Raw genomic sequence first — 52,443 nt, forward strand, 5'->3', positions numbered from 1 at the left:
GCTGATGACGCTCTTGAAGGGCCCCTGACCTGGCATTTTGCCAGGTCGGGGCCTTCTGACGGCCAGGCGGCGGACGAGTCGGCCTGTACGCCGGGTTCTGTCTCCCCCGGTCCTTGCGGGCCGAGGGGAGGCGGCCATCCATCTAGGGCTGCCGTTGCCGACAGCCTCGTGCGGTCTACCCGCGGACTCGGGCGGGCAGCCCTCGGTCGTCCGCGCAGAGCCATCATCCCGATCGGGATGGTGGCCCCTCTTGACCTTGCTCCGGGTGGGGTTTACCTAGCCCTCCGAGTCACCTCGGAGGCTGGTGGTCTCTTACACCACCGTTTCACCCTTACCGGGACCTGACGGCCCCGGCGGTCTGTTTTCTGTGGCACTGTCCCGCGGGTCACCCCGGGTGGGTGTTACCCACCACCCTGCCCTGTGGAGCCCGGACGTTCCTCGGGAGGACCGTAAAGATCCCCACGCGGCCGCCCGGCCGGCTCGTCCGCCGTGCCGACCATGGTACCTGGCCGCATACGACGGCTTGACCTTGCCGCAGCGGCAACGTTTCTACTGACCGCATGAGGATCGGAGAACTCGCCGCACTGGCCGGGATCAGCACCCGCACCGTGCGCCACTACCACCACATCGGGCTGCTGCCGGAGCCGGAGCGGCGAGCCAACGGCTACCGCGAGTACGGGCTGCGCGACGCGGTGGCGCTCGCGCGGGTGCGGCGGCTGACCGACCTCGGGCTCGGGCTGGAGGAGGTCCGGGACGTGCTGGCCGACGACGCCGGGCGGGAGCTGCGGGAGGTGCTCGCGGAGCTGGAGGCCTCACTGGCGCGCCAGGAGGAGGCGGTACGGGCCCGGCGGGAGCGGGTGCGGGCGGTGCTGCGGCGGGCGGAGCAGCCGGGCGGGCTGCCGGAGGAGGGGCCGGTGTCGGAGGAACTGGCGGAACTCTTCGCGGAGATGGCGCGCACCTCGGCGACGCTGCCCGGGCCGGAGCCCGCGATGGCCGCCAAGGACCGTGCGGTGCTGGCCCTGTTGGAGTCGGCGGGCGGCGGGGCGGCGCAGGAGCCACTGATCGCGGCGTTGCGGGCGGCGGGCGACGCGCCGGGCGCGATGGAGCGGGCGTATGCGGCGTACGGGCTGATGGACGAGCTGGCGGAGGCGGCGCCCGGGGATCCCAGGGTGGCGAGGGCGGCGCGGGCGTTGGCGGACTGGGTGCCGCAGGAGGCGGTGTCGGCGGTCACCGCCCTGGACGGCGCGCTGGAGGCGGGGCAGGACGGGCGCGGGGAGGAGTTCTGGGCGGGGCTGCTGGTGGGGGACCTCGCGCCCGCTCAGGCGGAGGCGGTCCGCGAGGCCGTACGGATCGTCATGCGGCGGACGCGGTGACCGGGTCGGCGGCGGGACCGCCGGGAGCGGGCGGGCGGATCCGGCGGCTGGCCCGGTACGAGGCCCGCTGGCTGGTCAGCCTGGTGTGCTGGGTGGCGCGGCGGCGGATCGGGGTGGCGGCGGGCGAACGCGCTCTGGCGTACGCGGCGGGGCAGGCCGCGATGGTGTACGGGCTGGCGTTCGTGTGCCTGGTGGAGACGGTAGGAGTGGGCGTGCTGCTCGCGGACCATCCGGTGGCGCACGGCGTGATGCTGGCCCTCGACGTCTACACGGTGCTGATGGTCCTGGGCTTCCAGGCCGCGGCGGTCACCCGGCCGCATGTGCTGGGCGCGGACACCCTGCTGCTGCGCGACGGCGCCCGGACAGCGCTGCGGATACCGCTGTCGGCGATCGCCTCGGTGCGCCACGAGCTCCGGTTCACCCAGGACGACTCCGCGCAGGAGACCGTGGCGATGGCGGTGGGCGGCCAGACCTCCGTCACCGTGGAGCTGGCCGAACCGGTCGTCGCCGTACGGCTGCTGGGGCGACGGGAGGCCGTGCGCACGGTGCGGTTCCACGCCGATGACGCACGGGGCGTGGTGGCGGCCGTACGGGCGGCGACCGCGGAGCCGCCGGCGGTCAGGCAAGGGTGAAGCGGACCGGTTCGTGCCCCGGCTCTGCGGCGGTGAGCCGGACCCGGATGCGGTGGCCGAGGGGGAGGTCCGGGCCGTCGGGGGCGGATTCGACGCGGCCGATGACGGCCGGGTCGCAGAGGTGGACGGTGCCCCGGGTGGGGTCGTCCCGCTCGGTCTCGACCACCACGGCGTCGAAGGTCTCCCCCACCCGTCCCCGCATCAGCGCCGCCTCCACCAGGTCCACACAGGCCCGCTCGGCCTGGTTGGCGCGGCGGGTGCCGTCCGCCATCTCGTCGGGCAGGGCGGCCAACGCGCCGCGGACCCATTCGGCCGGTGCGGCGTCGGCCGAGGCGGCCAGGCACAACTCGGAGGTGTAGCGGTCCACGAGCCGCCGCAGCGGGGCGGTGGCGTGCGCGTACGGGGCGGCGACGGCGGCGTGCCGGGCCGCGTTGGCATCCGGCGCGGTGCCGTCGAAGGCGGTGTAGCCGGCGCCGCGCAGCAGGGTGGTGCACTCCTGGAGGAACGCGGCGTGATCGGGGCGGCGCGGGTCGAGGGTGCGCAGGAGCGCGGCGTACGAGGTGTGGTGCGGCCAGTCGACGCCGAGTGCACGGGCGGTCAGCCGCAGCCGGGCGACCGAGCCGTCCGGGGCGGTCGGCAGCGTCCGCAGGATGCCGGTGCCGGAGGCGAGCATCAGCTCGGCCGCGGCCATGCCGGTGAGCAGGGAGATCTGGGCGTTCCAGCCCTCGGCCGGGAGCGGGGCGCGGTAGGCGAGGGTGTAGCCGCCGTGGTGCTCGACGATCCGCTGTTCGGGGACATGGAGCGAGATCGCGCCCCGTGCGGTCTCCCGCTCCTCCCGCAGCCGGCCGATCTCACGGAGCAGGGCGAGCGGCTCCTCGGCCGTGTTGTCGTCGAGGACCCGCTGGACGCCCGCGTAGTCGAGCCGGGCGCGGGAGCGGACCAGGGCGCGGCGTACGGAGGCGGCGGTGAGGGCGCCGTGCGCGTCGAGGTCGAGCTTCCACAGGACGGCCGGGCGGTCCTGGTCGGGCAGCAGGCTGGCGGCGGACTCGCTGAGGGTGTGCGGGTGCAGCGGGACCCGTTCGTCGGGGAAGTAGAGGGTGGCCACCCGGTGGTGCGCCTCGGCGTCCAGGGCGCCGCCCGGGGTCACGAAGGAAGCGACGTCGGCCACGGCGTAGTGGACGCGGAAGCCGCCGCCCGGCCGCCGGGACAGGAACATGGCCTGGTCGAGGTCGAGGGAGCCGGGCGGGTCGATGGTGAAGAGCGGGAGGCCGGTGACGTCCTCGAGGGTGTGCTCGGTCGCCACCGCGCCGTCGGCGGCCGGGATCCGCGGGGCCCGGGCGGCGCTCTCCGCCTCGGCCTGCGCCGTCGGCGGGAAGTGGTCCGGGATCTCCAGCTTTCCGCGCAGATCGCGCAGCGCGGCGCGCAGCGGCGCCTCGGCTGCGTCGGTCACATGCATATGGCGACGGGGCATGGAACCGAGCGTATGGCGGGCGGGCGCCGCCGGCGCGGTGTGATCGTCCGCCCCGGTCGGGCGCGTTTCGGCCGCTGAGCGGGTTCTCCGGCCGGCCGCCGCAGGCCATACGCTTTCCCGGGGCCGCACCCCCGCCCGTACCGCAGTGAAGGAGAACGTCGTGCTCGTGCTGTTGCCGCCGTCCGAGGGGAAGGCCGATCCGATGGAGGCGGCGCGAAACGCCTCCGGCCGGGGCGGTGGCGGGCGGCGGGCGGGCGCTGGAGCGTCGTTGGACATGGGATCGCTGTCGCTGCCGGGGCTGACGGCTTCGCGTGAGGCCGTGCTGGAGGAGCTCGTCGAGCTGTGTGCGGCGGACGAGGCCAAGGCGCAGGAGGTGCTCGGGCTCAGCGAGGGGCTGAAGGGCGAGATCGCCAAGAACGCGGGGCTGCGCGGGGCCGGGACGCGGCCGGCCGGGGAGATCTACACCGGGGTGCTCTACGACGCCCTGGGCCTGGCCTCGCTGGACGCGCGGGCGCGGAAGCTGGCCGAGGAGTCGCTGCTGGTGTTCTCGGGGCTGTGGGGCGCGGTGCGGATCGGCGATCGTATTCCCTCCTACCGCTGCTCGATGGGGGTGAAGCTGCCCGCGCTGGGGGCGCTGGGCGCGTACTGGCGAGCGCCGATGGCCGAGGTGATGCCGCGGGAGGCCGGGGACGGGCTGGTCCTCGATCTGCGGTCGGCGGCGTATGCGACGGCGTGGAAGCCCAAGGGCGAGGTCGCCGGGCGTACCGCCACGGTCCGGGTGCTCCAGTCGAAGATCGTCGACGGGGTCGAGAAGCGGTCGGTGGTCAGCCACTTCAACAAGGCGACCAAGGGGCGGCTGGTCCGGGACCTGCTGACCGCCGGGCTGCGGCCGAAGGACCCGGCGGAGCTGGTGGCGGCGCTGGACGGGCTCGGCTACGCGGTGGAGGCCGCTGCGCCGGCCAAGGCCGGCAAGGCATGGGCCATCGATGTGATCGTGACGGAGTTGTAGGACGTCCCTCGGGGCGTCTGGTCCGAGGCCCGACGACGTGCGTTGCACTGTACGCAACGTCCGTTGCGAGGAGTGGGGCGGTGGGCGCACTATGGGCGGCGTGACTAGCGCCGCCTCCTCCCCCGTGCCCGCTTCCTCCGAGCTCTCGGTCCTCGGGCTCGCCCCCGTCATCCCGGTGGTCGTTCTGCAGGACGCCGCCGACGCCGTACCGCTCGCTCGCGCCCTCGTCGCGGGCGGACTGCCGGCGATCGAGGTGACCCTGCGCACGCCCGCCGCACTGGACGCCATCCGCGCGGTCGCCGACGAGGTCCCGGATGCGGTGGTCGGCGCCGGCACCGTGCTCACCCCCGGGCAGGTCGATGCGGCCCGCACGGCCGGCTCCCGGTTCCTGGTCAGCCCCGGCTGGTCGCCGCGGCTGCTGGGTGCGATGCGGGACTCCGGGGTGCCGTTCCTGCCGGGCGTCTCGACGGCCTCGGAGGTGGTGACCCTGCTCGACGAGGGCGTCACCGAGCTGAAGTTCTTCCCGGCGGAGGCGGCCGGCGGGACGTCCTACCTCAAGTCGCTGGCCTCTCCCCTGCCCCAGGCCCGGTTCTGCCCGACCGGCGGGATCGGCCTGGCCTCGGCACCCTCGTACCTGGCCCTGCCGAACGTGGGATGCGTCGGCGGCACCTGGATGCTCCCGGCCGACGCGCTTGCCGCGAAGGACTGGGCGCGCGTCGAGCGGCTCGCGCGGGAGGCGGCGGCGCTGCGCGGCTGACGGCCCGCACTCGGCTCACAACGGCGGGCGGGCGGACGCCGCGTGACGCACCGTCAGCACCAGTGCCAGCGGTGCGTCGGCGCCATCGGCGCGTCGGCGCCCTCAAAGCCCCCAACGGCCCCAACGCCCTCAGCACCGTCAACCGCCGCCCGCCGCAAGGGCTCAGCGCAGGTGCGAGGTGTCGTTCAGGAGCCGCAGCGAGGCATTCCCGTCGGCGTAGTACGCGACCGCCGACAGCGACGCCGCGGACAGCTCCATCCGGAACAGCGACTCGGGCGGTGCGCCCAGCGCCAGCCGGACCAGGGTCTTGATCGGCGTGACGTGCGTGACCACCAGCACCCTCCGGCCCGCGTACCGGGCGATCAGCTTGTCGCGGGCGACCGAGACCCGGCGGGCGACCGCGGCGAAGGACTCGCCGCCGCCGGTGGGAGCCGCCTTGGCGGAGCCGAGCCAGGCGTCGAGGTCCTCGGGGAAGCGCTCGCGCACCTCGGCGAAGGTCAGCCCCTCCCAGGCCCCGAAGTCGGTCTCGCGCAACCCCTCTTCGAGGCGGACCTCCAGGCCGAGCCGGGTGGCGATCTCCTCGGCCGTCTCCCGGCAGCGCCGCAGCGGTGAGCTGACGACGGCCTGGACCGTGCCGCGGGCGGCGAGCGCCGCCGCGGTGGCCGCGGCCTGCCGCCGGCCGGCGGCCGAGAGCTCGGGGTCCGTACCGCCGCTGCCGGAGAAGCGCTTCTCGGGGGTCAGCGCCGTCTCGCCGTGCCGGAGCAGGACGAAGGTGGCGGGGGCACCGAGGTCGGGGGCGCCCCAGCCGACCGGCGGAGCGGCGGCCGCGCCCTCCTCCGCCGCCTCGTCGGCGGCGCGCGCGGCGGCACTGCGGGCGGGCGCGGCCGGGGCGTCGAGCGCCGCCCTGGAGTCGCGCGGCTCCCACTGCTTGCCGTTCTTGCCCGCGTCCATCGCCTCGTTGGCGAGCCGGTCGGCGTGCTTGTTCTTCTCCCGGGGGATCCACTCGTAGGTGACCCGGGCGGCCGGGAACGCCGTCTTCGCCTCGGCGGCCAGCGGCTTCATGTCCGGGTGCTTGATCTTCCAGCGGCCCGACATCTGCTCGACGACCAGCTTGGAGTCCATCCGGACGTGGACCGCCGCCTCCGGGTCCAGGGCGTGCGCCGCGCGCAGCCCGGCCAGCAGGCCCCGGTACTCGGCGACGTTGTTGGTCGCGGTGCCGATGAACTCGGCGGCCTCGGCCAGCGTTTCACCGGTCTCCGCGTCGAGGACCACCGCGCCGTAGCCGGCCGGCCCCGGGTTGCCCCGGGAGCCGCCGTCGGCCTCGACGATGAACGTCCGCGTCATGTCCTACAGGCCCGAGTCGGGCGTGCGGACCAGGATGCGGGTGCAGTTCTCGCACCGGACGACGGTGTCCGCGGCGGCCGCCCGGACGTCGTTGAGCTCGGTGATGTTCAGCTCCAGGCGGCAGCCCTCGCAGCGGCGCTGGAAGAGGCGGGCCGCACCGATGCCGCCCTCCTTCGAACGGATCTTGTCGTAGAGCTTGATCAGGTCGGCCGGGATGTCGGCCACGGTCAGCTCGCGCTCCTTGGTGGCGGTGGCGGCCTCGGCGTCGATCTCGGCGCAGGCGGCGTCCCGGCGGGCGGCGGCGTCGTCGGCCTTGGCCTGGATGGCCTCGACCCGTCCGGTGAGCTCGGTGACCCGCTCCTGGGCGGCCTCCCGGCGCTCCATGACCTCGAGGACGACGTCCTCCAGGTCGCCCTGGCGCTTGGCCAGCGAGGTCAGTTCGCGCTGGAGGTTCTCCAGGTCCTTGGGCGAGGTGACGGCCCCGGAGTCGAGGCGCTTCTGGTCGCGGGCGGCGCGCTGGCGCACCTGGTCCACGTCCTGCTCGGCCTTGGTCTGCTCGCGGCTGGTGTCGCTCTCCTCGGTCTGCGAGGCGACGAGCAGGTCGCGCTGCTGGGTGAGGTCGGCCTCCAGGGTCTGCAGCTCGGCGAGCTCGGGCAGGTTGTGGCGCCGGTGCGCGAGCTGGGTGAGCTTGACGTCCAGGTTCTGGACGTCAAGGAGGCGGATCTGGTCGGCGGGCGCGGCGTTCAGCGGGGGGCTCCTGGGGTGTGCGATTTTTCAACGGGGCTGGTGGCGGGGGCGGACGCCGCGTGGGCGGTCCAAGGGTCGGTGACCGTACGGGAGACGTGCGTGCGCAGGCCCCATCCGTGCCGGTCGGAGACCGCGTCGAGCTGGGCCGCGGCCTGCTCGCACCACGGCCATTCGGTGGCCCAGTGGGCGGCGTCGAGCAGCGCCAGCGGGGTCTGCTGGGTGGCCTCGGAGGCCGGGTGGTGGCGCAGGTCGGCGGTGAGGAACGCGTCCACACCGGCCGCCCGCACCGCGTCGAAGAGACTGTCGCCGGAGCCGCCGGAGACGGCGACCGTGCGGATCTCGCGGTCCGGGTCGCCGGCCGCCCGGATGCCCTGCGCGGTGGCGGGCAGCCGCTCGGCGGCGTACGCGGCGAAGTCGGCGAGCGTCAGCGGGTGCGTCAGCTCGCAGATCCGGCCCAGGCCGCGGCGGCCGGCCGGGTCGCTCGCGTCCGGCACCAGGGGGCCGAGGATCCGCAGGTCCAGGGCGCCGGCCAGGGCGTCGGAGACCCCCGGGTCGGCGGTGTCGGCGTTGGTGTGCGCGACGTGCAGGGCGATGTCGTGCTTGATCAGGGTGTGCACGGCCCGGCCCTTGAAGGTCGAGGCCGCGACCGTCGTCGTACCGCGCAGATAGAGCGGGTGGTGGGTGACGAGGAGGTCGGCGTCGAGCCGCACCGCCTCGTCGACGATTTCCTGGACCGGGTCGACGGCGAACAGCACGCGGCGGACCTCCGCTCCCGGATCTCCGCAGACCGTGCCGACGGCGTCCCACCCTTCGGCCCGCTCGGGGGGCCAGAGGGCGTCGAGCGCGGTGAGGACTTCAGACAGTACGGGCACGGGTGGAAGGTTACCCCCCAGGTGTCACGGGGCGCTGGGCCGTTGTCGCGGTGGCCGCCCCGCAGGTGGACAGGGCCCCGGCCGGGAGGCCCCGCGGAGCGTCCTCGGCGCCGCCCGGCGGGGCCGATGGCCGCGCCCCGGCATCGGCTCCCGTCCGCGGCACGGCGGCGATCCGAAGCACAGCCGTCTCGCCCACGCCAGGCGATCCGGACAACTGCCACCCTTATGCGTGAAGTGCGGCAACTCGCGTTGATCGGCCGGAAGTGCGAAAACTACCGTCCCTTCCTGACAGGAGGTGACCACTCGATGACAATCTGTGCCACTGAGGTCTCCACGGCCCTCGGCGCTCCGCACCGCGCGGCGCTGATCATCGCGGCCGACGGCTCGTACGCCGCCCGGCTGGCCCGTCACGACGACGCCGCCGGGAGCCGGTTTCCGGAGCGCTGGACGCTGAGCGGGCCCGAGCCGTACGCCGTCCCGCTGCCCGGCAGCCAGCCCGAGGAACCGGACTGCGAACTGCTGCCGTTCGCCGACGGCCGGGTACTGATCCTGCGCCGGATCGCCGACCGTTTCGCCCTCTCGCTGCTCTACCCCACGGGCCCCGGGACCGGCGAACTCCTGCTGGGCACGGTGGCGACACCGGAGCTGACCCTGCTGCCGCCCACGCCGGGCGGCCGGCTCGGCTACGCCCTGGCGCCCGGCGAGCACAGCACCACACTCTGGCTGGTGCACGGCGGCGCGCACGGCCCCGAGCCGGTCACCGAGGTGCCGGGGCGCTGCTCGGGAGGCGTCTGGCTGGACCGCGGCGGCCGGCTGCTGGCCCTGGACCGGGAGCTGTCGGGCCGCACGAAGACCGTGGTGCTCGACCTGGAGCGGGGCGGCGAGGCCAGCCCGCTGCTGCAGATCACCGAGGAGAGCAACGACCGCCTCCTGCTGGCGGATCCGGACAGCGGGCTGCTGTTGCTGCGGTCGGACGCCCCCGGCCACGACCGGCTGGGCTGGGGCGTGCTGGGCAGCAGCCTGCCGGTGCGCTTTCCCGAGTGCCTGCGCCCGGCCGACGGGTTCGTCACACCGTTCGCCGTCCAGCCCCGCCAGATGCTCATGCCGGAGAGCTGCGCGGTGGCCTTCCGGGTCGACACGGCGGCCGGGCCGCGGCTGGGCGTATGGCAGCCCTCGGGGCGTCGGTTGCGGCAGCTTCCGGCGCCGGAGGGGTGGCTGGCGGGGTGCGGGCTGTGGACGGCGGCCGGCGAGCTGCTGCTGCCGTGCACGACGAGGGCGGTGCCGTGCGGGGTGGCGCGGATGGCCGTGCCGCTGGAACCCGCGGCGGATACGCCCCCGAGGGCGGGCCGGGGCACCCGGGTGGACGTCGCAGTGGAGGCCGGGGGCGGGATTGTCCTGGATGCGGGGGTCGTCAACACGGACTCCACATCATCTGCACAATTTCCGGACAGTGGCGCGGAACCGCCGGAAGCCCCCGCGCATCCCCAGATGTGCAGGCCAGTTCCCCTGCAACAGGCACCTCTGGCAGCCCCCGAATCCCGGTGGAGCGCCATTTCCCGCCAAGTTAGAATTCCGTCGGGGGCTACGCAGCCGGTTGACCCGGCCACCGACAGTTCCGCTTGGGGGCAGCCTCGGCGGTTGCTGGGGGAGGTCCCGACGCGTACAGCTGTAAGCGATCTGACGGAGTGACTCTTTCCATGTCCGAAGCCCGAACCGAAACGACCCAGGCGCGCCCCCGAGAGGGATCCGCCCAGGCCGCCGAGGCGGCAAACTCCGGCAGGCACCGTGGCCCGGCGGCCACGGAAGAGGCCCAGGCCGCAGTGCACGGCCGGCACCGCCGGGAGAAGCAGACCCAGGGCGCGTGACGCGTCCGCTCCGGAGGGCGGTTTTCCGCCACCCGGACGCGCAGCAGCGGCCGTGGCCCGCCGCACCCGGACCACCCGGGACGGCGGCCACGGCCGCTGCGCGTCATCCGTGCTTGAGGGCGAGGACCTCGGCCGCCGCGAAGGTCTCGTTCGGTGGCCGCTCCGCGTAGTAGGGCGTGAGCAGACCGTCCAGCTCGTCGAAGGTGAAGGTGTCCTTCGCGGTGTCGAACTTGGCCGCGATCCGGGGACGTTCGGTGACGGCGACCATCCCGCCGTGGACGACCAGCAGCTGGCCGTTGACCCGGGCGGCGGCCGGTGAGGCCAGATAGCCCACGAGCGGGGAGACGTGCTCGGGCGCGAGCGGGTCCGGGCCGTTCTCCACCGGCTCCTGGAACCCGGCGAAGACGTCCTCGGTCATCCGGGTACGGGCTCGCGGGCAGATGACGTTGGCGGTCACGCCGTACTTGGCGAGCGCCAGCGCCGTGGACGTGGTCAGGCCGACGATGCCGCCCTTGGCCGCGGCGTAGTTCGGCTGTCCCGCGGAGCCCGCGAGGAACGCCTCGGACGAGGTGTTGATGATCCGCCCGTGGACCGGACCCCCGGCGTCCTTGGCGCGGGCGCGCCAGTGGACCGCCGCGAAGTGGGTGGTGTTGAAGTGGCCCTTGAGATGGACGCGGATCACCGAGTCCCATTCGTCCTCGCTCATGGAGAACACCATCCGGTCGCGCAGAATGCCCGCGTTGTTGACCAGGATGTCAAGCTTTCCGTAGCGGTCCACGGCCAGTTGGACCAGCGCACGGGCCTGTCCGAAGTCGGCGACGTCGCCCAGGTGGGCGGTCGCCCGGCCGCCCGCCGCCCGGATCTCGGCGGCCACCTCCTCGGCGGGGGCCGCGGATGCCTCGCCGGTGCCGTCCCGCCCCGGCTGCCCGAAGTCGTTGACGACGACGGCGGCGCCGAGGCGGGCGAGTTCCAGGGCCTCGGCGCGCCCCAGGCCGCGGCCGGCGCCGGTGACGATCGCGGTCAGGCCCTCCAGCGGCAGTGACTGGGGCTGTGGCTGTGGCTGTGGCTGTGCCATGGCTGTCCTCTCCTTGGCGGACGGGGTGCTCGGCAGGCGGGGTGCGTCAGATCTCTATGCAGGTACGCAGCGCGGTGCCGGAACGCATTTGGTCGAGGGCGTCGTTGATCTCGGCGAGCTGGACGCGGTGGGTGATCAGCCCCGCCAGGTCGATCCGGCCGGCGCGCCACAGGGCGATGGCCCGCTCATAGGAACGCAGGACGTCCGCGCCGCCGTAGAGCGAGGGCAGGATCCGCTTCTCGTCGAAGAACAACTCGAACATGTTGACCTGGAAGACGTCGTCCATCGCTCCGGCGCCGACCACGCACAGGGTGCCGCCGCGCCGGGTCGTCTCGTAGGCGGTGCGCGCGGTGGCGGACCTGCCGACCACCTCGAAGACGTAGTCGAAGCCCTCCCCCGCGGTGATCCGCTGCTTGGCGTCGGCCAGTCCGTCGGGCGCGACCGCTTCGGTGGCACCGAAGCGGAGCGCGGCCTCACGGCGGGTGGCCACCGGGTCGACGGCGGTGATCTGGGCCGCGCCGCAGGCCCTGGCTCCCTGGATGACGGAGATCCCCACGCCGCCGCAGCCGATCACCGCGACCGAGGAACCGGCCTCCACCTTGGCGGTGTTGACGGCGGCGCCGAGTCCGGTGGTGACGCCGCAGCCGATCAGTGCGGCGATCTCGTAGGGGACGTCGTCCGGGATGGGGATCGCGCAGTTGGCGGCGACGACGACCTCCTCGGCGAAGGTGCCGGTCCCGGCGAAGCCGAAGACGTCCCCGCCGGGGCGTCGGAAGTTGGGGGTGCCGGCGTTCATGAATCCGGCCAGGCACAGGTGGGTCTGGCCGCGCCTGCAGGACGGACAGCTCCCGCAGGCGGGCAGCCAGCACATCAGGACGCGGTCGCCCCGGCTGAGGCCGGTGACGCCGTCGCCGACGTCCAGGATCTCGCCGGCGCCCTCGTGACCGGGGACGAAGGGCGTCGGCTGCGGCAGCACGCCGTTCATCGCGGAGAGGTCGGAGTGGCACAGACCGGTGGCCCGCACCCGCATCCGGACCCGGCCGGGACCGAAGCCCACCGCCTCGACGTCGTCGAGGACTTCGAGTTTCTCCTGTCCCGTCTCGTGCTGTACGGCTGCGCGCATGGAAAGGCTCCTCTCGGGTTGCGGGCTGTCCCCTGGGGCCGTCCTCCGGATCGGCTCGGGCGGTCCGGAGGACGCCCCGCTAGCTGTGCTCGACGACGGTGTCGGCCAGGACCTGCGCATCGTCGCGGTCGGCCGCCGTGACCGACACCTGCGTTCGGCCCTCCCCCTCCCACATCCGGATCCGCAACGTCTCGCCCGGGAAGACGACACCCGCGAACCGGGTGGTGTAGGCGCGTACGCGCGCCACATCGCCGCCGAGCACCGTGTCGACGACGGCCTTGAGGGTGACGCCGTACGAGCACAGCCCGTGCAGGATCGGGCGGTCGAAGCCGGCGAGCTCGGCGAACTCCGGGTCGGCGTGCAGCGGGTTCCAGTCGCCGGAGAGGCGGTAGAGCAGGGCCTGGTCCTCGCGGATGAGCCGTTCGGTGGTGCGGTCGGGGGCGCGGCCGGGGATTTCGAGGCGGGCGGAGGGGCCGCGTTCGCCGCCGAAGCCGCCCTCGCCACGGACGAAGATCTGGGTGTCGCAGGTCCACAACGGGCCGTCCGCGTCGGCGACTTCGGAGCGCAGCACGATGACGGCCGCCTTCCCCTTGTCGTGGACCGCGGGGACGGTGGAGGTCTGGACGGCGCGCCCGCTGACCGGGATGGCACGGTGGACGGTGACCTTCTGGCCGCCGTGCAGCACGGCGGCCAGGTCGACGTCGATACCGGGGACGGACAGTCCGCCGGACACCGCCGTCCCTTCCCCAGGCTCTCGGCTCCCCTCGGGCAGGGAAGACCCCGAGCCGGCGACGGTCGCGAAGCTGGGCAGGACGTGCAGTGCGCTCTCCAGGGTGTAGCGCAGCTCGTCGGGGTCGGTGGCAGGGTGTGGCTTGTCCGGTGTGGCGGCGCCGGCGCCGATGCCCAGGTGGTAGAGCTGGACGTCCTTGTGGTCCCAGGCGAGTTCGGTGGTCCGCGGCTCGGCGGATGTGGCCTTGGCGGCGTCGATGGGCATGGGGCGGTAGCTCCTTCACCACGGTGCCAAGACCCCGGCCCGGCCGTCCGCACCGTCGGCCGTGCCGGGGTCGTTTCGGGTCGGCCCGACGGCGTCCACCGGCGCCCTGCCGGCACACTTCTAGAACGCGTTCTAGCCGATGGCCCTCATGTATAGCCGATCCGTCGGGCACCCGGAAGCCCCCTGACGCACAGTCAGGTACGAGCCGACGGGGGACGCCCTCGTCCCCGCGCCGGGATGCGCCCCGTACCCGCCCCCGCGGACCCGTGACATTTGTCAGGGCGCATCCCCCACATTCGCCTCTGCCCCGGCCGCCCCGACGCTCCGTAGCGTCGGGGACAGACATTCGACGGGGAGGCCGGACATGGCATCGGGCACGGCATCGGGCAGCACACGGACGGCGCAGCCGGCGGGCTCGCGGGGGGCGACCGGCACCGCGCCGGCGGTGGAGTTCTCGGGAGTGAGCAGGAGTTACGGCGCGGTGCGTGCCGTGGACGGGCTGGACCTGGAGATCGCGACGGGCGAGACGGTGGCGCTGCTCGGGCGCAACGGCGCGGGGAAGTCCACCACCCTCAACATGCTGCTGGGGCTGCTGCCGCCCGGTGCGGGGACGGTGCGGCTGTTCGGCGGCACCCCGGAGACGGCGGTGCGGGCGGGCCGGGTGGGCGCCATGCTGCAGGACGGCAAGGCGATCCCGCGGGTCACCGTCCGCGAGCTGATCACCTTCGTCGCCGCCACGCACCCCCACCCCATGGAGGTCACCGAGGCCCTGGAGCTGGCCGGCCTCGGCGAGTTCGGCGGGCGGCGGGTGGACCGGCTGTCCGGCGGGCAGGCCCAGCGGGTCCGCTTCGCGGTGGCGCTGGCCGGCAACCCCGAGCTGCTGGTGCTCGACGAGCCGACCGCGGCGCTGGACGTCGAGGCCCGCCGCGCCTTCTGGCGCTCGATGCGGGCGTACGCGCGGCGCGGCAACACCATCGTGTTCTCCACCCACTATCTGGAGGAGGCGGACGAGCACGCCGACCGGATCGTGGTGATCGACGGCGGCCGGGTGGTCGCGGACGGCAGCGGCGAGGCGATCAAGCGGCGGGCCGGCGGCTCCCGGGTCTCCTTCGACCTCGCGGGCGCGGCGACCGAGCCGCTGCCCGGACTTCCCGGCGTGAGCGCCGTGGAGGTACGCGGGGACCGCGCGCTGCTGCGGACCACGGACTCCGACGCAACGGTCGTGGCCCTGGCCGGGCTCGGGCTCGTCCGCGCGCTGCAGGTCACCCCCGCCAGCCTGGAGGACGCCTTCCTCACCCTCACCTCGGGCGAAGCCACCCCCCACTCCCCGGCGCGCGCCGCCACCGGCAGCCGGTCCGCGAAGGAGCTCGCGTGATGCTCGACTACATCCGCCTCGAAGTGCGCCGTACCCTGCGCGACAGGGGCTTCGTCATCTTCGGCGTCGGGATGCCGGTGCTGATGTACGTGCTGATGACCAACATCGGTGCGGGTCCCGGCGGCGCCGGCATGGAGTGGAAGATCGGCTCGATGGTCGGCATGGCCGCGTACGGCGCGCTGGGCGCGGCGATCGGCACGGGCACGGGCGTCGCCGAGGACAAGCAGCTGGGCTGGCTGCGGCAGCTGCGGATCACCCCGCTGAGCCCGATCCGCGTGGTCGTGGGCCGCGGGCTGGCCGGCTCGGTGACGGTGCTGCCGGCCATCGCCGCCGTGCTGCTGGTGGGCGCGCTGGTCAATGACGTCCGGATGCCCGCCTGGCAGTGGGCCGCGCTGGCCGGACTGCTGTGGATCGGCACCGCTCCCTTCACCCTGCTCGGCCTCGGCAACGGCTACCGCCTCTCCGCCCAGTCCACCGGCGTGATCAACACGGGCTGCATGCTGCTGCTGTCGATCATCGGCGGCCTGTGGTTCCCGGCCGAGCTGTTCCCCGGCTGGCTGCGCTCGCTGTCCTCCTGGACGCCCGGCAACCGCTTCGCCGAGCTCGGCCAGAGCGTCACCCAGGGCGGCGCACCGGGCCTGGGCACGGTGGCGGTGCTGGCCGCCTGGCTGGCACTCTTCGGCGGATACGCGGTGTACGCGTACCGTCGGGCCGCACGAACGGTGTGATCGACGATGGCGCAGACCTGGGAAGCGACAGTGCAGCACACGAAGCAGCGGGCCGCCGGCGGCGAAGAGCCCGCCAGCGCGGAGGGCACCGGCGACGGCGCGTGCCGGCCGAGGTGGCCGGGCGGGAAACCGGACAAGGGGCCGGGCAAGTACGCCTTCCTGCCCTGGCTGCTGATGGGCCTGGGTGCCTTCTCCAACATCATCCAGGGCAAGACGGGCAGCCCCTGGCTGGCCGGCCTGGGCCTGCTCGCCTTCAACTCCCTCTACATCAGCGTCGTCTGGTCGTCGTTCAACCCCCGGCTGCGCGACTCCCGCCGTCCGCTGATCGCCCTGGGGCTGCTGACCGCCGTCACCTTCGCCATCGCGCTCGGCTTCCGTGACAACTGGTTCCTGTTCTTCCCGCTGCTGTCGCTGGCCTCCGGCACGGTGCGCGCGCTGCGCGGCAAGAAGCTCGCCCTCTGGCTGATCGCGCTCAGCGGCGCGGCCGGGTACTTCTCCGGCTGGCACGAAGGCAGCGGTCCCGGAGGCGCATTCGGCATCGGGTACGGCACGTTCCTGTCCGGCACGGTGACCGCCACCGTCCTCAGCCTCTTCGACACCATCCAGGAGCTGAACACCACCCGCCAGGAGCTGGCCCGCAGCGCCGTGGAGAAGGAGCGCCTGCGCTTCTCCCGCGATCTGCACGACCTGCTGGGCCACACCCTGTCCGTGGTGGTGGTCAAGGCCGAGGCGGTCCGCCGACTGGCGCCGCGCGATCTGGAGGCGGCGCTCGGCCAGGCCGCCGACATCGAGGCCGTCGGCCGGCAGGCGCTGACCGAGATCCGCGAGGCCGTCACCGGCTATCGCGAGGGCAGCCTGACCACCGAACTGGACCGGGCCCGCTCGGTGCTGGAGGCGGCCGGTATCGAGCCCGTCGTACGACAGGCCGGGCCGCCGCTGCCCACCCAGGCCGAGGCGCTGCTGGGCTGGGTGGTCCGTGAGGGCGTCACCAACACCGTCCGGCACAGCCGCGCCACCCGCTGCGAGATCGACGTCCATGCCGATGAGGACCGGGTACGGCTGACGATCACGGATGACGGGCGCGGTCCCGTAAGCTCCGATACCGCCCCGACACACGGCCGGTCCTGGATACGGGACCGGGTGCCGGGGCGCGGCGGCAGGATGGACGGCGGCGCGGGGAGCGACCGGGACGGCGGAAGCGGCGGGGACGACCCGGCCGGCCCGGACGCTACGGGGCGCGCGACGGGGCCTGGCGGTTCCGGTCCGGTGGGCGGCACGGGTCTGAGGGGGCTGGCCGAGCGGCTGGCCGCGGCGGGCGGCACGCTGCGCACCGGCCCCGACGGCCGGACCGGCTTCCGGGTCGCGGCCGAACTGCCGGTGGGCACGGGCGATATGGCGGATGCGGAGGAGTTGACCAGGTGATCAAGGTCCTGCTGGCAGAGGACCAGGGGATGATGCGGGGCGCGCTGGCGCTGCTGCTCGGCCTGGAGGAGGACATGGAGGTCGTGGCCCAGGTCGCGGCGGGCGATCAGATCGTCGCCGCGGCCCTGGACACCCGCCCCGACATCGCGCTGCTGGACATCGAGCTGCCGGGCCGCAGCGGCCTGGACGCCGCGGCCGACCTGCGCGGTCAACTGCCGTCCTGCAAGGTGCTGATCGTGACGACCTTCGGCCGGCCCGGCTATCTGCGCCGCGCGATGGAGGCCGGGGCGTCCGGATTCCTGGTCAAGGACGGCCCCGTGGAGGAGCTGGCGGCGGCGATCCGGCGGGTGCTGGCCGGGGAACGGGTCATCGACCCCGGCCTCGCCGCCGCTGCCCTGAGTGCCGGGCCCAATCCCCTCACCCAGCGCGAACGCGATGTGCTCACCGCGGCCGTGGACGGCGCCACGGTCGCCGACATCGCCGCCAAGCTCCATCTGTCGCAGGCCACCGTCCGCAACTACCTGTCGGCGGCCATCGGGAAGACCGGCACCCGCAACCGCATGGAGGCCGTACGGGCGGCCCGGCGCAACGGGTGGTTGTGAGCGGGGGGGGTGGTGAGCGGGTGGTGTGAGCGGGTGGTGGTGGGCAGGGGGGCAGGGGCCGGCGTGGGGCCCGGCGGGGCCCGTCAGCCGGGCGCGACGTCCGACCGGCGGCGCGGCAGGGCGAGGACCATCAGCGCGATGCTGCCCAGCAGCACCACCGAACCGACCTGGAACGCCAGGCCGTAGCCGTCCGCCAGCGCCGCCCGGCCGTGCCCGGCGGCGATCCGGGTGGCGGCGACGGTGGACAGGACCGACAGGCCGAGCGCGCCGCCCATCTGACGGGAGGTGTTGATCAGGCCCGAGACCAGGCCCTGGTCGGCGGGGTCGGCCCCGGAGGTGGCGATGGAGGCGACCGGTGTGGCGGTCAGCCCGGCGCCGAGCGCCATCAGGATGCCCGGGCCCAGGATGGTGCCGAGGTAGGTGCCGTCGGCGTCCATCGCGCCCTGCCAGACCATGCCGGACGCGGAGATCACCGCGCCCGTGACGGCCAGGCTCTTGGCACCCACCCGGTTCATCAGCCGCGGCGCGGCTTTCGAGCCCAGGACGATGGACAGCGAGTGCGGGATGAAGGAGAGTCCCGCCTGCAGCGGCGTGTAGGCCAGCACGTTCTGCGTGTAGAGGGACAGGAAGTACCACATCGAGAACATCGCGGCGCCGGCCAGCACCATCGCCGCGTTGGCGGAGGAGACCGAGCGCAGCCGGAAGAGCCCCAGCGGCATCAGCGGGGCCTTGGTGCGCGCCTCGACGGCGATGAAGGCGGCGACGACGAGGAGCCCGGCGGCCAGCGGCAGCAGCGCGGACGCCGAGGCCCAGCCGGCCGTCTCGGTCTGCACGATGCCGTACGCCACCAGGCCGAGCCCGCCGGTCACCAGCAGCGCGCCGGGCACGTCCAGCCGCCGTCCGGAGTCCTGCCGGCTCTCGGTGAGCCACCGCACGGCACCGGCCAGCACCAGGGCTCCGACCGGCACGTTGATCAGCAGCACCCAGCGCCACGACAGGTATTCGGTGAGCACCCCGCCGACCAGACCGCCCACCGCGCCGCCGCCCGCACCGACCGCCGTCCAGGTGGCGATGGCCTTCGTACGGGCCGGGCCGGACGGGAACGACGTGGTCAGGATCGTGAGGGTGGCCGGCGCGAGCACCGCCGCACCGATGCCCTGGACCGTGCGCGCGGCGACCAACTGCCAGGGCTCGCGGGCGAGGCCGCCGGCCAGGCTCGCGAGGGTGAAGAGGGCCAGGCCGACGACGAAGATCCGCTTACGGCCGAAGAGGTCGGCCGCCCGGCCGCCCAGGAGCATGAAACCGGCGAAGGTGATGACGTAGGCGTTGACGATCCACTGGAGGCCCAGTTCGCTCAGGCCGAGCCCGGTCCGCATCGCGGGCAGCGCCACGTTCACCACGGAGACGTCCAGCACCACGAGGAACTGTCCCGCGCAGACCAGGAGCATCACCAGCCAGGGTGGTGCGGCCGTGCGTCGTGCGGATGCGGACAGGGTCGTGGGGGTGGCTATCGGGGGCATGCGGAACATGCTCGCATCGGCATGTGCCCGGCGCATCGGGATATCGGTGCATCCGCCACCTGTCCACAGACCTAGGGCGCGGGACGTAGCCGGGGCGGGGACCGACGCTTCGCCCGGTGGGGTCGGCAGCGGGGCCGTTGCTCCATGAACCACTGGATTCGGAGGCGCGCCCCGCAACCGCCCCCGCTCACCTCCGCAGCAGCGTGACCACCGCCGCGCCGCCCAGCCCGATGTTGTGCGCGAGACCCACGCGTGCCCCCGGCACCTGCCGCTCCCCCGCCGTCCCCCGCAGCTGCCACACCAGCTCGGCGGCCTGGGCCAGTCCGGTCGCGCCCAGCGGGTGGCCCTTGGAGATCAGGCCGCCGGACGGGTTGACCACCCAGCGTCCGCCGTAGGTCGTGGCCCCGTCGGCGACCAGCTTGCCCGACTCACCGTCGGCGCACATGCCCAGCGCCTCGTAGGTCAGCAGCTCGTTGATCGAGAAGCAGTCGTGCAGTTCGATGACGTCCACGTCCTCGATGCCCAGGCCGCCGGCCGCGTACGCACGGCGGGCCGCGGTCCGCGACATCGGCTTGCCGACGACGTCGATGCAGGAGCCGGCGGCGAAGCTCTCCTCGGTGTCCGTGGTCATGGCCTGGGCGACGATCTCCACCGCCCGGTCGGCCAGCCCGTGTTCGCGCACGAAGCGCTCGGAGGCGATCACCGCCGCGGCCGAGCCGTCGGAGGTCGGCGAGCACTGGAGCTTGGTCAGCGGCCGGTGGACGGTCCTGGCGGCGAGGACCTCGTCGACCGTGTAGACGTCCTGGAACTGGGCGTTGGGGTTGTGCGCCGAGTGGCGGTGGTTCTTGGCGCCGACCGCGGCGAGCTGTTCGGCGGTGGTGCCGTGGCGCTCCATGTGCTCGCGGGCGGCGTTGCCGAAGATCTGGGCGGTGGGCGGGGTCATCTCGAATCCGTGGGCGGCCGCCATCACGCCGTAGTGGCGGGCGACCGGCGAGGTGGCGAAGTCGCCGCCGTCGGCGCCGCCGCCCAGCGCGCCGCGCTTCATCTTCTCGAAGCCGAGCGCCAGCACGCAGTCGTTGAGGCCGGACTCGACGAACTGGCGGGCCATCATCAGCGCGGTGGAGCCGGTGGCGCAGTTGTTGTTGACGTTGTAGACGGGCACGCCGGTCAGCCCCAGTTCGTACGCGGCGCGCTGCCCGGCCGTCGAGGGCTGGTAGCAGTAGCCGACCGGTACCTGCTCGACCTCCTCGTAGCCGATCCCGGCGTCGGCGAGGGCCTTGCCACCCGCCTCCTCGGCCATGTCCCAGTACTGCCAGTCGCGGGTCTCGGGCTTCTCGAACGGGGTCATCCCGACGCCGACGATGTACGCCTTGCCAGCCATGCGGATCCTCCTGGAGGTCCGGGGGTCAGATGAGGGGGCGGGGTTCCGGGTCGCGGGGCAGGCCCAGCAGCCGTTCCGCGACGACGTTCAACTGGACCTGGGTGGTGCCGCCCGCGATGGTCAGGCAGCGCGACATCAGGAAGCCGTGCAGGGCGCGTTCGCCGGCGCCCTCGCGCACCGCGCCGGCCGGTCCGAGCAGTTCCAGCGCCAGCTCGGCGACCTTCTGCTGGTGCGGGGTCTGTACCAGCTTGCGGATGCTGGCGCCGGCGCCCGGTTCCAGGCCGGACACCTGCCGGAGCGTGGTGCGCAGCCCGATGCAGCCCAGCGCGTGCGCCTCGGCGGCCAGCGCGCCCACCCGGGCCCGTACGGATCCGTCCAGCTCCGCGGAGCGGGCGATGAGCGCCTCCAGACCGGTGTCGAAGGTCAACTGGTCGGCCATGTGGACGCGTTCGTTGTCCAGGGTGGTGCGGGCGACCCTCCAGCCGTTGTCGACCTCGCCGACCACGGCGTCGGCGGGGAGCAGCACCTCGTCGAAGTAGACCTCGTTGAAGAGCGCGTCGCCGGTGATCTCCCTGAGCGGGCGGACGTCGATCCCCGGGCTCTTCATGTCGACGAGGAAGAACGTCAGGCCCTTGTGCTTGGGCGCCCGGGGGTCGGTGCGGGCGAGGAGGATGCCGTGATCGGCCCACTGGGCGGCCGAGGTCCACACCTTCTGGCCGGTGATCCGCCAGCCGCCGTCCGCCGTGCGCTCGGCGCGGGTCCGCAGCGCGGCCAGGTCCGAGCCGGCCTCGGGCTCGGAGAACAGCTGGCACCAGAGCAGATCGCCGCGCAGCGAGGGCAGCAGATAGCGGTCCTTCTGCTCCTGGGTGCCGTGCGCGATGAGGGAGGGGACAACCCAGGTGGCGATGCCCAGGTCGCTGATCTCGACCCCGGCCGCGGTCAGCTCCTGCTGGATGGCGAGTTGCTGTACGGGGGAGGCGCCCAGTCCGTAGGGCTCGGGGAGGTGGGGGGCGGCGTATCCGGTGGGGGCAAGTGCGCGGCGGGCGGCAGCGGGATCGAGGCCGCGGACGGCGTCGACGGCCGTACGGGCCGCCTCCCGGTGGTGCGCCGCTTCCGGCGGGAGGTCCAGGCTCAGCCGGCGGCGGGCGCCGTCCGCGCCGTAGCGGGCGGCCCGCAGGCGGTGGCTGTCGCCGCTGCCGAGCAGCTGGCGGGCCACAGTGGCCCGGCGCAGGTGGAGGTGGAGGTCGTGTTCCCAGGTGAAGCCGATGCCGCCGAGGATCTGGAGGCAGTCCTTGGCGCAGCTGTGGGCGGCGTCCAGGGCGGTGGCGGTGGCCAGGGCGGCGACCAGGCCGCGGACCGCGGGTTCCTCGTCCAGGGCGCGGGCGGCGTCCCAGACCAGGGCGCGGGCCTGTTCGGTGCGGACGAGCATGTCGGCGCACAGGTGCTTGACCGCCTGGAACTGACCGATCGGGCGGCCGAACTGTTGGCGCACCGCGGCGTGTTCGGCGGCGGTGTCCAGGGCCCAGGCCGCGGTGCCGCAGCTCTCGGCGGCCCACAGCACCCCGGCCAGGTCGCGGACGAGGGCGCTGTCGACGGTCAGCCGGCGGCCGGCGGGCACCGGGACGCCGGCCGCGCTCACCTCGGCGGTCGGCCGGGTGGGGTCGGCGCTGTCGTGGACGCGTACGGTCAGCGCCGCGGCGTCGACCGCCAGCCATACGGTGCCGGTGGAGCCCTCCGCGGCCAGCACGATCAGGTCCGCGTCGCCGCCGGCCGGGACCGGGGGCGCGGTGCCGTCCAGGACGTAGCCGTCGGCCCCTTCGACGGCGGTGAGGTAGCCGGGGCCGAGCGCGACGGCGCCGAGCAGTTCGCCCTTCGCCAGGGACCGGACGAGGTCCCCTTGGCCGCCGCGGCGCAGGAGTTCGGCGGCGAGGGTGGTGGGCAGAAAGGGGCCCGGGAGCGCGGCGCGGCCCATCTCCTCCAGGACGACGGCAAGGTCGAGCAGTTGGCCGCCGCCCCCGCCGTCGGCCTCCGGCAGATGGGGGCCGAGCAGGCCCTGTGCGGCGAGCTCGTCCCAGTACCCGGGCCTGCCGTGCCGGCCCGGCGGGCCCTCGAGCAGTGCGCGGACGGCTTCGGCCGGTACGGCCCGGGCGGCCCAGCCGCGTGCCGCCTCGGCCAGATCGCGGTGCTCCTGTGTGATTCCGATGCCCATGCGGGGCAGAGTAGAACACGTTTCATTCTGACGGAAGGTCAGATGACGGTCCGGGTTGCCGCAGCGCTCCCCGGGCGCCGTGCACATTCGAAAGGAAACGATGCGGATCCGAACGGGAAACAGTTCGGTGAATTTCCATCACCGTGCAGCCAATACCTTCCACTCGCGCACTCCCCCGCCCTCCTGGATTCGCCACATTCGGGCATCCGGGAATCGACCGACCGAAAATACGACTCCCGGTGTCGATATCCGGAATCGGAATATGTGATTCCGGCCGGACCTCGATATGCCGGGCCGGCGGGGTACCCGCACGGCGCCCGCCCGGCCCGGTACGGCAGCATGAGCCACTCGACGACCATCACCAGGAGGAAGCCCATGGCTCCGACGGCTCCGCAGCCCGACATACTCGCCGCGTTCGAGGCCGCGAAAGGCTTCATGCCCGTGGACGAGGGGCTCGCGCTGCACGGCGCGGCGGTCGAGGCGGCGGGACTCGGGCTGCCGCTGGTGGAGGTCGGGACGTACTGCGGCCGGTCCACGATCCTGCTCGCGGACGCCGCGCGCGGCGCGGGTGTCCTGGCCGTCACCGTGGACCACCACCGGGGCAGCGAGGAGCAGCAGCCGGGCTGGGAGTACCACGACGCGACGGTCGTCGACCCCGAGGTCGGCCGGATGGACACGCTGCCCACCTTCCGCCGGACGCTGCACGCGGCGGGCCTGGAGGACCATGTGATCGCCATGGTGGGCCGCTCCCCGCAGGCCGCGGCCGTCTGGCAGGCGCCGGTGGGCCTGGTGTTCATCGACGGCGGGCACACCGACGAGCACGCCACCGCGGACTACGAGGGCTGGGCCCCGCACGTCGCACCCGGCGGCCTGCTGGTCATCCACGACGTGTTCGCGGACCCGGCGGACGGCGGCCAGGCCCCGTACCGCATCTACCGGCGGGCGCTGGCGTCCGGCGCGTTCACCGAGGTCGCGGCGCACCGTTCGCTGCATGTGCTGCGTCGCACGGGCCCCGGCATCTGAGCAGGCCGCACCGGCCCCGGGCTACGATCGCGAACGTGTCGAACGGCAGTACATTCCCCCCGCACCGCCGCCTGCGCGGCACCGTCGTCCTCGCCGTACTGGCCGCGGTCCTGGTGACCGCCGCCGTGGGCTGGCTGGCCCTGCGGTCGTCAAGAGGCAACGGCGGCGCGCCACCGGGGGCCGCGCACCCGGCCCCCGGCGAGTCCGCCGACGGCAGCCGGCCGCCCCGAGGCGAGGGCGACAAGGGGGGCAGGGGTGACAAGGGTGACGCGCCGGGCAAGGGCGGCACCGGCGAGGGGAAGCCGCACGGCAGCCTCAAGGGGAAGACCGTGGTGATCGACCCCGGGCACAATCCGCACAACCGCGATCACGGCCGGGAGATCGCCCGACTGGTGAACATCGGCAACGAACGCAAGGAGTGCGACACCACGGGCACCTCCACCAACGCCGGTTACGCCGAGGCGTCCTTCACCCTGGACGTCGCCCGCCGGGTCCGCACGCTCCTGCGTCACGAGGGCGCCAAGGTCGTCTTCACCCAGGACGGCGACCGCGCCTACGGCCCGTGCGTGGACGAGCGCGCCGCCGCCGGCAACAAGGCGCACGCGGACGCCGCGGTCTCCGTCCACGCGGACGGCTCGGCGGCCGGCAACCACGGCTTCCACGTCATCATGCCCGCGCGCGTCACCGCGGGTGCGGCCGACACCTCCGCCATCGTCGGGCCCTCGCGCCGACTGGGCGAGCGGCTGGCGGGACGGTTCGTCGCCGCCACCGGAAGCGCGCCGTCCAATTACATCGGCGGCGGCACCGGACTCGACGTACGCTCCGATCTCGGCGGCCTCAACCTCTCCGAGGTGCCGAAGGTGTTCCTCGAGTGCGGCAATATGCGCGATCCGAAGGACGCCGCGCATTTGACGGACGCACAGTGGCGGCAAAAGGCGGCGCGCGGGATCACCGAGGGCATTACGGACTTCCTGACGAGCTGACCGCGCCCCGCGGATACCGACACCGGCTTGTGCACCGCACCCGATACGCCACCCAAACGGCATTCCGTACAGGAACCGATACCAAGAAGACGGCCCGGCGGATTCGGCGGCGGGTTCCCCTTTACGATGGGGCCCTGCCGTGCCTCGCACCGCGCGTACCAGCGACAGCGTCGACCAGATCCACGAAAACGACAAAGGACCCTTACGTGAACATCCGCTCCCTCACTCGAGGCGACGGCGTGGTGATCGGAGCAGCGGTGTTGCTGTTCATCGCCTCGTTCCTCAACTTCGTCTCCGCGAGCTGCCCCGGAGACTGCGGCACCGTCAACGACAAGCTGCCCAACGGCTGGGACTCCGACATCTTCCCGGTCCTGCCCTCGATCTTCCTCGCCGGCATCTTCGCGGCGGTCCTGATCGTCGTCGGCCGCGGCCTCGGTGAGCGCAAGTTCGGCGGCCTGGAACTCGGCCAGCTGGGCACCGGACTCGCCCTCTTCGCCGCCTGGTCCTCACTGTGGTCGCTGTTCGACGGTCCGCTGCGCAGCAGCGAGGGCGGCTTCAGTATCGGTGTCGGCATCGGCGCCATCCTGGCCTTCATCGCCCTGCTGGCGATGGCCGGCGCGGCGCTGGCCACCAACCAGGTGCCCGCACTCAAGGCCCAGCTGATCCCGGACAAGCCGGCCGGCGGCCCGTCCCCGTACGGCGTGAACCCCAACCCCGGCTACGGCTACCCCGGCGCCCAGCAGCAGCCTCAGCCCGGCCAGGGCTACGGCTACCCGGGCGCCCAGCAGCAGGCCCAGGCCCAGGCCCAGCCCCAGGCCGGCCAGCCCTACGGCCAGCAGCCCCCCGTCGACGCCACGGCCGGCGGCCCGCAGGGCGCGGCGGCACCGGCGGGCGCCACCCAGGCGGCCGGCGCCCCGGCCGACTTCGCGCCGTTCTGGTTCGCGGTGCCCGTCGCCCGCCCGCTCTACGGCGAGGACGGCTCCCCGGCGCCGATCGCCGAACTGGCGCCCGGCACCTGGTACCTCGCGGTCGAGCAGCGCGGCCAGGCCCTGATCGCGCAGACCCAGGACGGCCGGCGCGGCGTCCTGCAGGACACCACCGGCATCCAGCGCGGCTGACACCGCTCCGCACAGCCGGACACCCAGCGGTCCTTTCGCGGCCCCTCGCCCCTCCGGGCGGGGGGCCGTTGCCATGTCCCGCACCCGGCCGTACAGTTCGGCGCACACACCAGAACCTGACGGTGCATCAGCTCCGGGCGGGTTCTGGTGGAGCCACTGGTCACCGCCGCCGGAGAGAGGCGATCGCCATGCGACTGGGTCTGGCACTGGGCTACTGGGGCCGCGGCCCCGACCCCCGGCACCTCGAACTCGCCCGCGAGGCCGAGCGGCTGGGCTATGACTCGGTATGGACGGCGGAAGCCTGGGGGTCGGACGCGTTCACCGCGCTGACCTGGATCGCCGCCCACACCTCCCGCATCGGACTCGGCACCGGCATCGCCCAGATGGCCGCCCGCACCCCCACCGCCACCGCCATGCACGCCCTGACCCTCGACCACCTCTCCGGCGGCCGGATGCTGCTGGGCCTGGGGCTGTCCGGGCCGCAGGTCGTCGAGGGCTGGTACGGGCGGCCGTTCCCCAAGAGCCCGCTGACCGCGACCCGCGAGTACGTCGACGTCATCCGCCAAGTGCTCCGCAGGGAAGGGCCGGTGGAGGCCGACGGCACCTTCCACCCGCACCCCTACCGCGGCCCGGACGGCACCGGCCTGGGCAAGCCGCTCAAGCCCATCACCCACCCGCTCCGCGCCCAGCTGCCCGTTCTGCTGGGCGCGGAGGGCCCCAGGAACATCGCCCAGACGACCCGGATCGCGGACGGCTGGCTGCCGCTGTACTGGTCACCGCTGCGCACCGACGTCTACGAGGCGTCCCTGGCCGACGCACCGGAAGGCTTCCTGATCGCCCCCATGGCCCGCGCCGTGGTCTGCGACGACGTGACCGAGGGCCTGCTGCCGGTCAAGGCCATGCTCGGCTTCTACATCGGCGGGATGGGGCACACGGCCAAGAACTTCCACGCCGACCTGATGGCCAGGATGGGGTACGAGGCCGAGGCGCGCCGGATCCAGGAGCTGTTCGGCCAGGGCCGCAAGGAGGAGGCGGTAGGGGCCGTACCGGATGCCTTCGCCGACGAGATCTCGCTGGTCGGGCCGCGCGAACGGATCGCGGAACGGCTGGCGTTGTGGCGCGCGGGACCGGTCACCGATCTGCTGGTCACCGCCCCGGACCCGCACACCCTGCGGGTGCTGGCCGAGCTGAACTCCTGACCCCGGCCTACCCGAAGGACGCCCACGCCAGCCACTGGTCGAGCAGGCCGCGGTCACCCAGCACCTCGACCCGGCCGCTGTCCGCGGGCAGCCGTCGGTGGACGACGCGGAGCAGGTCGGTGAGCGGGCCGCGCACGGCGACCGACGCCTTTTCGTGGGTGCGGCGGTGGGTGAGCCGGTCGCCGGTGAGGTCCAGGAGCCATTCGGCGTTCAGCTCGGGCGGGGCGTCGGTGGCGTGGAAGTGGAGGGTACGACCGGGGCCGAAGGGCCGCCCCCCGCGCTCGGCAAGACGCTCCGCGACCGCCGGCAGGGCGCACAGCTGGAGCCACTCCTCCAGGCAGTCCGCGGCGACCTCGGGCTCGACGGCGAAGCCGGCCCCCGTGGTGAGCGCGGCGTCGGCGCGGTGGATGACCGTCTCATGGGTCATCCGGCGCGCCCAGAACCCAGCCCGCTGCACCGGTGACCACGTCCACACCGCGGTGTCCGGGCCCGCCTCGCGCAGCGCCGCCACGAGCAGTTCGGCGCCGGCGGCGAGCCAGGCGTCCAGGGCCGCCGGGTCGTCCGCGGCGGCGTCACCCCCGGGCCCGGCCGGCTCGGGCACGTCCGCGTCGTCGACGTTCGCCGTGGCGCGGGTGGCAACGAGCGTGCCCGCCCAGCGGTGGGCGCCGCCCAGGTGCCGGGCCAGCTCGGCCAGCGTCCAGTCGGGGCAGGTCGGCACGGTCGCCGAGAGGTCGGCACCGCGCAGCAGGGACCGGAAACCCGTGGTCTCGGCGAGGAGCTGGTCGCAGTAACGGTCGTGGCCGAGTGCACCCTGGAGAGTCATGGGGCGCACAGTAGTGGGCGGCGCCGGGTCTCAGTGGGCGGCGCCGGGTCTCAGCCTCCCAATTGCGAGACGGACGGGACCTTGTCCGTGACCTGGGCGCCGGCGCTGCTGCCCGCTCCCTTGACGTCCTTGATGACGTTCTGGAACGCGCCGACCTCGGTGCCGTCCACCTGGCCCTTGCGCAGCTTGCCGCCGAGGTTCTTGAGGGACTCGATGCCGCTGGAGAGCGGGGCGACCGCCTTGGCGAGGGTCGGGTCGCCCTTGGCGTTGCGCACCGCGGCCTTGAGCCTGTCGTACGTGAACGCACCCGCCAGCCCCGCCTTGACCAGCGCGAACGTCCGGCCGTCCGCCCCCTTCTTGAACTTCCCGGCCCGGAACGGCTTGACGATCCACTGGTAGGTGGCCCCCGCCGCCAGGCCCGCGTTGGTCACGAAGCGGGTCTTGGCGAACTTCTGCCGCTCGGCCGAGCTGGTCGCGCTGGGCACCGCCGAGGAGCCGGCGGACTTGTCCTTGGGGCCGCAGCCGACCGCGCCCAACGTCAGGGCGCACACCAGCAGCACGGTCAGGGCGGCCCGGCGCAGCGGCGGCCGGGCATCGGTACGAGGCGGGGAAAGGGGCACGGCGTGGCTCCGGCGGGCTCGATCGGCTGCGGGGTGTACGCCCGCAGCCTGACCCGGCGGCCGGGCCCCCGCCAGTCCGGGTAGCCCGTACGGGGAGGTCCGTCGGGGCGTTCGTGCGGGGGGGGCCGTCCGGCTCGTACGGAAGAAGGCCGTAATCGCCCCGCGCGAAGTGCCCGTGCTTCTAGAGTGGACCCGCCAGGGGGTGGGTGCGCGGTGGGGGCTGATGCGACGGGGAACGCCGTAACCGGCGGAGTGTTCTTCCATGCGGTGGTCCAGGGCCGGAACATCACGGTGCAGCTCCCCGCACCGGTCACGCCCGCCCTCTGCGGACTGCCTGTGCCGTCCGCCACGTTCACCGGGCGGGACGGCGAGCTGCGCACAGTGCTGGAGCTGCTCGACCCGGCGGGCTCCGCGCCGGCAGTCCCCGTCTCGGCGGTCTCCGGCTTGGCCGGGGTCGGCAAGACCGAACTCGCCGTCCACGTCGCCGATGCCGCACGCGACCGGGGCTGGTTTCCCGGCGGAGTGCTCTTCGAGGATTTCCACGGCTTCGACGATGCCCGGCGGGTGGAACCGGGCACCGCGCTGGGCCGCCTGCTTCGTGCCCTGGGCGTACCGGACGAACACATCCCCGCGGACGTATCGGAGCGGACCCGGCTGTACGCCTCGGTCCTCTCAGCCTTCGCCGGACAGGGCCGGCGCGTGCTGGTGGTGCTGGACAACGTCTCGTCCGCCGAACAGGTGCGTCCGCTGCTGCCCCGGGACAGCGCGACCGGTGTGGTGATCACGTCCCGGCACACCCTGGGTGAGTTGGAGGCCCGGCTGATCGAACTCCCGGTGCTCGGCGCCGAGGCGGCGGTCGCGATGCTGGGCGGACGGCTGCGCGCGGCGCGCGGCCCCGCGGACCGTCGAGTGGGCGACCACCCGCGGGACGCCTTGCGCATCACCGAACTGTGCGGCCGGCTGCCGCTGGCGGTACAGATCGCCGCGGCGCTGCTCGCCGACGACCCCGCCCGCCCCCTCGCCGCCCTGGCCGATGACCTGGAGGGCGCACGGACCCGCCTGGACGAGATGAGTTATCACACCCTCGCCGTCCGTGCGGCGTTCGATCTCTCCTACGCCCGGCTGGAACGTCTGGAGCCCGCACAGACCCGGCTGTTCCGACTGATCACCCTCAACCCCGGCCCCGAGGTGTCCACCGGCGCCGCCGCCGTCCTCGCCGGCCAGGACGTCCGCACCACCCGGCGGCAACTGGAGGCGCTGGCGCGGGCGCACCTCATCGAACGCGGAGGCGCATACGGGCGCTGGCGCATGCACGATCTGGTCCGCCTGCACACGGAGGAGCAGCAGCACAAGCGGGCGGAGGCCGATGGCGGACCGGCGGCCCACACCCGGCTCCTGGAGCACTACCTGGCCACGGCCCTCGCTGCTGCCGGCCGGATGGATCCGGTCGGCTGTTCTGCCCGCCACGGCTCCGCCCCACTCGACGGGGAATTCCGGGACCGCACGGAGGCCCTCTCCTGGCTGGACGCCGAGTTTCCCAATCTCATGGGCGCCGTCACCGGTGCGGGCGAGGCGCACGCGTCCTTGGCGATGCGGCTGACCGCGGCCGTGAGCGGATTCCTCGAACTGCGGCGGCACACCGACGAGTGGGTCACGCTGGCCGAATGCGCCGTGCGGGCCGCGGAGCACCTGGCCGACCGGGCAGCCACAGCGCACCTGTTGACCCAGCTCGGCCGGGCCTTGCAGTTGTCACGGCGCTTCGAGGGGGCAGTCGGCGCGCACCGACGGGCCACGGCCGCCTTCCGTGCACACGGCGACCGGCACGGCGAGGGCACGGCCCTCCTCAACCTCGGCGGGCCGCTGCACGACATGCACCGTTACGCCGAAGCGATGAACGCCTACCGGACGGCCGGCGACATCTTCCAGGAGTTCGGCAACTGGTACGGCGTCAGCCGCGCTCTGATCAATCTGGGCTCCACCCTCCAGGAGCTGGCACGGTTCGAGGAAGCCATCGACACCTGCCGCACCGCGGTGGCCCTCTGCCGTGAACTCGGCGACAGCCAGGGCGAGGGTTTCGCACTCGGCAACCTCGGAGTGGCCCTGCGCGGTGCACATCGCCACGACGAGGCCGTGGTCGCCTGCCGCGACGCGGCGCGCATCTGCCATGAACGCGATGACCGGCACGGCGAGGCGAAGGCGCAGAACATCGTCGTCCTCTCTCTGGAGAGACTCGGCCGCCATGAGGAAGCCCTCGCCGCAGGTCTCGCCGCGCGGGCCACCTTCCGGGACCTGCGCGACCGGCACGGCGAAGGCCACGCTCTCAGCGCGGTCGGAACCGCGCTGCGCGCGCTCGGACGGCCGGAGGAAGCCGTCGACGCCCAGCGCACCGCGGTGGCCCTGCTGCACGGCATCGGCGATGCGCACGGCGAAGGCAAGGCCCTCACCAACCTCGCGGCCACACTGCTGGAGTGCCGGCGGTACGGCCCGGCCCTCGATCACTGCCGGGAGGCCGAGACTCTCCTGCGCCGGGTCGGCGATCGTCACTCCGAGGCCACAGCGATGGTCGTCCGCGGTGCCGCCCTCCACGGGGCGGGGCGGTTCACCGATGCCGCTGCCGTACAACAACGTGCGGCCGAGATCTTCTGCGGCATCAGTGACCGGCACTCCCAGAGCGTGGCGCTGGCGAACTTCCGGGACTCACGCCACGCCGCGCGCCACGGCGCCCGGCCGGACGGCCCCTAGCAGCAGTCGGGGGCCAGCCCGGTCGGCAGCCGCTCCCCGCCGAAGACGGTGGTGGTCGCCTCGTCGCCGCCCAGCGCGGCCACCGCGAGCAGCACCGAACCGGCCGTCCAGGAGGTGAGCTCCCGGGGCCAGATCGCATCGTCGTCGAAGACGTAGCCGGTCCAGTACATGCCGTCCTCGGCGCGCAGATGCTGGATCCACTTGAGGATCTGCACCGCCCGCTCCGACTCCCCCATCGCCCACAGCGCCAGCGCCAGCTCGGCGCTCTCGCCTCCGGTGACCCAGGGGTTGGGCAGCACACAGCGCACTCCCAGCCCCGGGACGACGAAGCTCTCCCAGCTCTCGTCGATCCGGGCCGTGGCGTCCGCGCCGCGCAGCGCGCCGCCCAGAACGGGGTAGTACCAGTCCATGGAGTAGCGGGACTTGTCCAGGAACCGCTCGGGGTGACGGCGTATCGCGTGGCCCAGGCGGCCGACGGCCAGCTCCCAGTCGGGCTGCGGCTCCTCGCGCTGCTCGGCGAGCGCGAGCGCGCAGCGCAGCGCCTGGTAGACGGAGGACGAGCCGGTCAGCAGTGCGTCGCGGACCGCTGTGCCGTCGTCCTCGCGCTTCCAGCCGATCTCGCCGCCGGGCTGCTGGAGTTCCAGGACGTACTCGATCGCCGCGTAGACGGCGGGCCACATGCGGTCGAGGAAGGTCTCGTCGCCGGTGGAGAGGAAGTGGTGCCAGACGCCGACCGCGATGTACGCGCAGAAGTTGGTCTCCCGGCCACGGTCGGTGGGCGACTCGGCGTCGCCGTCGGCGTACGCCGCGTACCAGGAACCGTCCGGGTTCTGGTGCCGTACCAGCCAGTCGTAGGCGGCCTCGGCGCGCTCGTGTTCCCCGGCCGCGTCCAGGGCCATGGCGGCCTCGGTGTGGTCCCACGGGTCGAGGTGGTGGCCGCGGAACCACGGGATGGCGCCGTCCTCGCGCTGGGTCGCCACGATGCCCGCGACCGTACGCGCCGCCTGTTCGGCGGTGAGTACCCCCGGCAGCACCAGCCGTTCGGTACGCCCGGGACTCGTCACTTGGCGGCCCCGGAGGCGGACTTGGCGGTGGCCTTGACGGAATTGGCGGCCTTGACGGGCTTGGCGGGCTTGGCGGGCTTGGCAGGCTTGGCAGGGGACGTCTTCGGCGTCCGGGTGGTGGCCTTCGCGGCGGGCTTCGCGGCCGGCGTCGCGGCGGGCTCGGTCGGCTCGGCGGGCTCGGCCGGGAGCTGCGGCTTGGTGGCGTAGGCGACGAAGCTCTTCCCGATGACGGGGTTGAGGGCCTGCTCGGCGAGCCGGGTGGCCAGCGGCTTCTTCATGATGTCCCAGACCAGCAGCTTGTGGTACGCCTTCACCGGCAGCGCCTTGTCGTTGTCCACGCCGAACGCGCACTTGAGCCACCAGTAGGGGCTGTGCAGGCCGTGCGCGTGGTGGGTCCCGTACGGCTCGAGGCCCGCCTCCCGCATCTTGCCGAGCAGTTCGTCGCCGCGGTAGATGCGGATATGGCCACCCTCGACCTCGTGGTAGGCGTCGCTGAGCGCCCAGCAGATCTTCTCGGGGCCGTAGCGGGGGACGGTGACGGCGATCCGGCCGCCGGGCCGCAGGACGCGGACCATCTCGGCGAGTACGCCCTTGTCGTCCGGGATGTGCTCCATGACCTCGGAGATGATCACGACGTCGAAGCTGTCGTCGGGGAAGGGCAGGGCCAGCGCGTCGCCCTCCATGGCGGTGGCGGAGGCCCCGGCCGGGGCCTCGCCGGCTTCCTTCATCGCGGCGAACCACTTGGCGACCTCGCGGATCTCGTCGCCGTTCTGGTCGAGGGCGACGACCTGCGCGCCGCGCCGGTAACACTCGAAGGCGTGCCGGCCGGCGCCGCAGCCCAGGTCGAGTACGCGGTCGCCCGGGGCGAGCGGGAAGCGGGAAAAGTCGACGGTCAGCACGGCGTTCTGCTTTCGTCCGGCGGTTGGTGGCGGTTGGCTGCTCGGGTGGATCAGGTGGCGCGGGCGGCGGCCCGGCGGCCGCTCTGGAGGGCGATGGCCTCGCGGTAGCGCTCGGCGGTGCCGATGGCGGCCTGCCGCCAGGTGAAGCGGGCCAGCACACGCTCGCGGCCGGCCGCGCCGAGGCGGCGGCGGAGCGCGTCGTCGTCCAGGAGGCGGAGCAGGCCGGCGGCGAGCGCACCGGCGTCGCCCGGGGGGACCGCCAGGCAGGTCTCGCCGTCGGGGCCGGAGACCTCCGGGATCGCGCCGCCGGTCGTGGCCAGCAGGGGCGTACCGGTGGCCATGGCCTCGGCGGCGGGCAGCGAGAAGCCCTCGTACAGGGACGGGACACAGGCGATCTGGGCCCCGCGCACCAGGTCGACGAGTTCGGCGTCCGTGATGCCCTTGACGAACTCGATGGCGCCGGTCAGCCCGAGCCGTTCGATGGCGGCGGCGACCGGGCCGTCGTCGGCGCGCTTGCCGACGACCACCAGATGCGCCCGGGGGTTCTCGGTGCGGACCTTGGCCAACGCCTCGACCAGGTGGATCAGGCCCTTGAGGGGGACGTCCGCGCTGGAGGTGGTGACGATGCGGCCCGGCACTTCGGGCACGGCCGGGTCGGGCGAGAAGAGGTCGGTGTCGGCGCCGATGTGCACGACGTGGATCCGGCCGGGGTGCACGCCGAGGTCGTCGACGATCTCCTGGCGGGAGGAGCCGGAGACGGTGAGCACGGAGGGCAGCCGGCGGGCGACCCGCTTCTGCATCCGGGTGAAGCCGTACCAGCGGCGGACGGAGGCCCGGCGCCGGAAGCCGTCGGCGGCGTCCAGGTCGAGTCGGCGGTCGACGGTGATGGGGTGGTGGATGGTGGTCACCAGCGGGGCGCCGATGGCCTCGGAGCCGCCGAGCAGGCCGTAGCCGAGCGTCTGGTTGTCGTGGACGACGTCGAACCGGCCGCGCCGGGCGGCGAGATGACGCCGGGCGCGAAGTGAGAAGGTCAGCGGTTCGGGGAAGCCACCGGTCCACATCGTGCCGACCTCGACGGCGTCGATCCAGTCCCGGAACTCGCCGCGCTTCGGCGTACGGAACGGGTCGGGCTGGCGGTAGAGGTCGAGGCTGGGCAGCTCGGTCAACGGCACGCCCTCGTCGAGGACGGGATAGGGCTGCGCGCCGATGACCTCGACGGTGTGGCCCAGCCGTGCCAGCTCGCGTGAGAGGTGGCGTACGTAGACGCCCTGGCCGCCGCAGAACGGGTTCCCCTTATAGGTGAGCATCGCGATGCTCAGGGGGCGGTCGCCGTCGGTCGGGGCGGAGGCCGAGGGGGCCTCTGCCGGGCGGGGCGCGGCTGCCTGGACGGCCTCTGCGGTCACGCTCGGCCCCCTTCTCACTGGACTTTCGCCGGAGCGTAACCGCTGGCGGTAATCTAGAACAAGTTTCAGAACTGATCGGCCGACGATTGGCTACTGATCAGTTCAGGAAGCCTCGAATCTACCGGCCGAGAACGAGGCGAACAGAGGCGCACCAGGTGATTCGCGCCACCACCCGCCCCCCTGCCATGCTGTGCCGATCACAGCACCGGCACTCACCGCATCGCGGATGGAAGCCACGGAATGGGACATATGACTACGGAACCCAAGGCGGCAAAGCCGACGCTTCCCGCGAGTCCTCCCCTGACCGAGCGTCAGGAAGCCCGGCGCCGCCGCATCCTGCACACCAGCGCCAAGCTGGCCAGCCGTGGCGGATTCGATGCGGTGCAGATGCGCGAGGTCGCCGAGTCCTCGGGGGTCGCGCTCGGCACGCTCTACCGCTACTTCCCCTCCAAGGTGCATCTGCTGGTCGCCACCATGCAGGACCAGCTCCAGCACATGCACGAAACCCTGCGCAAACGGCCGCCCTCGGAGGAGGACCCCGGCGCCCGCGTCGCCCAGACCCTGATGCGGGCCTTCCGCGCCCTCCAGCGCGAACCGCACCTGGCGGACGCCATGGTGCGCGCCCTGACCTTCGCCGACCGCTCCGTCAGCCCCGAGGTGGACACCGTCTCCCGGCTGACCACCGCGATCATCCTCGACGCCATGGGCCTGGACGGGCCCCCCACGCCCGAACAGCTCTCGGCGGTCCGGGTCATCGAGCACACCTGGCACTCGGCCCTGATCACCTGGCTGTCCGGACGCGCCTCCATCGCCCAGGTGAAGATCGACATCGAGACGGTGTGCCGCCTGATCGCGGTGACGGCCCCGGCATCGGAGGACTGAGCGGAGGGCGGCGGAGCACCGGGGGGGCGAGGACCGGGGGCACCTAGGGCGTCGGGTGCCGAGTGCCGGGCGCCGAACATCGGGTGCCGAGTCCCCGTCCCGGGGGCCGAGCGCCGAGCCGGGGTTACCGAGTCCGGGTTGCCGAGCCCGGGGGCCGAACTTCCGGGGCCGAGGGACCGTTTTGGTGCCGGGTCGCGGTTGACCCACGTGTCACCACGGGTAGTTGGTCCCGCAGGGGGCCCATCGAACCCTTACGGGACCGCCGCCCTCACCCCTTACGGGCCCCGCCCGCCTGCCCGTTCACTCCCCTCACTCCCCTCACTCCCCTCACTCCCCTCACTCCCTTCGCTCGCCTCACTCCTCCGGAGGGAAGACGGCCTCACCGCTGTCCGCGGCGGTGATGAGGATCGCCTCGACCGGACACCCCTCGGCCGCCGCCAGCACGCTCTCGGCGGCATCAGTCTCCGGCCGCACCGGGTGCGACTGCCGTGCCGGGTCCAGCCGGAAGCCGTCCGGCGCGACACCGACGCACATCCCGGACCCGATGCACACGCGCCGGTCCACCTCCACCCGCCAGCGGTCCCCCATCAGGCACCCGCCGGCAGATGGATCATCTTGTGCTCCAGGTACTCGCCGAAGCCCTCCGGTCCGAACTCCCGCCCGATGCCGGAGTTCTTGTAGCCGCCGAACGGGCCGAGCATGTCGATGCTGAAGGTGTTCACCGAGTACGTACCGGTGCGCACCTGCCGCGCGATGTCGATGCCGCGGTCGACGTCGGCCGTCCACACCGAGCCGGACAGCCCGTAGTCGGAGTCGTTGGCGATCCGTACCGCCTCCGCCTCGTCGTCGTACGGCAGCAGGCAGATGACCGGGCCGAAGATCTCTTCGCGGGCGATCCGCATGGAGTTGGTGACGTCACCGAAGAGCGTCGGTTCGACGTACCAGCCCGTCGGCTGCCTCTTCGGCCGGTCGCCGCCGGTCAGGACCGTGGCGCCTTCCTGCCGGCCGAGCGCGATGTAGTCCAGCGAGCGCTGCTGCTGGCGGCGGGCGACCAGCGGGCCGAGCTCGGTGGCCGGATCCAGCGGGTCGCCGACCGTGAGCGCGGCGGCGGCCGCGGTGAACCGTTCGGCGATCTCGTCGTAGTGGCTGCGCGATGCGAGGATCCGCGTCTGGGCGACACACGCCTGCCCGTTGATCATCCAGGCGAACGGCACGATGCCGGCCACCGCCGCGTCCAGGTCGGCGTCCGGCAGGATCACCGCGGCGGACTTGCCGCCCAGTTCCAGCGTGACCCGGCTGAGGTTGCGGGCCGCGACCTCCATGACCCGCTTGCCGGCCGCCACCGAGCCGGTGAACGACACCTTGTCCACGCCCGGGTGCCCCACCAGGTACTCGCTGACCTCGCGGTCCGCGGGCAGGATCGACAGCACGCCCTCCGGCAGCCCGGCCTCGGTGGCGATCTCCGCGAGGAGGTATGCGTCGAGGGGGGTCTCCGGCGACACCTTCAGCACCGCCGAACAACCGGCCAGCAGCGCGGGCGCGAGCTTGGCGGCGGCGGTGAACTGCGGGACGTTCCACGGCACCACGGCCGCGACCACCCCGGCCGGCTCCCGCCGTACCAGCAGCGGGCCCAGTGCCCCGGCCCGCCGCTCCTCGAAGGGGAAGTCGCGGGCCACGGTCAGCGCCGAGTCCCACACCATCATCGCGGCCAGCGACTGCACCATGACGCCAGAGGTGACCGGGGTGCCGTTCTGCGAGCCGATGACCCTGGCGAGCTCCTCACTGCGGGCCGCGACGGCGTCCTTGATACGGGTCACCACCGCGATCCGGTCCTTCAGCGGGGCGTTCGCCCAGACACCGGAGTCGAAGGACGTACGGGCCGCGGCCACCGCCCGGTCGACATCCGCCCGCGAGGCGTGCGGGACCCGGCCGATGACCTGTTCGGTGTGCGGTGAGACGACCTCGATCGTGTCGTTGCCGGCCGGATCGACCAACTCACCGCCTATGTAGAGCTTTCCGTGCTCGACGAGGTCGTCGCTCATCGCTGCCGCCTTCCGACGGGTGGGAACGGTTGCCTTCCGCTGCCTGCTGTGCCTTCCGCTTGCTGTCCCTTTCCGTGCCGTGCGTGCCGTGCGTGCGTGTGTTTCGTGCGTGTGTTTCGTGCGTGCCCTGCGTTTCGTGCGTGCCGCGCTTACCGCGCCGCTTCGCGCCCCGCCGGCGGTCTGCTTGCCATGCCGGTGGGGACGGTTGCCGGCCCGGTGCCACCGTCGCACCGGGCCCTGGTGTCACCTCAGGACTGCGCATCGCACAGGAACTGATACCAGTTCTAGTTGGAGGAGTCCACGGTGCGGACACAATCCCAACACCTGCTGCACGGAAGCGACTTCCGGCCGCCATGGAACCAGTTCTAGTTATAGTGAGGCGTTACGGCACACCGAGAGGGGACCGGGATGACCACGCAGGTGACCGACCACAGCGGCGGGGTGTGGAGCATCGCCGTCCCCATCCCGGACAACCCACTCGGCCACACCCTCGTCCACCTCCTGGAGACCGACCGGGGCCCGGTGCTGATCGACACCGGCTGGGACGACCCGGACTCCTGGGACACCCTCGTCGCAGGCGTCACCGCATGCGGATTCGCCATCGCCGACATCCACGGCGTACTGATCACCCATCACCACCCCGACCATCACGGGCTGTCGGCCAAGGTGCGGGAGGCGTCCGGCGCCTGGATCGCGATGCACGCGGCCGACACGGCCGTGGTCACCCGCTCCAGGGAAGCCGTACCGGGGCAGTGGCTCGACTACCTGCTCGCCAAGCTCGCGACGGCGGGCGCGCCGGAGGACCATCTGGCGCCGCTACGGCAGGCGCGGGCCGACGGACGTGGCCGGAAAGCGCCCGGCCGGCGGGCGGCGCTGCCGGACCGGGAGATCGACCCCGGTGAGCTGCTCGACCTGCCGGGGCGCCGGGTACGCGCCATCTGGACGCCGGGGCACACACCGGGCCATGTCTGCCTGCATCTGGAGGAGGAGCATCCGCGAGCGGGGACCGGAGGGCGGGCCGGCGGATTCGGGCGGCTCTTCTCCGGCGATCATCTGCTCCCCGGCATCACACCGCACATCGGCCTGTACGAGGACCCCGACGACGCCACCGTCACCGACCCCCTCGGCGACTATCTCGACTCGCTGGAACGGATCGGGCGCCTGGCACCCGCCGAGGTGCTGCCCGCCCATCAGCATGCGTTCACCGACGCGCAGGGCCGCGTGGACGAGCTCATCGCTCATCACGAGGAGCGGCTGTCCGGGCTGAGAGCACTGCTCCAGCAACCGCTGACCGCATGGCGGCTGGCGGAGTCCATGGAGTGGAACCGCCCCTGGGAGCAGATCCCCCACAGCTCCCGGACCATCGCCGTCTCGGAGGCCGAGGCCCATCTGCGGCGCCTGGTGAAGCTGGGCCATGCCGAATCGGTGCCGGGCTCCGGTCCCACGACGTACGTCGCGGTCTGACACGTACGTCGCGATCTGACGCACATCGCGGTCTGACGTACGTCGCCGTCTGACGTCCGGGCGTCCCCGTCCTGGCGAAACCGGCCTGATGCTCTGGCCTGGAGCCCTGTCCTGGCGAACCGGCCTGGTGCCCTGTCCCGACGGTTCCCGCCCGGCACCCCTGCCCCACGATCCGGCCGGGCCGTCCGGGGCGCTCGCCGGCAAGGAGGCGGTGCCGCGCCCGCAGCGGGCCCGGCCCGGCCCGGCCGGGAGGCGGGCGTCACCACCGCCGTACGCCAGGGCGGGGCCGGCCCGAGTGCCGGTTAGGGTGTGCGGGACAATTTCATCCGTGCCCGATCGGGGGAAGCCGGTGCAAACCCGGCGCTGACCCGCAACCGTGAGGACGGCCCGGCCGTCCGAGCCGGAGCACCCGCTGGGGCACGACCAAGGCTCCCGCCACCAGGACCGCCCTCGGACGGCCGGTGTGCGGCACCGTCGAGGTATACGGAGCTGAGCCCGGTGCCACCGCCGACGATCCGTTGATCGCCGCGCGGGCGGTCGGCCGAGCGCGGCTGCGTACACCGCTGCGACCCGACCCGAGAGGCACCGACCCGATGGCCCCCATGGCTCCCATGGCGCATTCCCTCGCCGTCCTGGCACGCCGCGCCGTACCGGCGCTGGCCACCGCGGCCCTGCTGGGCGTGGCCGCTGCCCCCGCCGCCCATGCCGCCCCCGCCGCCCCCTCCCCGTCTCCGAAGAAGCTGCCGGCCGGGCTGTACGGGACCAAGGACCCGCAGTACGACGGCGTCTGGCGGCAGTCGCTGGCGCTGCTGGCCCAGAACACGGTGGGGGTGAAGCCCGCCGCATCCGGCATCGGCTGGCTGGCCGGACAGCAGTGCACCGACGGTGCGTTCACCGCCTTCCGCGCCGACCCGGGCAAGCCCTGCGACTCCAAGACGATGCGGGACACCAACCAGACGAGCGCCGCGGTGCAGGCGCTGGCCGCGCTCGGCGGCCACGACGACGCCGTCAAGAAGGCCGTACGCTGGCTGACGTCCGTCCAGAACGAGGACGGCGGCTGGAGCTCGATGCCGGGCTCGCCCAGCGACGCCAACTCCACCTCGGTCGTCATCGGCGCGCTCGCCGCCGTCGGTGAGAAGCCCGCGTCCGTCACCGCGAAGAAGAGCGGTAAGAACCCCTACGACGCGCTGGCCACCTTCCAGCTGGGCTGTGACGCCAAGGCGAACGAGCGTGGTGCGTTCGCCTTCCAGCCCAAGGACGGGAAGCCGGCCCCGAACGCCGACGCCACCGCGGCCGCCGCGGTGGGCGTCCTGGGCAAGGGCTTCGTCGTGGCCCCCGCGGGCAAGGACGTGAACGAGCCGGTCGAGGCGCCGGCCTGCAAGGACGGCAAGCCCGCAGCGAAGACGGACCCGCAACGGTCCGCGCAGGCCGCGGACGCCTACCTCGTCGCCCAGCTCGGCCACAACGGGCAGCACCTGCTGTCCGCGATGCCGGGCGCGGAGCAGCAGCCCGACGTCGGCAACACGGCCGATGCGGTGGTCGCGCTGGCGGCCGGCTCCCACGGAGCCGCCGCCCAGAAGCCCCTGAAGTGGCTGGAGAAGAACGCGACGGACTGGGCCAAGCAGAACGGCCCCGCCGCATACGCCCAGTTGGTACTGGCCGCGCACGCCACCGGCGAGGACCCCCGGTCGTTCGGCGGCACCGACCTGGTGGCCGCGCTGAGCGCCACCGGGCCGAAGCCGGCCGGCACCACCGCACCTGCGGCCGCACCGGAGAAGGACGCCGACGACAACGAGGGCGGCTTCCCGTGGTGGATCATCGGCGTCGGGCTCGCTTTCGGCGCCGGCATCGGCTTCCTGATGAGCGGCCGCCGGAAGAAGCAACTGTGAGGCAGTACGGCAGGACCGTGGGCACGCTGCTGCTGGCCGGTGCGGCCACCGCGCTGGCGACCGCGCCCGCACAGGCCCAGGAGTACCGCTACTGGTCGTTCTGGGACAGCAAGGGCGGATCCTGGTCGTACGCCGCCGAGGGCCCCGCCACCGTGCGCCCGGCCGACGGCGCCGTCCAGGGCTTCCGGTTCACCGTCAGCGCCGACTCCGCCGCGGCCGGCAAGCCCCGCACGCCGGCCCGCTTCGACGCGCTGTGCCACCGCACGCCCGCCAAGGACGGCAGCAAACGGATCGGCATCGTCATCGACTTCGGCACCGCGGCGGACGCGCCCGACGGCGAGACACCGCCCACGACCCGAACGGCCTGCGCCCGGGTGCCCGAGGACGCCTCGGCGGGCGAGGCGCTGGCCGCCGTCGCCCAGCCGCTGCGTTATGGCACCGACGCGCTGCTGTGCGCCATCGCCGACTACCCGCAATCGGGGTGCGCGGACCAGGTGAGCGGGTCGAAGGGGCCACGGCACTCGGCCGCTCCGGCCTCGGGGAAGGCGGCGGACGGGGGCGGCGACGGCCCCTCCGCCGGGCTGCTCGGCGGCATCGCGGCCGTCGTCGTACTGGGCGCGGCCGCCGTGTGGCAGGCACGCCGCCGGCGCGGATGAGCGCCCCGCAGACGACCCGCAGCACCGCGCTGCACGCCGGCGCATGGTGGCTGTGGGCGCTCGGCCTGGCGACCGCCGCCTCGCGCACCACCAATCCGCTGCTGCTCGGGCTGCTGGTCGCCGTGGCCGGATATGTCGTCGCGGCCCGCCGCACGGACGCACCCTGGGCCCGCTCCTACGGGGCGTTCGTCAAGCTCGGCCTGCTGGTCATCGGCATCCGGCTGGTCTTCGCGTTCGTCCTCGGCTCGCCGGTCCCCGGCACGCACACCCTGGTCACCCTGCCCGAAGTGCCCCTCCCCACCTGGGCGAAAGGCGTACGCATCGGCGGCCGGGTCACCGCGGAAGGCATGCTCTTCGCCCTCTACGACGGGCTGAAACTGGCCACCCTGCTGATCTGCGTCGGCGCCGCGAACGCCCTCGCCAACCCCGCCCGGCTGCTGAAGTCCCTGCCCGGCGCGCTGTACGAGGCGGGCGTCGCGGTCGTCGTCGCGATGACCTTCGCACCGAATCTGGTCGCCGACGTGCAGCGGCTGCGGGCCGCCCGCCGGCTGCGCGGCCGGGCCGACCGGGGGTTCAAGGCGCTGCTCCAGGTGGGGCTGCCGGTGCTGGAGGGTGCGCTGGAGCGGTCCGTCGCGCTGGCCGCGGCGATGGACGCCCGCGGGTACGGCCGCAGCGCGCAGGTGCCGCCGGCGGTGCGGCACACCACCTCCGCCCTCACCCTCGGCGGGCTGCTCGGTGTCTGCGCCGGCACCTACGGGCTGCTGTCGGACACCGGCGCCGGATACGGACTGCCGGTGCTGCTGGCCGGCCTCGCCGCCGCGCTCGGCGGACTCCGGCTCGGCGGCCGCCGCACCATACGCACCCGCTACCGGCCCGAACGCTGGGGCCCGCGCGCCTGCCTGGTCGCCGGCTCCGGTATCGCCGTGGCCGCCCTGATGATCTGGGCCGACGCCGCGTTTCCGGTCGCTCTCCATCCGCCGGCCGTCCCCCTCACCACTCCCGCCCTGCCCCTCTGGCCGGCCGCCGCGGTCCTCCTCGGTCTGCTGCCGGCGTTCGTCGCCCCGCTCCCGGCCGGGACGGAACGCGGGGCGCGGGCGGACAACCGGTCTGCCGGAAGATCCGCCGACCCGCTCAAGAAGGAGCCCACCCCGTGATCCGGTTCGAGCAGGTCTCGGTCACCTACGGCGATGCTGCGGCGCCCGCCGTCCACGGCATCGACCTGACCGTGCCCGAGGGCGAGCTGTGCCTCCTGGTCGGCCCCTCCGGCGTCGGCAAGTCCACCGTCCTGAACGCCGTCTGCGGGCTCGTGCCGCACTTCACCGGGGGTACCCTGCACGGCCGCGTCACCGTCGACGGCCGCGACACCCGCACCCACAAGCCGCGCGAACTGGCCGATGTGGTCGGCACCGTGGGCCAGGACCCGCTGTCCCACTTCGTCACCGACACCGTCGAGGACGAGCTCGCCTACGGCATGGAATCGCTCGGCCTGGCCCCGGACGTGATGCGCCGCCGCGTCGAGGAGACACTGGACCTGCTGGGTCTGGCCGAGCTCCGCGACCGGGCCATCACCACGCTCTCCGGCGGGCAGATGCAGCGCGTGGCGATCGGTTCGGTGCTCACCACCCACCCCAGGGTCCTGGTCCTGGACGAGCCGACCTCGGCCCTCGACCCGGCCGCCGCCGAGGAGGTCCTGGCCGTCCTCCAGCGTCTGGTCCACGACCTCGGTACGACGGTGCTGCTGGCCGAACACCGCCTGGAACGCGTCGCTCAGTACGCGGACCAGGTCATTCTGCTGCCCTCCCCCGGCGCGGCCCCGCTGATGGGCGACCCCGCCGAGATCATGGCCGTCTCGCCCGTGCACCCTCCGGTCGTGGCCCTCGGTCGGCTCGCCGGCTGGTCCCCGCTACCGCTGTCCGTACGCGACGCCCGGCGCAAGGCGGGCCCCCTCCGCGAACGGCTGGCGGGCGTGGCGCCCGGTGACGCGAGGGGTGCGAGCGGTGGCCTCAGCGCGGGCAGTGGGGGCCTCGGCGCGGGCAGGGGGAGCAGCCAGGGCGGCAGTGCGGGCGCGGGCGGCTCCGGGGGGCCCTCCCCCCGCCCCCGCCCCCGCCCTGCCACGCCGCCCCCCGTGGTGGCTTCGGGGCTCGGCGTCCGGCGAGGGCGCATCGATGCCCTGCGCCGAGTGGACCTCACCGTCCGGCCGGGCGAGACCGTTGCCCTGATGGGCCGCAACGGGGCGGGCAAGTCCACACTGCTGACCACCATCGTCGGCATGCACGAGCCGTCCGCCGGAACGGTGCGGGTCGGCGACGCCACCCCGCACCGCACCAGCCCCCGCACCCTGCTGCGGCACGTCGGCCTCGTCCCCCAAGAGCCCCGCGACCTCCTCTACGCCGACACCGTCGGCGCCGAGTGCGCCGCCGCCGACCACGACGCGGACGCCCCCGCCGGCACCTGCCGGGAGCTGGTCACCCGACTGCTGCCCGATGTACCGGACTCCGTCCACCCCCGCGACCTGTCCGAAGGCCAGCGCCTCGCCCTGGCCCTGGCGGTCGTCCTGACCGCCCGTCCGCCGCTCCTCCTCCTCGACGAGCCCACCCGCGGCCTGGACTACGCCGCGAAGGGCCGACTGATCGGTGTCCTGCGCGCCCTGGCCGCCGAAGGACATGCCATCGTCCTGGCCACGCACGACGTCGAACTGGCCGCCGAGCTCTCCCACCGCGTCGTGATCCTCGCCGACGGCGAGATCGTCGCCGACGGACCCACCAGCGAGGTCGTGGTCTCCTCTCCCTCCTTCGCTCCTCAGGTCTCCAAGATCCTCGCCCCACTCCCCTGGCTGACCGTTTCCCAGGTCGCCCGAGCCCTGGAGACCGTTTCATGAACCGGGCCGCCCCCGACTCCCCCGCCGGGCACGAGCCCTGGTCCGACACCGTGCGCCGCGACCGGCACCGGACCGGGGCGGCGGCTGCCGCGGGCCGGCAGGCTCGCGCGGTACGGCTCGGCCCCCGCTCCATCGCCGCCCTGGCACTCGTCTCCGCCATCGGCGCGATGGCCTTCGGCTGGCCGCTGCTTGCCGACTCCACCTCCGGGCTGGCTCATTCGAAGGACGCGCCGTGGCTCTTTGCCGCGCTGCTGCCGATGCTGCTCGCCGTCGTCGTGGCGACCATCGCCGACAGCGGGCTGGACGCAAAGGCCATCGCCATGCTCGGCGTCCTGGCCGCGGCGGGCGCCGCCATGCGCCCGCTGGGTGCGGGCACCGCCGGCATCGAGCCGATGTTCTTCCTGATGGTGCTGTCGGGCCGGGTGCTCGGCCCCGGCTTCGGATTCGTCCTCGGTTCGGTGGCGATGTTCGCGTCGGCCCTGCTGACCGGCGGGGTCGGGCCCTGGATGCCGTTCCAGATGCTGGCGATGGGGTGGGTCTCCCTGGGCGCCGGCCTGCTGCCCGGCCCCGACCGGCTGCGCGGCGCCCGCGAACTCGCCCTGCTCTCCGCCTACGGAGCGGTCTCCGCCGTCCTCTACGGCCTGATCATGAATCTCCAGGGCTGGCCCTATATCGCGGGGATGGCCTCAGGGGTCTCCTTCGTCCCCGGCGACCCGGTGAGCGAGAACCTCGTCCGCTTCGTCACCTACTGCCTTGCCACCTCCCTCGGCTGGGACCTCCCCCGAGCCCTGGTCACCGTGATCTTGACCTGCACCCTTGGCGGCACCATCCTCAAGGCCCTGCGCCGCGCGACCCGCCGCGCCGCCTTCGACGCCCCGGTCTCCTTCACGCCCTGAGCCCATCGGCCGCTCGGATGCCCGGTACATCACCCGACGGGGAGGGCCCGGGCTATGGACGGTTCCGAGCGCAGGAACGAGGTGTAGTGGCCGGCGTCGGGCCCTTGGTCGACGACCGTCGCCCTGGCACCGTGGCCGGTCAACTCGCGTGCGCAGGACAGCGTGTTGGCCATCGGGACGTCCCGATCGCCCGTCGCCGTGTAGAGGGTGATGCGGACCTCGTGGTGCGGCGTCCAGTCACAGGTGCGGTCGTTGGCGCGCAGCGCTTGCAGGAGGGCGCCGGAGGGGTGTTGGAGTTTCTTGTACCAGGTGTCCGTGAGCAGGTCCTCCAGGCGGCCGGGCAGCCTGCCCGCGATGTCCTCCGCGGGGTGCTCGCCGTCGAAGAGATCCTCCACCCGGTCGGCGTAGGGGGCACGGAACACCTGGCCGGGGTCGGCGTAGAGCGGGTGGAGGCGGTTTTGGGCGGTGAGGAAGAAGGAGGCGTAGAAGACCGCGGACTGCGGGTCGATACGGCCGTCGAACATGCCGGGGAGTTCGCTGCCGGCGAGGTGGAAGGGGCCGCCGACCGGGGCGAGCAGGCCGACGCGGAAGTGCGGGTCGGCGCCGCGGTCCAGTGCGCGGCCCAGGGCCATGGTGACCTGCCCGCCCTGCGAGAAGCCGGTGGCGGAGACGTCGCGGTCGAGTGACGTGTCCAGCTTGCCGGCGGCGGAGCGGGCCGCGCGAAGCATGTCGAGGGAGGCCGATGCGGCAGACCGGGCGTTCATGTAGGGGTGGTGGCCGGGGCCCGTGCCGAGACCGAGGTAGTCGGGGGCGAGGGCTGCGCGGCCGGCCGAGGCGTACAGGAGGGTGACGGCCCGGTCGGGGCCTTCGGCCATGGAGGGGGCGTAGCCGCGGTAGGCGAGGGTGCCGTGGTGATGGATGACGGGCGGCAGGTGGTGGCTGCCGCCGAGGGGGAGGGCGAGCAGGCCGGAGGCGGTGGTCGGGCGGCCGTCCGGTGTGATCGTGCGGTAGGTGAGGCGGTATGCGGCGACGCCGTGCCGTGCGGTGCCCGTCTCCAGACGTTCCTTCTGCGCCCGGGCGATGACTTCTTCGCGGGCGCGGCTGCCGAGCGGCGTGAGGGAGAGAAGTGTCCCTCGTCCCTGCCCGGCCGGGGCGGCGTCGGCCGGGGCCTGCGCCGCGCCGACCGGCTGCCCGGGGGCGGCGGGTGGCGCGGCGAGGGCCGGGGCCGCGGTGAGCAGTGCCAGCAGCATGGCGGCGGTGCCGGCGGCCACTCCGCGTGACACGAACCGTGATGCGCCTAAGAGGGCCCGGTATCCACTGAATGCAGATGATTTCCGGTGGGTTCTGTTCATGCTTCGACGGTACGGAGCCGCGGTGCGGCGCAGAATGCGGTTTTCCACCCGACTCGACTGTGGTTTTCCGCAGGTTGGGGTGGTTGGGATGGTTGGGGCGGTTGGGGCGTCTTCACAACCGCTGGATGATCGTCCCTGTGGCGAGCGCCCCGCCCGCACACATGGTGATCAGGGCGAATTCCTTGTCCCGGCGCTCCAGTTCGTGCAGTGCGGTGGTGATGAGGCGGGCGCCGGTGGCTCCGACCGGGTGGCCCAGGGCGATGGCGCCGCCGTTCACATTGACCTTCTCCAGGTCCTGTTCGAAGACCTGGGCCCAGGAGAGGACGACGGAGGCGAAGGCTTCGTTGATCTCGACGAGGTCGATGTCCTTGAGGGACATGCCGGCCTTGCCGAGTACGGCGCGGGTGGCGTCGATGGGCCCGTCGAGGTGGAAGTGCGGGTCGGAGCCGACCAGCGCCTGGGCCACGATCCGGGCCCGCGGCTTGAGTTTGAGGGCGCGGGCCATGCGCTTGGAGGCCCACATGACCGCGCTCGCGCCGTCGGAGATCTGCGAGGAGTTGCCCGCGGTGTGGACGGCGGTCGGCATGACCGGCTTGAGGCCGGCCAGCGCGTCCATGCTGGTGTCGCGCAGCCCCTCGTCGCGGTCGACCAGCCGCCACATGCCCTGGCCCGCCGCCTGTTCCTCCTCGGTGGTGGGGACCTGGACGGCGAAGGTCTCGCGTTTGAAGCGCTCCTCGGACCAGGCGGTGGCGGCCCGTTCCTGGGAGATCAGGCCGAGCGAGTCGACGTTCTCGCGGGTCAGACCGCGGTGGCGGGCGATGCGTTCGGCGGCCTCGAACTGGTTGGGCAGATCGACGTTCCACTCGTCGGGCCAGGGTTTGCCGGGGCCGTGCTTGGAGCCGCTGCCCAGCGGCACCCGGGACATCGCCTCGACGCCGCAGCCGATGCCGATGTCGATCACGCCGCCCGCGATCATGTTGGCGACCATGTGGTTGGCCTGCTGGGAGGACCCGCACTGGCAGTCGACGGTGGTGGCCGCGGCCTCGTAGGGGAGACCCATTGCGAGCCAGGCGTTGCGCGCGGGGTTCATGGACTGTTCGCCGGCGTGGGTCACGGTGCCGCCGACGATCTGCTCGATGCAGTCGGGCTGGATGCCGGTGCGCGCGAGGAGTTCGCGGTAGGTCTCACCCAGGAGGTAGGCGGGGTGGAGGTTGGCGAGCGCGCCCTGGCGCTTGCCGATGGGGGTGCGTACGGCTTCGACGATGACGGGTTCCGCGGCCATGACTGACTCGTCCTCTCCTATGTCCGCGGGGCGTCCCGGCACCCACGGAAGAAGAACTAGTACGCGTTCTACTTCTACAAACAGTCTTATGAGCCTCGCCCCGGGGCGCAAGGGTCGTGCACCACCGTTGTCCACAACAGGTGGCGCCGCACCCCTTGCCACTTGTAGAACTCGTTACTACCTTCACCGCGAATGCAACTGATGGGTCGTCAGTAACGTCGGGAACCAGCCGTCCGGAAGCCCGTCCGGAAGCCCGAAATACCCAGAAACCCAGAAGCCCAGAGACCCAGAAGCCCCGGAAGACCAGAGCCTCAGCAGCTCAGCAGCCCGCACTCTCGGATGCCAGATGGACCAGGAGTCGCCCATGTCATGCCCGGCGTTGCCCGAGGGGTTCGACTTCACCGACCCCGACGTCTACCGAACCCGCGTCCCGCTCCCGGAGTTCACGCAGCTGCGGCAGACCGCACCCGTGTGGTGGAACGCGCAGCCGCACGGCATCGCAGGCTTCGGCGACGACGGCTACTGGGTCGTCACCCGGCACGAGGACGTCAAAGAGGTGTCCACCAAACCGGACGTCTACTCGGCCAACCTCAACACCTCGATCATCCGCTTCAACGAGTCGATGACCCGCGACCAGATCGACGTACAGAAGCTGATCATGCTGAACATGGACCCGCCGGAGCACACCCGGGTCCGCCAGATAGTGCAGCGCGGCTTCACCCCGCGCGCCATCCGCGCCCTGGAGGACGCCCTGCGGCACCGGGCGGCGCGGATCGTCGAGGAGGCGCGGCGGAAGCGCGCCGGGGACTTCGTCACGGACATCGCCTGCGAGCTCCCCCTCCAGGCGATCGCCGAGCTCATCGGCATCCCCCAGGACGACCGGTCCCGCATCTTCGACTGGTCGAACAAGATGATCGCGTACGACGACCCCGAACTGGCCATCACCGAAGAGGTCGGCACCAACGCGGCGATGGAGCTGATCTCGTACGCGATGAACCTCGCCGCGGCGCGCAAGGAGTGCCCGGCCAAGGACATTGTCAGCCGGCTGGTGGCGGCGGAGGACGAGGGGAATCTCGGGTCGGACGAATTCGGCTTCTTCGTACTGCTGCTGGCGGTCGCCGGCAACGAGACGACGCGCAACGCGATCACCCACGGCATGCACGCCTTCCTCACCCACCCCGAGCAGTGGGAGCTCTACAAGCGCGAGCGCCCGGCGACCGCGGCCGAGGAGATCGTGCGGTGGGCCACGCCGGTGGTGTCCTTCCAGCGCACCGCCACGCAGGACACCGAACTGGGCGGCGCAAAGATCAAGAAGGGGCAGCGGGTCGGGATCTTCTACTCCTCCGCCAACAACGACCCGGAGGTGTTCGACCGCCCGGAGGTCTTCGACATCACCCGTGACCCCAACCCCCATCTGGGGTTCGGGGGCGGCGGACCGCACTTCTGCCTCGGCAAGTCGCTCGCCGTCCTGGAGATCAACCTGATCTTCCACGCCATCGCGGACACCCTTCCGGACATCTCCCTGGCGGGCGATCCGCGCCGGCTGCGCTCTGCATGGCTGAACGGCGTCAAGGAGCTGCGGGTGCACTACGGCTGACCCCGCTGCCGCAGGTCCTGGACCGTTTAACAGCGCCCCCGAACGTGGGCGTTGGCGTGCCGGAACGAACCCGAGCGGTAGGCCGGCCACCGCAGCAGCATGCGCCTTGCCGCGCCCGGGCAGGCGGGCAGGCGGGCAAGCGGGCAGGCGGGCAGGCGGGCAGCGGCGTTTCGCCATGAGCAGCCGGGGTCGACAACCCCCTGGGCTGCGCGCGCCCGAGCGGCCCCCAGGGCCTGCCGTCGCTGCACCGCGGTTGCGGTGCGGCCTGCGGCGGGCCCGCCGCGCCGCTCGACGCAGGGAGCGCTCGCCGCATCGACGCGTTGCGGCGCACTGCGATATGTCCGAAAACGGTTCCGCCCCCAACCTTGCCAGCTGTCATTGGCGGACTTACATTCAACTCGCCAGTAACACGCGGGAGTTCACCACATCCCCGCACGGTCCGACAGCACGCGGGCCAGAGCCGCACGTTCTCCCCCACATACGCACATACGCACATGCGCCACTCGTCACGCATGGCTCCAGCACCACACGCGCCATTCCACGCACGTCATGCACGTCACGCACGTCACGCACGTCCATGCACCTCCATGCACTCCCCCCACACGGTTCGACAGCGTGCTCGACCGCTCTTCGAAGGGGACTCACCTCATGAAAGACACCCACGGCAGACCTGTCACGGGACGCATCAGCTGGCGCAGGTTCGCCGTGCTGTCCGTCCCGGCCCTTGCCGGCACCGCGGCACTGGGCATCGCCCTGGCCAACGGGGCGCTGGCAGCCTCGTTCGCCGTCTCCGGGCAACAGTTCAAGGTGTCCGCGGACAGCCTGAAGGGCGATGGATTCGCCCAGTACGGCAGCGTGGACGCGAACGCCAGAGGCGACCTCCTGCCGGTCGCCGTCACCGCCATCAAGACGGCGCAGCTCAACCACCTCTGCCAGTCGGTGGTCACCCACCTGCCCGTCATCGGCGACATCTCGCTCAACCTCAGCGCCGGGACGGGCGACAGGCCCGTCGAGGCCCGCGATCTGTTCGTGGACGCCACCCAACTCTCCGGTAACGCGTCCTTCCACAACATCGAGATCGGCCGGGACGCCTCCACCCTGGACAAGGGGCCGGCCAGCGCCCAGGGCATGCAGGACCTCTTCGCGCAGCAGGCCGACGACGTCAGCATCAGCAAGCTGCGGCAGACCGCCTGGGCCACCAACGCGGGGACGTTCAAGCTCTCCGGTCTGAGCATGAAGGTCTCCAAGGGCAAGAAGGAATGCTTCTGACCTGGCGGCGCTGGCGAAAGGGACGTCCCTTCTGGGGCGGCCTGGCGGCCGTCATCGCCGGCGCCGAGATCTGCGCCATCCCCCTGGCCCCGCTGAAAATCATGCTGCAGCAGGGCATCGCCGGTATTCCGTCGGTGCTGATGGGGCTGGTGATGATCGTGATGGGGCTCTCGGCGTGGTTCGCGCCGCACTACCGCGGCCTCGCCGGCGTCCTCACCGTGCTGTGTGCGGCGGGCGCGCTGGTGATGTCCAACCTCGGCGGCTTTCTGATCGGCACGGTCATCGGGATCCTCGGCGGATCCTCGATCTTCGCGTGGCAGCCGGTCGCGGCGGCGGCCCCGGAAACACCCGGTGAGCCGGCGGCCGCCGCCACCACGGGCGAGTCCTGACCGACCGCCGGGGCGAGTCCGAAGCGACCGCCCGCCCCCGTCCGCCCTGCCCGTACGCGTGTCCCCACACCCTCGTCCGCGTACGGGCAGGGCCCCGTTCGCACCACCCCGCACCGTCCCGCACGCTCCTCCGGCACCTCACCCCTCAGAAGGAGACCAGCATGACGAAGACGCCCGCACCCGCTGCGCGCCGTTCGCCCCGTGGACGCGGATTACGTGCCGCCGGCACCGGGGTCGCCACGGTCCTGGGGCTGTCCCTCGGCGTACCGGCCTCCGTGGCGGCCCAGCCCACGGGCGAGCCCTCCGCCGCGGCTGCCGCCACGACCGTGAGCCCGGCAGGGCACCAGTTCACCGCCGCCCTCAGCGGCAAGGCCACCTTCACGGCCGGTTCGGTCACCGTGACCTGTTCGACCTCATCCGCCGGCGGACAGGTGCCGGCCGCGCCCGACAACCACAACGCGGCCGGCCCGGTGAGCAGTTCCATCAGCCCGGCCACCTACGGGTCCTGCACGACCAGCATGCCCGGCGTCAGCGCGACCGTCACCACGTCCGGCGGCTGGGGCGTGGCCATGCAGAACGGGTCGCCGGTGACCGCCGGTCTGACCATCCCCTCCGGCGGGTTCGTGCTCAAGACCAGCGGACTGGCGTCCTGCACCGTGACCGCCGCCCCCACGGCACCGGCGACGGTGAACGGCACCTGGACCAACGGCGCGCCGTCCACCCTCACCTTCACCAACGCCGCGGTGCCGGTGAAGGTGGTGGGCGGGTTCGGCTGCCCGACCGGCGCGACCAGCTCGACGTTCAACGCCGCCTACCGGGTCACCGACACCACCGACCCGGCGTCCCAGATCACCGTGACCGGCTGACCGGCCGGTGTTCGAGGGCCGGTGACGGCCGCTCCCGGGCGGCCGTCACCGGCTCAGCGCGCGCCCAGACCGGCGGCCGCCACGGCCACCAGCGCCGCCACGGCCACCGTGCCGCTGAGGAATGCGGTGATCAGCCGGCGCCGAAGCGCCCGATAGACGCTCTCGTATTCGGTGCGCAAGGTGGCGCTGCGGACGGCGATGCGTTCCCAATAGGCACGCGACGCGTCGCGCTGGTCCTGGCAATAGCGCAGCTCGACCTCTCTGCGCTGGGTGTCGGTCAGCCACGGCAGGCCGGCGCAGAAGGCGTCCGCCCGGGTCCGGGCCCGTTCCTTCTCCGCCTCCCGGAGCAGATATCCCTCGATCTCATTGATCGCCTCGTCCATCCGCATTCCCCCTCCCCCGCTCATCCGCGCGCCCCGCTCATCGGGGCACCGGCGGCGTCCAGCTCGCGCCCGATCTCCGGGTGGTGCAGGTCGAACGCCGGGGATTCGGAGCGAATGCGCGGCAGGGTGCGGAAGTTGTGCCGCGGCGGCGGGCAGGACGTCGCCCACTCCAGCGAGCGGCCGTAACCCCACGGGTCGTCCACCTCGACCTTCTTGCCGTACTTC

At 73.0% G+C, this 52,443-nt stretch carries 46 protein-coding genes, 1 other RNA gene, 1 pseudogene and 1 riboswitch; of the genes and pseudogenes, 26 read left to right on the forward strand and 22 right to left on the reverse strand.

Features of this window, described 5'->3' with window-relative positions:
• Window positions 1-70: 70 nt before the first annotated feature.
• Window positions 71-483: RNase P RNA component class A (rnpB, locus tag ACGFML_RS37345), an RNA gene on the reverse strand.
• A gap of 77 nt (window positions 484-560) precedes the next feature.
• On the opposite strand from rnpB, the gene ACGFML_RS37350 reads away from it, so the two are divergent.
• The gene (locus ACGFML_RS37350; protein WP_393550281.1) at window positions 561-1,373 is read left to right on the forward strand and encodes a MerR family transcriptional regulator; all 813 of its coding nucleotides are present in this window, start codon (window positions 561-563) and stop codon (window positions 1,371-1,373) included.
• Window positions 1,370-2,005, forward strand: a complete 636-nt coding sequence (locus tag ACGFML_RS37355) for a hypothetical protein (RefSeq protein WP_393550283.1) — start codon at window positions 1,370-1,372, stop codon at window positions 2,003-2,005. The genes ACGFML_RS37350 and ACGFML_RS37355 overlap by 4 nt, the downstream gene beginning before the upstream one ends.
• Here the strand turns inward: ACGFML_RS37355 and ACGFML_RS37360 are convergent.
• The gene (locus tag ACGFML_RS37360; protein ID WP_393550285.1) at window positions 1,992-3,476 is read right to left on the reverse strand and encodes an RNB domain-containing ribonuclease; all 1,485 of its coding nucleotides are present in this window, start codon (window positions 3,474-3,476) and stop codon (window positions 1,992-1,994) included. The genes ACGFML_RS37355 and ACGFML_RS37360 overlap by 14 nt on opposite strands.
• A gap of 160 nt (window positions 3,477-3,636) precedes the next feature.
• On the opposite strand from ACGFML_RS37360, the gene yaaA reads away from it, so the two are divergent.
• Window positions 3,637-4,485 (forward strand): peroxide stress protein YaaA, encoded by an 849-nt coding sequence (yaaA, locus tag ACGFML_RS37365; RefSeq protein WP_393550286.1) that lies wholly within the window; start codon window positions 3,637-3,639, stop codon window positions 4,483-4,485.
• Window positions 4,486-4,576: 91 nt separating this feature from the next.
• Window positions 4,577-5,242: a bifunctional 4-hydroxy-2-oxoglutarate aldolase/2-dehydro-3-deoxy-phosphogluconate aldolase gene (locus ACGFML_RS37370; RefSeq protein ID WP_393550288.1), complete on the forward strand. Its 666-nt coding sequence runs from the start codon at window positions 4,577-4,579 to the stop codon at window positions 5,240-5,242.
• 162 nt (window positions 5,243-5,404) lie between these two features.
• Here the strand turns inward: ACGFML_RS37370 and ACGFML_RS37375 are convergent, their stop codons facing one another.
• From ACGFML_RS37375 to ACGFML_RS37385, 3 genes are read right to left on the reverse strand one after another with little or no spacing between them, the layout of a single operon-like run.
• Complete coding sequence (locus ACGFML_RS37375) at window positions 5,405-6,586, reverse strand: bifunctional RNase H/acid phosphatase (RefSeq protein WP_393550290.1); 1,182 nt, start codon at window positions 6,584-6,586, stop codon at window positions 5,405-5,407.
• Window positions 6,587-6,589: 3 nt separating this feature from the next.
• A complete protein-coding gene (locus tag ACGFML_RS37380; protein WP_393550367.1) occupies window positions 6,590-7,333 on the reverse strand; it encodes a zinc ribbon domain-containing protein in 744 nt (247 codons plus the stop codon).
• A complete protein-coding gene (locus ACGFML_RS37385; protein WP_393550292.1) occupies window positions 7,330-8,205 on the reverse strand; it encodes a Nif3-like dinuclear metal center hexameric protein in 876 nt (291 codons plus the stop codon). The genes ACGFML_RS37380 and ACGFML_RS37385 overlap by 4 nt, the downstream gene beginning before the upstream one ends.
• Before the next feature lie 306 nt (window positions 8,206-8,511).
• Between ACGFML_RS37385 and ACGFML_RS37390 the strand changes: the two genes are divergently transcribed.
• Window positions 8,512-9,894 (forward strand): hypothetical protein, encoded by a 1,383-nt coding sequence (locus ACGFML_RS37390; protein WP_393550294.1) that lies wholly within the window; start codon window positions 8,512-8,514, stop codon window positions 9,892-9,894.
• An 8-nt stretch (window positions 9,895-9,902) separates the two neighbouring features.
• Window positions 9,903-10,070, forward strand: coding sequence for a hypothetical protein (locus ACGFML_RS37395; RefSeq protein ID WP_393550296.1), 168 nt, complete (start codon window positions 9,903-9,905; stop codon window positions 10,068-10,070).
• Between the two features lie 103 nt (window positions 10,071-10,173).
• On the opposite strand, the gene ACGFML_RS37400 is transcribed toward ACGFML_RS37395, so the two are convergent.
• The 3 genes from ACGFML_RS37400 to ACGFML_RS37410 form a co-directional block, all read right to left on the reverse strand.
• Window positions 10,174-11,145, reverse strand: coding sequence for a 3-oxoacyl-ACP reductase (locus ACGFML_RS37400; RefSeq protein WP_393550298.1), 972 nt, complete (start codon window positions 11,143-11,145; stop codon window positions 10,174-10,176).
• Between the two features lie 46 nt (window positions 11,146-11,191).
• Window positions 11,192-12,268, reverse strand: coding sequence for a Zn-dependent alcohol dehydrogenase (locus ACGFML_RS37405; protein WP_393550300.1), 1,077 nt, complete (start codon window positions 12,266-12,268; stop codon window positions 11,192-11,194).
• A 79-nt stretch (window positions 12,269-12,347) separates the two neighbouring features.
• Window positions 12,348-13,262: a MaoC/PaaZ C-terminal domain-containing protein gene (locus tag ACGFML_RS37410; protein WP_393550302.1), complete on the reverse strand. Its 915-nt coding sequence runs from the start codon at window positions 13,260-13,262 to the stop codon at window positions 12,348-12,350.
• A 364-nt stretch (window positions 13,263-13,626) separates the two neighbouring features.
• Between ACGFML_RS37410 and ACGFML_RS37415 the strand changes: the two genes are divergently transcribed.
• From ACGFML_RS37415 to ACGFML_RS37430, 4 genes are read left to right on the forward strand one after another with little or no spacing between them, the layout of a single operon-like run.
• Window positions 13,627-14,637: an ABC transporter ATP-binding protein gene (locus ACGFML_RS37415; RefSeq protein WP_393550303.1), complete on the forward strand. Its 1,011-nt coding sequence runs from the start codon at window positions 13,627-13,629 to the stop codon at window positions 14,635-14,637.
• Window positions 14,637-15,365: an ABC transporter permease gene (locus ACGFML_RS37420; RefSeq protein WP_393550305.1), complete on the forward strand. Its 729-nt coding sequence runs from the start codon at window positions 14,637-14,639 to the stop codon at window positions 15,363-15,365. The genes ACGFML_RS37415 and ACGFML_RS37420 overlap by 1 nt, the downstream gene beginning before the upstream one ends.
• Before the next feature lie 6 nt (window positions 15,366-15,371).
• A complete protein-coding gene (locus ACGFML_RS37425; protein ID WP_393550307.1) occupies window positions 15,372-16,787 on the forward strand; it encodes a sensor histidine kinase in 1,416 nt (471 codons plus the stop codon).
• The gene (locus ACGFML_RS37430) at window positions 16,784-17,389 is read left to right on the forward strand and encodes a response regulator (RefSeq protein ID WP_393550309.1); all 606 of its coding nucleotides are present in this window, start codon (window positions 16,784-16,786) and stop codon (window positions 17,387-17,389) included. Before ACGFML_RS37425 ends, ACGFML_RS37430 begins: the two co-directional genes overlap by 4 nt.
• A gap of 83 nt (window positions 17,390-17,472) precedes the next feature.
• Here the strand turns inward: ACGFML_RS37430 and ACGFML_RS37435 are convergent, their stop codons facing one another.
• The 3 genes from ACGFML_RS37435 to ACGFML_RS37445 form a co-directional block, all read right to left on the reverse strand.
• Window positions 17,473-18,918 carry an MFS transporter gene (locus tag ACGFML_RS37435; protein WP_393550310.1) on the reverse strand — a complete coding sequence of 482 codons (1,446 nt, stop codon included), beginning with the start codon at window positions 18,916-18,918 and terminating at the stop codon, window positions 17,473-17,475.
• A 178-nt stretch (window positions 18,919-19,096) separates the two neighbouring features.
• The gene (locus tag ACGFML_RS37440; protein WP_393550312.1) at window positions 19,097-20,290 is read right to left on the reverse strand and encodes a lipid-transfer protein; all 1,194 of its coding nucleotides are present in this window, start codon (window positions 20,288-20,290) and stop codon (window positions 19,097-19,099) included.
• A gap of 25 nt (window positions 20,291-20,315) precedes the next feature.
• Window positions 20,316-22,499, reverse strand: coding sequence for an acyl-CoA dehydrogenase (locus tag ACGFML_RS37445; RefSeq protein WP_393550314.1), 2,184 nt, complete (start codon window positions 22,497-22,499; stop codon window positions 20,316-20,318).
• A gap of 375 nt (window positions 22,500-22,874) precedes the next feature.
• Here ACGFML_RS37445 and ACGFML_RS37450 point away from each other — a divergent pair, with 375 nt between their 5' ends.
• The 4 genes from ACGFML_RS37450 to ACGFML_RS37465 all read left to right on the forward strand — a co-directional run bounded on the left by ACGFML_RS37450 (window position 22,875) and on the right by ACGFML_RS37465 (window position 26,822).
• The gene (locus ACGFML_RS37450; RefSeq protein WP_393550316.1) at window positions 22,875-23,522 is read left to right on the forward strand and encodes a class I SAM-dependent methyltransferase; all 648 of its coding nucleotides are present in this window, start codon (window positions 22,875-22,877) and stop codon (window positions 23,520-23,522) included.
• A gap of 35 nt (window positions 23,523-23,557) precedes the next feature.
• Window positions 23,558-24,505, forward strand: coding sequence for an N-acetylmuramoyl-L-alanine amidase (locus tag ACGFML_RS37455; RefSeq protein ID WP_393550318.1), 948 nt, complete (start codon window positions 23,558-23,560; stop codon window positions 24,503-24,505).
• A gap of 206 nt (window positions 24,506-24,711) precedes the next feature.
• Window positions 24,712-25,623 (forward strand): hypothetical protein, encoded by a 912-nt coding sequence (locus ACGFML_RS37460; protein ID WP_393550320.1) that lies wholly within the window; start codon window positions 24,712-24,714, stop codon window positions 25,621-25,623.
• Window positions 25,624-25,811: 188 nt separating this feature from the next.
• The gene (locus ACGFML_RS37465) at window positions 25,812-26,822 is read left to right on the forward strand and encodes an LLM class F420-dependent oxidoreductase (protein WP_393550322.1); all 1,011 of its coding nucleotides are present in this window, start codon (window positions 25,812-25,814) and stop codon (window positions 26,820-26,822) included.
• Between the two features lie 7 nt (window positions 26,823-26,829).
• Here the strand turns inward: ACGFML_RS37465 and ACGFML_RS37470 are convergent, their stop codons facing one another.
• Together ACGFML_RS37470 and ACGFML_RS37475 are read right to left on the reverse strand one after the other, a co-directional pair.
• Window positions 26,830-27,645: a maleylpyruvate isomerase family mycothiol-dependent enzyme gene (locus ACGFML_RS37470; RefSeq protein ID WP_393550324.1), complete on the reverse strand. Its 816-nt coding sequence runs from the start codon at window positions 27,643-27,645 to the stop codon at window positions 26,830-26,832.
• Window positions 27,646-27,695: 50 nt separating this feature from the next.
• Window positions 27,696-28,265 carry a hypothetical protein gene (locus ACGFML_RS37475; protein ID WP_393550326.1) on the reverse strand — a complete coding sequence of 190 codons (570 nt, stop codon included), beginning with the start codon at window positions 28,263-28,265 and terminating at the stop codon, window positions 27,696-27,698.
• A 213-nt stretch (window positions 28,266-28,478) separates the two neighbouring features.
• Between ACGFML_RS37475 and ACGFML_RS37480 the strand changes: the two genes are divergently transcribed.
• Window positions 28,479-31,007 (forward strand): ATP-binding protein, encoded by a 2,529-nt coding sequence (locus tag ACGFML_RS37480; RefSeq protein ID WP_393550328.1) that lies wholly within the window; start codon window positions 28,479-28,481, stop codon window positions 31,005-31,007.
• Here the strand turns inward: ACGFML_RS37480 and ACGFML_RS37485 are convergent.
• Genes ACGFML_RS37485 through ACGFML_RS37495 form a run of 3 tightly spaced genes read right to left on the reverse strand, consistent with a single transcriptional unit; the run spans window position 31,004 to window position 34,373 of the window.
• The gene (locus ACGFML_RS37485) at window positions 31,004-32,071 is read right to left on the reverse strand and encodes a prenyltransferase/squalene oxidase repeat-containing protein (RefSeq protein WP_393550330.1); all 1,068 of its coding nucleotides are present in this window, start codon (window positions 32,069-32,071) and stop codon (window positions 31,004-31,006) included. The two genes, ACGFML_RS37480 and ACGFML_RS37485, sit on opposite strands and share 4 nt — an antisense overlap.
• Window positions 32,068-32,970 carry a class I SAM-dependent methyltransferase gene (locus tag ACGFML_RS37490; protein ID WP_393550332.1) on the reverse strand — a complete coding sequence of 301 codons (903 nt, stop codon included), beginning with the start codon at window positions 32,968-32,970 and terminating at the stop codon, window positions 32,068-32,070. The genes ACGFML_RS37485 and ACGFML_RS37490 overlap by 4 nt, the downstream gene beginning before the upstream one ends.
• Window positions 32,971-33,020: 50 nt before the next feature.
• The gene (locus tag ACGFML_RS37495; RefSeq protein WP_393550334.1) at window positions 33,021-34,373 is read right to left on the reverse strand and encodes a glycosyltransferase family 4 protein; all 1,353 of its coding nucleotides are present in this window, start codon (window positions 34,371-34,373) and stop codon (window positions 33,021-33,023) included.
• Window positions 34,374-34,622: 249 nt separating this feature from the next.
• Between ACGFML_RS37495 and ACGFML_RS37500 the strand changes: the two genes are divergently transcribed.
• Complete coding sequence (locus ACGFML_RS37500; protein WP_393550336.1) at window positions 34,623-35,255, forward strand: TetR family transcriptional regulator; 633 nt, start codon at window positions 34,623-34,625, stop codon at window positions 35,253-35,255.
• 354 nt (window positions 35,256-35,609) lie between these two features.
• On the opposite strand, the gene ACGFML_RS37505 is transcribed toward ACGFML_RS37500, so the two are convergent.
• Window positions 35,610-35,843: a ferredoxin gene (locus ACGFML_RS37505; protein ID WP_393550338.1), complete on the reverse strand. Its 234-nt coding sequence runs from the start codon at window positions 35,841-35,843 to the stop codon at window positions 35,610-35,612.
• On the reverse strand, window positions 35,843-37,297 hold the full coding sequence (locus ACGFML_RS37510; protein ID WP_393550340.1) for an aldehyde dehydrogenase: 1,455 nt from the start codon (window positions 37,295-37,297) through the stop codon (window positions 35,843-35,845). Before ACGFML_RS37510 ends, ACGFML_RS37505 begins: the two co-directional genes overlap by 1 nt.
• 408 nt (window positions 37,298-37,705) lie before the next feature.
• Between ACGFML_RS37510 and ACGFML_RS37515 the strand changes: the two genes are divergently transcribed.
• The 6 genes from ACGFML_RS37515 (at window position 37,706) to ACGFML_RS37540 (ending at window position 45,080) form a co-directional block, all read left to right on the forward strand.
• Complete coding sequence (locus ACGFML_RS37515; RefSeq protein ID WP_393550342.1) at window positions 37,706-38,761, forward strand: MBL fold metallo-hydrolase; 1,056 nt, start codon at window positions 37,706-37,708, stop codon at window positions 38,759-38,761.
• Between the two features lie 316 nt (window positions 38,762-39,077).
• Window positions 39,078-39,193: riboswitch (cobalamin riboswitch) on the forward strand.
• 179 nt (window positions 39,194-39,372) lie between these two features.
• Entirely contained in the window at window positions 39,373-40,650 is a 1,278-nt protein-coding gene (locus ACGFML_RS37520; RefSeq protein ID WP_393550344.1) for a prenyltransferase/squalene oxidase repeat-containing protein, read from the forward strand.
• The gene (locus tag ACGFML_RS37525) at window positions 40,647-41,306 is read left to right on the forward strand and encodes an SCO2322 family protein (RefSeq protein ID WP_393550346.1); all 660 of its coding nucleotides are present in this window, start codon (window positions 40,647-40,649) and stop codon (window positions 41,304-41,306) included. The genes ACGFML_RS37520 and ACGFML_RS37525 overlap by 4 nt, the downstream gene beginning before the upstream one ends.
• Entirely contained in the window at window positions 41,303-42,460 is a 1,158-nt protein-coding gene (locus ACGFML_RS37530) for a CbiQ family ECF transporter T component (RefSeq protein WP_393550348.1), read from the forward strand. The genes ACGFML_RS37525 and ACGFML_RS37530 overlap by 4 nt, the downstream gene beginning before the upstream one ends.
• Entirely contained in the window at window positions 42,457-44,184 is a 1,728-nt protein-coding gene (locus ACGFML_RS37535; protein WP_393550350.1) for an ABC transporter ATP-binding protein, read from the forward strand. Before ACGFML_RS37530 ends, ACGFML_RS37535 begins: the two co-directional genes overlap by 4 nt.
• Window positions 44,181-45,080, forward strand: a complete 900-nt coding sequence (locus tag ACGFML_RS37540; protein WP_393550352.1) for an ECF transporter S component — start codon at window positions 44,181-44,183, stop codon at window positions 45,078-45,080. Before ACGFML_RS37535 ends, ACGFML_RS37540 begins: the two co-directional genes overlap by 4 nt.
• Window positions 45,081-45,109: 29 nt before the next feature.
• Here the strand turns inward: ACGFML_RS37540 and ACGFML_RS37545 are convergent, their stop codons facing one another.
• Window positions 45,110-46,363 (reverse strand): alpha/beta hydrolase, encoded by a 1,254-nt coding sequence (locus ACGFML_RS37545; RefSeq protein ID WP_393550354.1) that lies wholly within the window; start codon window positions 46,361-46,363, stop codon window positions 45,110-45,112.
• 181 nt (window positions 46,364-46,544) lie between these two features.
• Window positions 46,545-47,714 carry a steroid 3-ketoacyl-CoA thiolase gene (locus ACGFML_RS37550; RefSeq protein ID WP_393550356.1) on the reverse strand — a complete coding sequence of 390 codons (1,170 nt, stop codon included), beginning with the start codon at window positions 47,712-47,714 and terminating at the stop codon, window positions 46,545-46,547.
• A 364-nt stretch (window positions 47,715-48,078) separates the two neighbouring features.
• On the opposite strand from ACGFML_RS37550, the gene ACGFML_RS37555 reads away from it, so the two are divergent.
• The 4 genes from ACGFML_RS37555 (at window position 48,079) to ACGFML_RS37570 (ending at window position 51,835) form a co-directional block, all read left to right on the forward strand.
• Window positions 48,079-49,311, forward strand: a complete 1,233-nt coding sequence (locus ACGFML_RS37555) for a cytochrome P450 (protein ID WP_393550358.1) — start codon at window positions 48,079-48,081, stop codon at window positions 49,309-49,311.
• Window positions 49,312-49,959: 648 nt separating this feature from the next.
• Entirely contained in the window at window positions 49,960-50,580 is a 621-nt protein-coding gene (locus tag ACGFML_RS37560) for a DUF6230 family protein (RefSeq protein ID WP_393550359.1), read from the forward strand.
• Window positions 50,571-50,969, forward strand: coding sequence for a DUF6114 domain-containing protein (locus tag ACGFML_RS37565; protein WP_393550361.1), 399 nt, complete (start codon window positions 50,571-50,573; stop codon window positions 50,967-50,969). The genes ACGFML_RS37560 and ACGFML_RS37565 overlap by 10 nt, the downstream gene beginning before the upstream one ends.
• Window positions 50,970-51,130: 161 nt before the next feature.
• On the forward strand, window positions 51,131-51,835 hold the full coding sequence (locus tag ACGFML_RS37570; protein ID WP_393550363.1) for a hypothetical protein: 705 nt from the start codon (window positions 51,131-51,133) through the stop codon (window positions 51,833-51,835).
• 53 nt (window positions 51,836-51,888) lie between these two features.
• On the opposite strand, the gene ACGFML_RS37575 is transcribed toward ACGFML_RS37570, so the two are convergent.
• Together ACGFML_RS37575 and ACGFML_RS37580 are read right to left on the reverse strand one after the other, a co-directional pair.
• On the reverse strand, window positions 51,889-52,218 hold the full coding sequence (locus tag ACGFML_RS37575; RefSeq protein ID WP_393550365.1) for a hypothetical protein: 330 nt from the start codon (window positions 52,216-52,218) through the stop codon (window positions 51,889-51,891).
• Window positions 52,219-52,238: 20 nt separating this feature from the next.
• A pseudogene (locus ACGFML_RS37580) lies at window positions 52,239-52,443 on the reverse strand (cytochrome ubiquinol oxidase subunit I); the annotation flags it as partial.

Source organism: Streptomyces sp. NPDC048650 (assembly GCF_043199095.1).
Classification (GTDB): Bacteria; Actinomycetota; Actinomycetes; order Streptomycetales; family Streptomycetaceae; genus Streptomyces.

Bases quoted from the DNA above. Each gene is read 5' to 3' on its own strand.
- ACGFML_RS37350 (WP_393550281.1), top strand. From the start codon at position 561: ATGAGGATCGGAGAACTCGCCGCACTGGCCGGGATCAGCACCCGCACC.
- ACGFML_RS37360 (WP_393550285.1), bottom strand. From the start codon at position 3,476: ATGCCCCGTCGCCATATGCATGTGACCGACGCAGCCGAGGCGCCGCTG.
- ACGFML_RS37370 (WP_393550288.1), top strand. From the start codon at position 4,577: ATGGGCGGCGTGACTAGCGCCGCCTCCTCCCCCGTGCCCGCTTCCTCC.
- ACGFML_RS37375 (WP_393550290.1), bottom strand. From the start codon at position 6,586: ATGACGCGGACGTTCATCGTCGAGGCCGACGGCGGCTCCCGGGGCAAC.
- ACGFML_RS37390 (WP_393550294.1), top strand. From the start codon at position 8,512: ATGACAATCTGTGCCACTGAGGTCTCCACGGCCCTCGGCGCTCCGCAC.
- ACGFML_RS37395 (WP_393550296.1), top strand. From the start codon at position 9,903: ATGTCCGAAGCCCGAACCGAAACGACCCAGGCGCGCCCCCGAGAGGGA.
- ACGFML_RS37400 (WP_393550298.1), bottom strand. From the start codon at position 11,145: ATGGCACAGCCACAGCCACAGCCACAGCCCCAGTCACTGCCGCTGGAG.
- ACGFML_RS37405 (WP_393550300.1), bottom strand. From the start codon at position 12,268: ATGCGCGCAGCCGTACAGCACGAGACGGGACAGGAGAAACTCGAAGTC.
- ACGFML_RS37410 (WP_393550302.1), bottom strand. From the start codon at position 13,262: ATGCCCATCGACGCCGCCAAGGCCACATCCGCCGAGCCGCGGACCACC.
- ACGFML_RS37415 (WP_393550303.1), top strand. From the start codon at position 13,627: ATGGCATCGGGCACGGCATCGGGCAGCACACGGACGGCGCAGCCGGCG.
- ACGFML_RS37420 (WP_393550305.1), top strand. From the start codon at position 14,637: ATGCTCGACTACATCCGCCTCGAAGTGCGCCGTACCCTGCGCGACAGG.
- ACGFML_RS37425 (WP_393550307.1), top strand. From the start codon at position 15,372: ATGGCGCAGACCTGGGAAGCGACAGTGCAGCACACGAAGCAGCGGGCC.
- ACGFML_RS37435 (WP_393550310.1), bottom strand. From the start codon at position 18,918: ATGTTCCGCATGCCCCCGATAGCCACCCCCACGACCCTGTCCGCATCC.
- ACGFML_RS37440 (WP_393550312.1), bottom strand. From the start codon at position 20,290: ATGGCTGGCAAGGCGTACATCGTCGGCGTCGGGATGACCCCGTTCGAG.
- ACGFML_RS37445 (WP_393550314.1), bottom strand. From the start codon at position 22,499: ATGGGCATCGGAATCACACAGGAGCACCGCGATCTGGCCGAGGCGGCA.
- ACGFML_RS37450 (WP_393550316.1), top strand. From the start codon at position 22,875: ATGGCTCCGACGGCTCCGCAGCCCGACATACTCGCCGCGTTCGAGGCC.
- ACGFML_RS37465 (WP_393550322.1), top strand. From the start codon at position 25,812: ATGCGACTGGGTCTGGCACTGGGCTACTGGGGCCGCGGCCCCGACCCC.
- ACGFML_RS37470 (WP_393550324.1), bottom strand. From the start codon at position 27,645: ATGACTCTCCAGGGTGCACTCGGCCACGACCGTTACTGCGACCAGCTC.
- ACGFML_RS37500 (WP_393550336.1), top strand. From the start codon at position 34,623: ATGACTACGGAACCCAAGGCGGCAAAGCCGACGCTTCCCGCGAGTCCT.
- ACGFML_RS37505 (WP_393550338.1), bottom strand. From the start codon at position 35,843: ATGGGGGACCGCTGGCGGGTGGAGGTGGACCGGCGCGTGTGCATCGGG.
- ACGFML_RS37510 (WP_393550340.1), bottom strand. From the start codon at position 37,297: ATGAGCGACGACCTCGTCGAGCACGGAAAGCTCTACATAGGCGGTGAG.
- ACGFML_RS37515 (WP_393550342.1), top strand. From the start codon at position 37,706: ATGACCACGCAGGTGACCGACCACAGCGGCGGGGTGTGGAGCATCGCC.
- ACGFML_RS37520 (WP_393550344.1), top strand. From the start codon at position 39,373: ATGGCGCATTCCCTCGCCGTCCTGGCACGCCGCGCCGTACCGGCGCTG.
- ACGFML_RS37530 (WP_393550348.1), top strand. From the start codon at position 41,303: ATGAGCGCCCCGCAGACGACCCGCAGCACCGCGCTGCACGCCGGCGCA.
- ACGFML_RS37540 (WP_393550352.1), top strand. From the start codon at position 44,181: ATGAACCGGGCCGCCCCCGACTCCCCCGCCGGGCACGAGCCCTGGTCC.
- ACGFML_RS37550 (WP_393550356.1), bottom strand. From the start codon at position 47,714: ATGGCCGCGGAACCCGTCATCGTCGAAGCCGTACGCACCCCCATCGGC.
- ACGFML_RS37555 (WP_393550358.1), top strand. From the start codon at position 48,079: ATGTCATGCCCGGCGTTGCCCGAGGGGTTCGACTTCACCGACCCCGAC.
- ACGFML_RS37560 (WP_393550359.1), top strand. From the start codon at position 49,960: ATGAAAGACACCCACGGCAGACCTGTCACGGGACGCATCAGCTGGCGC.
- ACGFML_RS37565 (WP_393550361.1), top strand. From the start codon at position 50,571: ATGCTTCTGACCTGGCGGCGCTGGCGAAAGGGACGTCCCTTCTGGGGC.
- ACGFML_RS37570 (WP_393550363.1), top strand. From the start codon at position 51,131: ATGACGAAGACGCCCGCACCCGCTGCGCGCCGTTCGCCCCGTGGACGC.
- ACGFML_RS37575 (WP_393550365.1), bottom strand. From the start codon at position 52,218: ATGGACGAGGCGATCAATGAGATCGAGGGATATCTGCTCCGGGAGGCG.